This is a genomic window from Pseudomonas sp. NPDC077649, from assembly GCF_044542855.1.
Classification (GTDB): Bacteria; Pseudomonadota; Gammaproteobacteria; order Pseudomonadales; family Pseudomonadaceae; genus Aquipseudomonas.
This window is the reverse complement of the sequence record NZ_JBITVF010000001.1, coordinates 585,923-643,145: the sequence shown is the minus strand read 5'-3', so window position 1 is coordinate 643,145 and position 57,223 is coordinate 585,923. Positions and strand designations below refer to the sequence as shown.

Here is a 57,223-nt window from a genome sequence, read left to right as displayed (position 1 = left end):
CCGGACGGCCAATGGATCAACCAGGGCCGCAGCCAGGTGGCAAACTCGACCCAGTCGCTGCACACCTACAAGTACAGCCTGGCGATCTACGCCGAAGGCGCCCAACTGCCGGCGCTGGATCAGCTGAAGATGGTCATCCTGCCGGAAACCGACCCGCTCAAGGTCGGCCCGGGCAAGTCGCTGCCGGTGCGGGTGCTGGTGGACGGCAAGCCGCTGGCGGGCGTCGAGCTGGTCGGCGACTACCGCGGCGCGCCGCACCAGGTCAGCGCGGTGACCGATGCCGAAGGCCGCGCCCAAGTACCGGTGCGCAACCAGGGGCTGAACATCATCAGCGCCGAGGTCAGCCTGCCGGTGGCGAACGATGCGGATATCGAGACTCGCGGCCTGTTCGCCTCGCTGACCTTCCTCGGCCAGGCGCACCACGAATAACCGCGGTCGGCCTGACCGCGCGCCCAGGGCGGCGCGCGGTCAGGGGACTCAGGAGGCCAGGTAGGACGAGCGGGTCAGGCCCAGACGCAGGGCGTCGAGGAACTGGGTGCGCTCGCGGGCGCTGATCCTGGCGCTGGCCACCTTGTCGCGGTAGTGGGTCATCAGCTCCTCGGGTGACAGGTGCACGTAGCGCAGCATGTCCTCGATGGTATCGTGGGTCTCGATGCCGGCGTGGTACACGCTGCCGTCGGCGTTCTGATAGATGTTCACCGAGTCGGTGTCGCCGAACAGGTTGTGCATATCGCCCAGGATCTCCTGGTAGGCGCCGACCAGGAAGATACCCAGCACATAGTCCTCGCCCTCGCGCACCTCGTGCACCGGCAGGCTGGTCTCAATCGACTGCTCGTCGACGTACTGGCGGATCTTGCCGTCGGAGTCGCAGGTCAGGTCCTGCAGCACGGCGCGGCGCAGCGGCTCCTCGTCCAGCCGCGACAGCGGCAGAATCGGCAGGATCTGGCCGATGGCCCAGGTGTCCGGCAGGCTCTGGAACACCGAGAAGTTGCAGATGTACTTGTCCGCCAGCTTGTCGTTGAGCTCGTCGAGCACCGCGCGGTGCGAACGCTGACGCGCCTTGAGCTGGTTGTACAGGCGCCGGCAGATGGCGAAGTAGCACTGCTCGGCCAGGGCCTTCTGCGGCAGATCGAGCTTGCCCGCCGAGTACTGTGCCGCCACCTCCTCGATGTAGTGGGTGGCGCGCCAGTAGGTCTCGGCGACCATCTCCGGGTCGCTGTCGTCGAGCAGCTCGATCAGCACCTGCAGCACTTCCGGCTGTTCGACGCTGGCATCGATCTCCGGCACCTTGTCGTTGTGCCGCTCGACGTCGGTGACCTGCACCAGCAGCACGGCGTGGTGCGCGGTCATGGCCCGGCCGCTCTCGGAGAAGATGTGCGGATGGGGGATTTCCTGGCGGTCGCAGAACTCCTTGAGCATGTCGACCACGGCATCGGCGTAGTCCTGCATGTCGTAGTTGATCGAGCTGGCGTTGCGCGAGTGGGTGCCGTCGTAGTCCACCCCCAGGCCGCCACCGACGTCGATGTGATCGACCGGCAGGCCCAGCGCGCGCAGCTCGCCGTAGTAACGGATGGCCTCGCGGAAGCCCTTGCGGTAGTCGGCGATGTTGGCGATCTGCGAGCCCATGTGGAAATGCAGCAGGCGAATCCCCTGATCCAGGCCGGCGGCCTTGAAGCGCTCGACCACCTGCAGGATCTGCGCGGCGGACAGGCCGAACTTGGACTTCTCGCCGCCGGTGTCGGCCCACTTGCTTGATGCCAGCGAGGACAGGCGTACGCGCAGGCCGATCTGCGGCGCGACCTTGAGCTCGGCCGCCTCCTCGATCACCAGGCGCACCTCGGATTCCTTCTCGATGACGATAAACACGTTGTGGCCGAGCTTCTGCCCCATCAGCGCCAGACGGATGAACTCGCGGTCCTTGTAGCCGTTGCAGACGATGGTGCCGCCCTTCGGCGCCAGCGCCAGCACCGCCAGCAGCTCGGGCTTGGAGCCGGCTTCCAGGCCGATGGAGACGTTCTGCGTGGCGATGATGTTCTCCACCACCGCCTCCTGCTGGTTGACCTTGATCGGGTACAGCGCGGTGTAGCGGCTCTGGTATTCGAGGCGCTCGATGCTGGCGTCGAAGGCACCGGTCAGACGGCGTACGCGGTCCTGCAGGATGTCCGGGAAGCGCACCAGCAAGGGCAGCGACAGACCGCTCTGACGCAACTCATCGACCTGGTCGTAGAGGTCGATCGGCGCGCTGTCCGGGCCGTTGGGACGCACCTCGATGCGGCCGGCATCATTGATCGAAAAATAGCCGGCGCCCCAATGGCGAATACCGTAGACACTGCGGCTGTCGGCTACCGTCCACTGGCTGCCGTCGTCTTTGCGGGTGCGTCGTGCGGACATCGGGTTCTCCCATGAGAATGAGTCTGGCCCTCTAGGTGGCCAGCCTGGAAATTAAGGATGCAAGATGACGTTTGCTCGGCGGTTGACCGCATGAGCAGCATCGAAGTTTAGGAAATGACGCTTCAGCCGCCGGACTTCTTCGCGGTGAAACCGCGCTTGCTCAGTTCCGCGAGGAGCAACTCGACATGATCGCCCTGGATCTCGATCACCCCGTCCTTCAGCGCGCCGCCGGTGCCGCAGCGCTTCTTCAGCGCGCTGGCCAGCTCCTTGAGCGGCTCCTCGGCCAGCGGCACACCGCTCACCGTGGTCACCGTCTTGCCGCCACGGCCCTTGGTTTCACGGCGTACACGGGCGATGCCGTCACCGGCGGGAAGCTGGCTCTGCTTGCAGCTGCAGGCGTCCACCGGTTGGCCGCAGCCAGGGCAATGCCGACCAGTGTCGGTGGAATAGACGAGACCGCTCAGGGCGGAAAATGACGAAGCTTTCTTGACCACCGGCTTGTCCTCGTAGGGGTCAGGATAGCGACTGGTCGACGGGCGTCGACCGCGAAGCCCCACTCTGGCAGGGGCAGCGCAAGCGGACAGACGTCCGCTGAAAAGGTCGCGCAGTGTAACGGCAAAGGCGGCGCTTGCTAAGTACGGATTTGCGTCATTGTGCGGCACTTTGGCGACGCCGTTCGTCATCGCGCACGGCGTGCTCGGAATGCCTGACACCCCGGATTGCATCCGGGCTACCTGGTTGCCGCCAGGTAACGCTCCAGCGCGGCCAGCGAGTCCGGACAATAGGACAAGCGGCGGGTCTCCTCCAGCGCCTGCTCGACGCTGATGAAGCGCGCCTCCAGCACTTCTTCCGGCTGCAGCACCAGCGGCGCATCCGACACCGCCGAGTAGGCCATGCACCACAGCCGGCTTTCCGGGGCGTCGTAGAGAAAATGCGCATGCTCGACCAGCTCGGCGCCGACTATGCCCAGCTCCTCGGCCAGTTCGCGCTCGGCCGACTCGGCGTACGCCTCGCCTTCCAGCACCATGCCGCCGGCGGCCACGTCCCAGTAGCCGGGATACAGCGCCTTGCTCAGGGTGCGCCGGTGCACGCAGAGCAGGCCGGCCGAGTTGAACAGCAGGATATAGGTGCCGCGGCCGATCAACCGGCGCTCGCGCAGCTCGGCGCGCGACACCCCGCCGAGCGGCCGGTCCTGTTCGTCGACCCAGGCCACCCGCTCGGCGTCGGAGGCGGCGCGATGCGCCGCTTCCGCCTCGGAGATCGCCGCCATCAGCCCTGGCTCAGCAGCTGGCGCAGGTCGATGATCGCCGCGTTGGCCCGTGAGATGTAGTTGGCCATCACCAGCGAGTGGTTGGCCAGCAGGCCGTAGCCGCTGCCGTTGAGGATCATCGGGCTCCACAGGGTTTCCTGCGCCGCCTCCAGCTCGCGGATGATCTGCCGCACGCTGACCGTGGCGTTCTTCTTCGCCAGCACGTCGGCGAAGTCCACCTCGACCGCGCGCAGCAGGTGGGCCAGTGCCCAGGCCTGGCCGCGCGCCTCGTAGAACACGTTGTCGATCTGCAGCCAGGGCGTCTCGTAGATGCCACCCTCGCCCACCGCCGTGGCGTCCGGCTCGCTCGGCAGCACCTCGGTATTCAGGCGCACCTGACCGACGCTGGCGGACAGCCGCTGCGACAGCGAGCCGAGGCGGGTGCCGGCGTCGCCCAGCCAGTTGTTGAGGTTGTCGGCGCGGGTATAGAACTGCGCGTTCTGCTTGCTCGGATCGGCCAGGCGGGCCAGGTAGCGATCCAGCGCCTTGATCCCTTCGCGGTACTCGGACTCCGAGGCCGGCAGCGCCCAGCTCTTGTTGTCGAAGTGGAAGCGCGGCTCGGCCTGAGCCAGGTCCGGGTCCTCGGTGGATTGCGACTGCGAGCGGGCGAAGTCCTTGCGCAGGGCGCGGGAGAAGTCGCGCACCTGCACCAGCACGCCGTACTCCCAGCTCGGCATGTTGTCCAGCCACAGGCCGGGCGGCGCCAGGTCGTTGGACAGGTAGCCGCCGGGCTTGTCCAGCAGGGTGCCGGCCACCTGCTTGAGGGTCTCCACCGTGGTGTAGCCGCCGACCAGCTGGCGCTTGGCCTGCTCCGCCGCGGCCTGGGCCCGCTGCTGCACCGGGAAGGCCGACGGCTCCTGACTCCAGTACCAGCCGACCACCAGGGCCAGCAGCAGGTAGACGCCGAGCAGTCCGCCGATCGCGCGGCCGATCAGGCTGGCGCCGCTGCGCTCGCCTGCGTACGTGGCGGCCTTGGCGGCGGCGTCGGGCGAGCTCGCCGCGCGATTCTTCCAGTCCAGCATGGCAGTGTCCTTCCTTCAGCAAATTCGAATGTTCGACCGCATCCCGGACAACGGGTTGCGTGTCCCGCACTATAAGGCAAGCACGCCGCAAAGCGCAGGGCGCACGGGCAAACTTACCGCCGGTGGCAAGTCAGTGGGGAAAAGCTAGGTTTATGTCGCCTATTCGACAGAAAACACGACGCCAATTGATCGGCGGCACTGTCAGCGCCGCCACCAAGTGATAGCATCGAGCCACCACTGACCCAGTCATTTAAAGAAGTCGGCCCATGACCGAACACCCAGACCCCAGTCGCGATCGCCTCAAGCATCACTTCGCCCAGCGCGTGATCCACCAAGCGCGTCAGGTGCTGGAGGTCTGGCAGCGCCTGCAGCGCAGCGAATGGAACGATGCCGGCATGGCCGAACTGGGCGAGGCCAACCTGCGCCTGCTGCGCTACGCCGAGCGCTTCGAGCAGGCCGAGCACGCCCAACTGGCCGAAGCCATCGCCGCCAGCCTGACGGCGGTGGCGGACAACCGCGGACGCCTTAACAGCAGCCTGATCGGCCAGCTCAACCTGGCCATGCAGCGTCTGTCGCGCACCGGCCTGCGCCACGCCGACGCGTTCGAGCAGACCTTCCTGCCGCCGCTGCGCAAGCCGGTCTACCTGGCCCTGCAGGACACCGCCCGCGCCGAGCGCCTGGCCCAGCAGCTGGAGTTCTTCGGCCTGTCCGCGCAGGCGCTGACAGACGCCGCGGCGTTTCGCGCCGCCGTCGCCGAGCGCCACCCGGCCGCCATCGTCATGGACGTCGACTTCGCCGGTGCCGGCCTGGCGCTGGCCGACTCGCTGCAGCAGGGCCTGGAGCAGAAGATTCCGCTGCTGTTCTTCAGCCACCGCGACACCGACACGCCGACCCGCCTGGCCGCGGTGCGCGCCGGCGGCCAGGAGTTCTTCACCGGCTCGCTGGACGCCTCCAGCCTGCTCGAACGCATCGAGGTGCTGACCCACGTCGCCCAGTACGATCCCTACAAGGTGCTGATCGTCGACGACTCCAAGGCCCAGGCCACCCACACCGAGCGCGTGCTCAACAGCGCCGGCATCCTCACCCACACCCTGACCGAGCCGATCCAGGCGATGGACGCGCTGGCCGAGTTCCAGCCCGACCTGATCATCCTCGACATGTACATGCCCGAGTGCAGCGGCACCGAGCTGGCCAAGGTGATCCGCCACAACGACCGCTACGTCAGCGTGCCGATCATCTACCTGTCGGCCGAGGACGACCTGGACAAGCAGCTCGACGCCATGAGCGAGGGCGGCGACGATTTCCTCACCAAGCCGATCAAGCCGCGCCATCTGATCGCCACCGTGCGCAACCGCGCCGCCCGCGCGCGCAACCTCAAGGCACGCATGGTGCGCGACAGCCTGACCGGCCTGTACAACCACACCCACACCCTGCAGCTGCTCGAAGACGCCTGCTTCCGCGCGCGCCGCGACGAGCAGCCGCTGGCCTTCGCCATGCTCGACATCGACCACTTCAAGAGGGTCAACGACAGCTACGGCCACCCCATGGGCGACCGGGTGATCAAGAGCCTGGCGCTGTTTCTCAAACAGCGCCTGCGCAAGACCGACCATATCGGCCGCTACGGCGGCGAGGAATTCGCAGTGGTGCTGCCCGATACCGACGAGCAATCCGCGCTGCGGGTGCTCGAGGAAATCCGCCAGCGCTTCGCCGAGATCCACTACCCGGCGCAGCCGCAGGACCTCTCCTGCACCTTCAGCTGCGGCATCGCCATGCTGCAGCCGGGCCTCGACGGCAACGCTCTGTCCAAGCAGGCCGACGAGGCGCTGTACCGGGCCAAGCACGGCGGTCGCAACCGGGTGGAGCTGTACCGCGGCGCGTGACGGCTCGCCAGCCGCCGGAACGTGACGCAACGCACAACGTCATCAGCCTGTAACCAAACCGCAATAGGCTCGCGGGCATCGTTCAGCCGTCGATCGAGCCCGCCATGCGTCTCAAGCTGCTCACCAATCTCAACACCCTGCTGCTGGTCACCGTCTGCGTCGCCCTGGCGGCGACCCTGTGGTGGTCGCAACGCGCGCTGCAACAGCCGTTCCAGCTGATGGAGCGCTACCTGGCGCTGTCCCAGCAGTTCCAGCAGGACGTGGCCGGCAATATCCAGGCCTACCTGGCCAGCGGCGATGCCCTGCGCCACAGCGCCGCGGGCCAGGCCATCGACGGCCTGGAGCTGGCGCTCGACGAGCTACCGGCGCCGCTGGCCGAGGAGCTGCGGCCGAGCCTGGAGCAATTGCGCACCTTCAGCGCGGGCGAGCTGCTCGCCGCCGGCAAACTGGCCGGCGACCCGCAGGGCCTGCTGCTGCAGGCCGAACGGGAGATGGGCGGCGCGCTGGAGCAGCTGGCGCAGTACGCCGACTCGGCCACGGGGGCGTCAGCGCAGGATTACCGCCGCCCGCTGTTCGACGCCAGCCAGCACCTGACGCGCCTGGGCCATGCCCGCGGCCGCTTCGTTGCCCAGGGCCGCAACGAGCTGCTGGCCGATATCGAACGCGAACTCAAGGCCCTCGGCGCACAGGCCGGGCGCCTCGACAGCCTGCCGCTGCTCGGTGTGGCGGAGGCTTCGGACTCGGCCAGCGCCGGCTTCGCCGCCCTGCTCGGCCTGGCCGACGACAGCAGCGCCAGCCAGGCGGAAGATCGCGGCGTCGCCCTCAAGCGCGACTTCACCGCCCTGGTACGCCGCTACCCGGCCGAGCTGCAGCGCACCCGCGAGCTGGTCGAGCAGCGTCAGCAACTGGCCGCCGCCACCCGCGCGCGCATCGACCAGCTGCAGCGGGCGCTGGCCGCCCTGGAGCCGCAGGTCAAGGCCGAGTACGCGCGCATCCAGGGCGACGTGCGGCTGATCCAGGGCCTGATGATCGGCCTGATCCTGCTGATCGCGCTGACCATCGACAGCATCCAGCGGCGCCTGACCCGGGTGCTCAGCCAGCTGGTGCCGGCGCTGTCGGCCTGGGCCCGCGGCGACTTCGCCACGCCCATCGCCATCGGCGCGCGCACCCGCGAGCTGCGCGATATCGAGGACTCGCTCAATCACCTGCGCCGCTACCTGGTCGAGCTGGTCGCCAGCATCCGCGGCCACGCCGAGCAGGTCGCCGGCTCCAGTCGCACCCTGGCCGAACTCAGCGGCGGCCTGCATGCCGGCGCCGAGCGCCAGGCTGGCGACACCGCGCTGATCCGCGACGCGCTGAGCGAACTGGAAGCCACCATCGGCCAGGTGGCGCAGGACGCCAGCCAGACCGCCGACGCCAGCCGCGACGCCGACCGCGCCCTGGAGCAGGGCCAGCGGGTCATCGGCCAGAGCCTGGAAGGGCTGCACGCGCTGGTCGGCGAGGTGCAGGACAACGCCCAGGCGATCGAGCGCCTGGCCGAGGAGACCGCCACCATCGGCAGCGTACTGACGGTGATCCGCGGCATCGCCGAGCAGACCAATCTGCTCGCGCTCAACGCCGCCATCGAGGCGGCGCGGGCCGGCGAGGCCGGCCGCGGCTTTGCCGTGGTCGCCGACGAGGTGCGTTCGCTGTCGCAGCGCACCGGTAGCGCCACCGCCGAGATCCAGGAGCTGATCGGCCGCCTGCAGCAGGCCGCGCGCCAGTCGGTGAGCGCCATGCGCGCCCAGGTCGAACATGCCGAGGCCACCGCCGGCAAGGCCGAGGCGGCCGACGGCGCGCTCGACGAAATCGTCGCGGCGATCCGCACCATCGCCAACATGGCCGAACGCATTGCCGACGCCACCGCGCAACAGAGCGAGGCGGTCGGCGAAATCCGCGAGCACGGCGAACGCATCCACCAGCTCGGCGGCGACAACCTGCAGCGCATCGGCCGCAGCCGCGACCAGGGCGAGCAACTGCTGCACCTGGGCGGGCAGCTGCATAGTGCGGTGCAGGTGTTTCGCGTCTAGGCGCGTGCGTCAGCCGGGCACTGCCACTGCGTTCGCCTCAGTGCTGGTGATGCTCATGGGCGGCCTCGGCTACCGGCGCCTCTTGCTGCACCGCCACCTCGACCTCGACCTGGCCGGCCTTCTCGAAGGTCAGGGTTAGCGGGAAGCGTTCGCCGTCCTTGGCCTGCTGCTTCAGCTCGAACAGCATCACGTGGTAGCCCATGGGCGCGAACTGCACCTCGCCGCCGGCGGGGATGGTCACGTCCTGCACCTGCTGCATCCTCATCACCTCGCCTTCGTGCACATGCTCGTGCAGCTCGGCCTTGCCGGCCACCGGGGTGCTGACGGCGAGCAGGCGGTCGGCCTCGCGGCCCCGGTTGTGCACCACGAAGTAGGCGGCGGCGGTCGGCGCCACCGGCGGCATGGTGCGCGACCAGGGGTGGTCGATATGCAGGTCGCCGGCCTGGTAGTCGTGGGCCTGGGCCAGCAGGCTGGCGCCGAGCAGCGCGCCCAGCAGCAGGAATTTGTTCGGCAGCATGGTGTTCCTCCAGTTGCGATAGTCGGCCGTAGCCTGAATGAATCCGGCGACGCCGGCCAGGGCCGGGGCGCCGCGATGAAGGTGGCGCGTCAGTCGCTGGCCAGCCGGCGCCAGGCCGGCAACCGTGCCAGCAGGCGATCCAGCAGCCAGATCAGCAGCAGCGAGGCGCCGACCAGCGGGAAGACCAGGCCGAGCGCCAGCATGATCGCCACCCCGACCTTCCAGCGCGGCAGGTCGTGACGCAGCGGCGGCACGCCAAGGCGACCGGCCGGGCGGCGCTGCCACCAGAGCAGCAGGCCGCTGACCGCGCCGAACAGGATCAACAGGCAGACCAGCGCCATCAGCAGCTGGTTGGCCAGGCCGAACATCTTGCCCTCGTGCAGCTTCACCCCGCTCTCCACCGTTCTGGCGACCAGGCCGTAGTCGCGCCAGCGCACATCGGCGAGCAGCGCGCCGCTGTACTGATCCAGGTGCAGGGTGGCGTCGTGGCGCGGGTCGTCGGCGAACAGGGCGACGGTGTAGACGCCTTCGGCGCCGCGCGGGAAGCTGATGCTGTAACCCGGCTGCACAGCCTGCGCCGCGGCCGTGTCGACCACCTGCTGCAGGCCGATCTGCGGCGCCGCGGCCGCGCCGGCGTGGCGCTGGCCATGGTGCCCGGCATGCGGGTCGGAGGCCGGCAGCGGCGTCACCTCCACCGCCCAGGCCACGGTCTGCTGGCGGCTGTCGTTGAGGCTGCCGGTGAGTTGCCCGGACTTCGGCACCGCGTCCCACATCGCCGCAGGGAAGTGGTTCCAGGTGCCGGCGAACTGCGCGCCCCAGAAGCCGGTCCAGGTCATCCCGGTGAGCAGCATCAACAGCAGCAGCAGGCTGCCCCAGAAGCCGGTGACGCCGTGCAGGTCGCGCCACAGCAGGCGCCCGCGGGCACCCAGGCGCGGCCACAGCACGCCGGCGCCGCTGCTGCCGCGCGGCCACCAGAGGTACAGGCCGGAGACCACCAGCACCACGCCCCAGCCGGCGGCCAGCTCGATCAGGCGGTCGCCGACTGTGCCGAGCAGCAGATCGCCGTGCAGCTTGCGCACCACCGCCTGCAGGTTCCAGGTGGCGTCCTGCACGCCGAGCAGCGTGCCGCGGTAGGGGTCGAGGAACAGATTGAGTTCCTGTCCGTCCTGGCCGATCACGAACTGCGCGCTGCGGTCCTCCGCCACCGGCGGCAGGTACTTGCTCACCGTTGCCTGCGGATAGGCTGCGCGGACGGTGGCCAGCTGGCGGTCGGCATCCAGGGGCCGTTCGCCCGCCGGCACCTGCAGCAGATCGGCGTACAGCCACTGGTCCAGCTGCGGCTTGAACAGGTAGATCATGCCGGTGATCGACAGCATGACCATAAAGGGGATGACGAACAGCCCGGCATAGAAATGCCAGCGCCAGACCAGGTTGTAGAAAGCGGGCTGCGCGCGCACGCGAGCCCCTGCAACGGCATCGGAGGGTGACGACATGGGAGTTCTCCAGCGTCGCGCGCATGCCGCGCGACGCACTATTCGCATGGTGGGGAATGCCCCGCCAGGGGCAGGCTGATCAGGCGAACAACGGAGAAGCGCGGGGGTTGGCCGAGGGCCAGAGGTAGCGGAGCGGGCGGCGGACCGCGACGCTGACGCCGGGCAGCGCGCGACTGACCGGCAGCAGGCCGAGCAGGCCGAAGAAGGCGGCGAGGATGATGGCGCTGAAGCTGCTGCTCAGGGCGCAACCGGAGCCGGTGGCCGGATTGGGCGCGACCACGCCGGAGCCGTCGAGATCGGCGCCGGCGCCGAAGTTGCCCTCGAAGGAGCAGTACTGGCCATCCAGCCCGCTGAGCTGCAGGCCGGCCATCTGGCCGTGGCTGATGGCGCAGACGAACGCGCCGAACAGGATGCTGAAGTACAGCAGCCAGGCGGTCAGCGAGCGGTGTTTGCGGGCCAGTTTCATGGGGCGCGACTCTAAACAGGCGATGGCGGCGCGACACTGCGGTGGATTGCCGCAGCCGAGTGCAAGCCTAGCCGCGCCAGGGGGCATGCGCCAGCAGCTCGGCGCAGCGCGCCTGGACGAACTCGCGCAGCAGGTGCACCGGCCGGCTCAGCTGCGCGCGGTGGGCGCAGACCAGGTTGAGCGGGGTCGGCTCGCCGCGCCACTGCGGCAACAGCAGCTGCAGCCGCCCGGCGCGCACGTCGCCGGCGACATCCAGCCAGGACTTGTACACCAGCCCCTGCCCCGCCACCGCCCAGCGGCGCACCACGTCGGCATCGTCGCTGACCCGGTCGCCGGCGACCGTCAGGGCGATTTCGCGCTTGCCACTGTGAAAGCGCCAGCGCTCGTGTACCCGCCCGCCGAGCATATAGAGCAGGCAGTTGTGCTCGGCCAGCGCCTCCGGCGTCTGCGGCGCGCCATGCCGCGCCAGGTAGGCCGGGGCGGCGCACAGCACGCGGCGGTTGTCCGCCGCCAGCGGCAGCGCCACCAGGCTGGAGTCTTCCGGCGCGCCGTAGCGCAGGGCAATGTCCACCGGCTCGCGGAACAGGTCGGCAACGCGGTCGCCCAGCAGCAGGCGCAGGTGCAGCTGCGGATGCTCGCGCTGGAACGCGTCGAGCCAGGGCAGCAGGGTGTTGCGGCCGAAATCCGAGGGCACCGACAGCTGCAGCACGCCGCCGATCTCGGCCTTGCTGCCGGCCAGCTGCCGGCGACCGTCCTCCAGGCTGTGCAGGGCCAGGCGCGCATGACCGAGAAACAGCTCGCCTTCCGGGGTCAGGCGCAGGCTGCGGGTGGAACGGGCCAGCAGGCGCACCTGCAGTTGCTGCTCCAGGCGCTTGAGCGCGGCGCTGGCCACCGCCGGCGACACCTCCAGCAGGCGCGCGGCGGCGGACAGGCTGCCGGTCTCGGCAGTGCGGACGAAGAGTTGCAGGTCGTCAAAACGCAGCATGATTTTCAAAGAAATAATGAAAGAGACTCTATTCCTACGCGCTTTTTCGCCTTTGTGAAATAGCCGAGCATGGCGACACCCTCTCCCGCGGAGCTCGCCCCGATGAAAGCCGTCGCCTATTACCAGTCCCTGCCCGCCGAGCATCCCGACGCCCTGCAGGATGTCGAACTGCCCGCCCCCACCCCCGGCCCGCGCGACCTGCTGGTGGCGGTGCAGGCCATCTCGGTCAACCCGGTGGATACCAAGATCCGCCGCAACGTCGCCCCGGAACACGGCGCGGCCAAGGTACTGGGCTGGGACGCCGCCGGCGTGGTGCAGGCGGTGGGCAGCGAGGTGAGCCTGTTCCAGCCTGGCGATCGGGTGTTCTACGCCGGCGCCATCGACCGCGCCGGGGCCAACAGCGAGCTGCACCTGGTCGACGAGCGCATCGTCGGCCGCATGCCCGCCAGCCTGTCGTTCGCCGAGGCCGCCGCCCTGCCGCTGACCGCCATCACCGCCTGGGAACTGCTGTTCGAGCGCCTGCAGGTCGGCGAAGGCCAGGCCAGCCAGGGCCAAAGCCTGCTGATCGTCGGCGCCGCCGGCGGGGTCGGCTCGATCCTGGTGCAGCTGGCGCGCCAGCTCACCGAACTGCAGGTGATCGCCACCGCCTCGCGGCCGCAGACCCAGGCCTGGGTGCGCGAACTGGGCGCCCATCAGGTGCTCGACCACAGCCAGCCGCTGGCCGCGGAACTGGCGCGCCTCGGCCTCGGCCAGGTCAGCCACGTCGCCAGCCTGACCCAGACCGACCAACACTTCGCGCAGCTGGTCGAGGCGCTGGCGCCGCAGGGCCGCCTGGCGCTGATCGACGACCCGCTGCAGCCGCTGGACGTGATGCTGCTCAAGCGCAAGAGCCTGTCGCTGCACTGGGAGCTGATGTTCACCCGCTCGCTGTTCCAGACCGAAGACATGATCGAGCAGCACCGTCTGCTGCAGCGGGTCTCCGCGCTGGTCGATGACGGCGTGCTGAAGACCACCCTGGGCGAGCACTTCGGCCGCATCGACGCGGCCAATCTGCGCCGCGCCCACGCCCTGCTGGAAAGCGGCCAGGCGCGGGGCAAGATCGTCCTCGAAGGCTTTTGATAGCCTCTCGCCACCACTTGCAATAGGCCAGCTAGACTTGCTGGGGCGCCCGCTGGCGCCTCAGTGCGAGTCTTGTCATGCGTCGTAAACTGGCCCACCCCCTGTATCTGACCGCCATCTACTGCGCCTTCGGCGTGCTGTGGATCGTCTTCAGCGACGGCGCGCTGCAGGCCCTGGTCGCCGACCCCGGCCTGCAGGCCGTCTGGCAGACCGCCAAGGGCCTGCTGTTCGTGGCGTTCAGCAGCCTGCTGGTGTACGCCCTGACCCGCTACGCCCTGGCCCGGCAATCGCGGCTCTACGACGCCCTGCAGTTGCGCACGCGCATGCTGCAGCAGGCGCAGCGCAACGCCGCCCTCGGCAGCTGGGACTACGACGGCCAGTTCAGCTGGGGCGAGGAGGCCCTGGAGCTGCTCGGCCAGAGCGAGGCCCAGGCGCCGCGCCATCTCGACCAGTTGCTCGCCCTGATCCATCCTGGCGACCGCCCGGCGGCGCGCCGCGCCCTGCTGGCGCTGCTGCAGGAAGGCCAGGCCCTGCACCTCAGCCTGCGCCTGCGCCAGTCGCGCGACAACGGCGAATACTGGCTGCTGCTGCACGGCGAGGCGGATCGCCCCGGCCATGCCCTCGGCACCCTGCAGAACATCAGCGCGCAGAAGCGCGACGAGCAGGCCCTGCGCGAGAGCGAGCAGCGCTTTCGCCAGCTGTTCGAGCAGACCCCGCGCATCGCCGTGCAGGGCTACGACCGCGAGCGCCGGGTGATCTTCTGGAACCCGGCCAGCGAGCAGCTGTACGGCTACCGCCTGCAGGACGCCCTCGGCCGGCGCCTGGAGGAACTGATAGTGCCGGAGGCCGAACGCCGTCAAGTGGTGGCGGCGATCCAGGCCTGGCACCTGGGCGGACCGGTGATTCCCGCCGCCGAGATCCAGCTGCAGCGCCAGGACGGCAGCCTGGTCTGGGTGTTCTCCAGCCACGTGATGCTGCGCAACAGCCGCGGCCAGGCGGAGATGTACTGCATCGACATCGACCTCACCGAGCAGCGCCGCGCCCGCGACGAGCTGCAGGTGTCCGAGCTGCGCTACCGCGAGCTGGTGCAGGAGATCGACGATGCCGTGTGCCTGACCGACAGCCAGGGCCGCCTGACCTTCCTCAACCCGGCCTGGGATCGCTTGAGCGGGCGCCCCGGCCACAGCTGCCTGGGCCTGCCGCTGGGCGACTACCTGCGGGATCCCGCGGGCGAATCGCTGCAGGCGACCATCGCCGCCCTGCTCGCGGGCCACCGCAGCCACTGGCAGGGCCCGGCCCTGCTGCTGCGCGCCGGCGCCGAACCGCTGCCGGTGAGCCTGCGCCTGGCCACCGGCAGCGAACCGCGCCACGGCCTGCACGGCAGCCTGCGCGCCGATGGTCGGCTGCTTGATCCAGGTCAGGAAACTGCCACGCCGGCGGACTAAGATTGCTGCTCCCCCCAAGAGGTGGTGCAGCATGAACATCCTCATTCAGCCGCTGAACAAGACCGGCCAGACCCTCTGGCAGGTACGTCTGGATCAACACAGCGTGAGCTTTCGCAGCGAAGGCGAGGCCCGCCAGTTCGTCGCCACCCTCGAGGCGCGCCTGCGCGCGCCACATGCCCTGCCCTGGCGGCAGCACAGCCAGGCGAGCTGAAGCAGCCTAGCCCGGGCTGCGCAATGCCGGGCTGCTGCGCAGCATGTCCAGCACCGCGTCCACCAGCGCCGGCGCCTGCGCAGCCAGGTCGAAATCGGGCACCAGCAGCCAGTTGGCTTCCACCCCTTCCATGTAGGCGTGCAGGCACACCGCCGCGCGCCGGCAGTCCAGCTGCGCCGGCAGCTGGCCGCGGCTCACCGCGTTGCCCAGGGCCCTGGCGATGCGCTGGTCGCACTCGGCGCTGAGCGCCTGCAGGCGTTCGCGCAGGCCGACCAGCTCGCCGGTGTACTCGCACTTGTAACGCAGGATGTCGTGGATGCGCCGGCTCTGCGCGTCCTGCGCCAGGCGGGTAAGGGCCTTGACCAGCAGTTCGCGCATACAGCCCAGCGGGTCCGGCTCGTCCTCGCTCTCGCTGGCCCGGGCCAGTTCTTCCAGCGGCAGACGCAGGCGTTCGAGCATGGCCTGGAACAGATCCAGCTTGTTGTCGAAATGCCAGTAGATGGCGCCGCGGCTGACCCCGGCGGCCTTGGCCACTTCCGCCAACGAGGCGCGCGAAACGCCCTGGGCGTGGAACACCCGTTCGGCGGCATCGAGTATCTGCACCCGCGTCGCCTCGGCTTCTTCTTTGGTTCGTCTGACCATTTTCCGCGCCTACCTGTATCGCCCAATAGCCTCTCGCTAGAGCGCCGGGCTGGAGTATGAAGGCAGTTTTAGGCATTTACAAACATTCACGTACGTAAGTATATTCGCCGCCATTGGTTCTCAGTTACTGCCCTCCCCGCCCCCCCTTCGGGCACCAGATTCGACAAACGAGGTCACCTCAGATGCACACGAAGCCAGCCTTCGCCGTCATGGTTTCCGCCATTGCTGCGTCCCTGCTCAGCCTCTCCGGCTGCCAGGAAGCCAGCGCCCCGCAGACCCAACAGGCCCCCGAAGTCGGGGTGGTGACGCTGCAAGCGCAACCCTACGCCCTGACCAGCGAACTGCCGGGCCGCACCAGCGCCTACCGCATCGCCGAGGTGCGCCCGCAGGTGGCCGGCATCATCCAGAAGCGCCTGTTCACCGAGGGCAGCGAGGTCAAGGCCGGTCAGCAGCTGTACCAGATCGATGCGGCAACCTATCAGGCCAGCTTCAAGAGTGCCCAGGGCACCCTGCTGTCGGCCAGCGCGCTGGCCGAGCGCTACAAGCTGCTGGTGGCCGACCAGGCCGTCAGCCAGCAGGCCTACGACGAGGCGCGCGCCGCCAGCCTGCAGGCCGAGGCGGCGCTGGAGCAGGCGCGCATCGACCTGCGCTACACCAAGGTGCTGGCGCCGATCGGCGGCCGCATCGGCCGATCCGCGGCCAGCGAAGGCGCCCTGGTGAGCAACGGCCAGAGCGCCGCCCTGGCCACCATCCAGCAGCTCGACCCGATCTACGTCGACGTCACCCAGTCGAGCAAGGAGCTGCTGCGCCTGCGCCGCGACCTGGCCAGCGGCCAGCTGCAGAAGGCCGGCGACGGCGGCGCCAGGGTCGCGCTGAAACTGGAGGACGGCAGCCGCTACGCCCACGAGGGCAGCCTGGAGTTCTCCGAAGTGGCGGTGGACGAGGGCACCGGCTCGGTGACCCTGCGCGCGGTGTTCCCCAACCCCGACCACCTGCTGCTGCCGGGCATGTTCGTGCACGCCGAGCTGCTCTCCGGGGTCAAGCGCGACGCCATCCTCGCCCCGCAGCAGGGCGTGACGCGCAACCTCAAGGGCGAGCCGGTGGCGCTGGTGGTGGACGCCGACGGCAAGGTCGAGCAGCGCCTGCTCAAGGCCGAGCGCACCGCCGGCAACGCCTGGCTGGTCGAGGAAGGCCTGGCCGAGGGCGACCGCCTGATCACCGAGGGCCTGCAGTTCATCCAGCCCGGCACCCAGGTCAAGACCGTGCCGGCGCGCAATATCAAGGCCGACGAGGTGGCGCAGGACGCCGCCCCGGGCAACGGCAAGGGCTAACGGAGCGCCACTGAATGTCCAGATTCTTTATCGACCGGCCGATCTTCGCCTGGGTCATCGCCCTGGTGATCATGCTGGCCGGCGGCCTGTCCATCCTCAAGCTGCCGATCAACCAGTACCCGAGCATCGCCGCGCCCGCGGTGGGCATCAGCGTCAGCTACCCCGGCGCCTCGGCGCAGACGGTGCAGGACACCGTGGTGCAGGTGATCGAGCAGCAGCTCAACGGCATCGACGGGCTGCGCTACATCAGCTCGTCGAGCAACTCCGACGGCAGCATGGAAATCACCGTGACCTTCGAGCAGGGGGTCAACCCGGACATCGCCCAGGTGCAGGTGCAGAACAAGCTGCAGCTGGCCACCCCGCTGCTGCCGCAGGAAGTGCAGCAGCAGGGCATCCGCGTGACCAAGGCGGTGAAGAACTTCCTGCTGGTGATCGGCGTGGTCTCCACCGACGGCAGCATGAGCAAGGACGACCTGGCCAACTACATCGTCTCCAACCTGCAGGACCCGATCTCGCGGACCAAGGGCGTCGGCGACTTCCAGGTGTTCGGCGCACAGTACGCCATGCGCATCTGGCTCGACCCGGCCAAGCTCAATGCCTTCCAGCTGACCCCGGTGGACGTGCGCAACGCGATCCAGGCGCAGAACGTGCAGATTTCCTCCGGCCAGTTCGGCGGCCTGCCCGCCTCGCCGGGCAACCAGCTCAACGCCACCATCATCGGCAAGACCCGCCTGCAGACCCCCGAGGAGTTCCGCAACATCCTGCTCAAGGTCGAGACCGACGGTTCCCAGGTGCGCCTGGGTGACGTCGCCAAGGTCGAGCTGGGCGGCGAGAACTACGCCATCAGCGCGCAGTTCAACGGCATGCCGGCCTCCGGCCTGGCGGTCAAGCTGGCCACCGGCGCCAACGCCCTGGACACCGCCAAGGCGGTGCGCGAGACCATCGCCACGCTGGAACCGTTCTTCCCGGCGGGCATGGAGGTGGTCTTCCCCTACGACACCACGCCGGTGATCTCGGCCTCCATCGAGGGGGTGGTGCACACCCTGTTCGAGGCCATCGTCCTGGTGTTCCTGGTGATGTTCCTGTTCCTGCAGAACCTGCGCGCCACCATCATCCCCACCCTGGCGGTGCCGGTGGTGCTGCTCGGCACCTTCGGCGTGCTGGCGGCGTTCGGCTTCTCCATCAACACCCTGACCATGTTCGCCATGGTCCTGGCCATCGGCCTGCTGGTGGACGACGCCATCGTGGTGGTGGAGAACGTCGAGCGTGTGATGCGCGAGGAAGGCCTGTCGCCGCTGGAGGCCACGCGCAAGTCGATGGGCCAGATCCAGGGCGCGCTGGTGGGCATCGCCCTGGTGCTGTCGGCGGTGTTCCTGCCGATGGCCTTCTTCGGCGGCTCCACCGGGGTGATCTACCGGCAGTTCTCCATCACCATCGTCTCGGCCATGGCCCTGTCGGTGCTGGTGGCGCTGATCTTCACCCCGGCGCTGTGCGCCACCCTGCTCAAGCCCATCGCCAAGGGCGAGCACCACGAGAAGAAGGGGTTCTTCGGCTGGTTCAACCGCAAGTTCGAGCGCAGCTCGGACGCCTACCAGCGCGGCGTGACCGCCATGCTCAAGCGCAAGGCGCCGTACCTCGTGCTGTACCTCGCTATCGTCGCTGTGATGGCCTTTATGTTCACCCGCATCCCCACCGCCTTCCTCCCCGAGGAAGACCAGGGCGTGCTGTTCGCCCAGGTGCAGACCCCGGCCGGCTCCAGCGCCGAGCGCACCCAGGCGGTGGTCGACGAGATGCGCCAGTACCTGCTGGACGAGGAAAGCAGCACGGTGAAATCGGTGTTCACCGTCACCGGCTTCAACTTCGCCGGTCGCGGGCAGAGCTCGGGCATGGCCTTCATCATGCTCAAGCCCTGGGGTGAACGGCCCGGCGCGGAGAACGGCGTGGCCGCCCTGGCCCAGCGCGCGCAGCAGCACTTCTTCAGCTTCCGCGACGCCATGGTGTTCGCCTTCGCCCCGCCGGCGGTGATGGAGCTGGGCAACGCCACCGGCTTCAACCTGTTCCTCCAGGATCAGGCCGGCGTCGGCCACGAGGTGCTCAACCAGGCGCGCGACCAGTTCCTCCAGCTGGCCAACCAGCACCCGACGCTGACCAGCGTGCGCGCCAACGGCCTGCGCGACGAGCCGCAGTACCAGCTGCTGATCGACGACGAGAAGGCCAGCGCCCTCGGCCTGTCGCTGGCGGACATCAACAACACCCTGTCGATCGCCTGGGGCGCCAGCTACGTCAACGACTTCATCGACCGCGGCCGGGTGAAGAAGGTCTACCTGCAGGGCGTGTCCTCGGCGCGCATGAGCCCGGAAGACCTGAACAAGTGGTACGTGCGCAACGCCGCCGGGCAGATGGTGCCGTTCAGCGCCTTCGCCAGCGGCGAGTGGACCTATGGGCCGCCCAAGCTGAGCCGCTACAACGGCGTGTCGGCGGTGGAAATCCTCGGCGCGCCGGCGCCCGGCTTCAGCTCGGGCGACGCCATGGCCGCGGTGGAGGAAATCGCCAAGCAGCTGCCCGAAGGCGTCGGCTACGCCTGGACCGGGCTGTCCTACGAGGAACGCCTGTCCGGCTCGCAGGCCCCGGCGCTGTACGCCCTGTCGCTGCTGGTGGTGTTCCTCTGCCTGGCGGCGCTGTACGAGAGCTGGTCGATCCCGTTCTCGGTGATGCTGGTGGTGCCGCTGGGGATCATCGGCGCGCTGCTGGCCACCTACGGCCGCGGGCTGTCCAACGACGTGTTCTTCCAGGTCGGCCTGCTCACCACCATCGGCCTGTCGGCGCGCAACGCGATCCTTATCGTCGAGTTCGCCAAGGCCCAGTACGAGCAGGGCATGAGCTTCACCGAGGCGGCCATCGAGGCCTGCCGCATGCGTCTGCGCCCGATCATCATGACCTCGCTGGCGTTCATCCTCGGCGTGCTGCCGCTGGCCATCGCCAGCGGCGCCGGCGCCGGCAGCAAGCACGCCATCGGTACCGGGGTGATCGGCGGCATGCTCAGCGCCCTGGTGCTGGCGATCTTCTGGATTCCGCTGTTCTACGTGCTGGTCTGCTCGCTGTTCGAGAAGAAGAAAACCGAGCCAGCCGGCGAAACCGAAAAGGAGGCGCTGCAGTGAGGCAGTCCCTGTTGACCCTGGCCGTGACCGCCGCCCTGCTCGGCGGCTGCAGCCTGATTCCCGATTACCAGCGCCCGGACGCCCCGCTGGCCGCCGACTGGCCGCAGGGCGAGGCCTATGGCAGCGCCGCGGCCGAAGGCGAACGCGCCGCCGCCGACCTGCAGTGGCGCGAGTTTTTCCGCGACCCGGCGCTGCAGCAGCTGGTGCAGCTGGCGCTGGAAAACAACCGCGACCTGCGCGTGGCCGCACTCAACGTCGAGGCCTACCGCGCGCTGTACCGCATCCAGCGCAGCGAGCTGCTGCCTTCTGTCTCTGCCGACGGCAGCGGCACCCGCCAGCGCCTGCCGGCCGACCTCAGCCAGAACGGCGCGGCCAACACCGGCGGCCAGTACAGCGCGACCCTGGGGGTGAATGCCTGGGAGCTGGATTTCTTCGGCCGCATCCGCAGCCTCAACGAGCAGGCGCTGGAACAGTACCTGGCCACCGAACAGGCGGCGCGCAGCACCCAGATCAGCCTGGTGGCCAGCGTCGCCAGCGCCTACCTGCAATGGCAGGCCGATCTGGCCCTGCTGCAGCTGACCCGGGACACGCTGGCGACCTACGAAGACAGCTACCGCCTGACCCAGCGCAGCTTCGACGTCGGCGTCGCCGATGCCCTGGCCCTGAGCCAGGCGCGCAGCGCGGTGGACAGCGCGCGGGTGAGCCTGGCGCAGTACCAGCGCCTGGTGGCGCAAGATCGCAACGCCCTGACCCAACTGCTCGGCACCGGCCTGCCGGACGACCTGCCGCAGGGCCTGGCGCTGGACGCCGAGCTGCTCGAGAGCGTGCCGGCCGGGCTGCCGTCGGATCTGCTGCAACGGCGCCCCGACCTGCTGCAGGCCGAGCACCAGCTCAAGGCGGCCAACGCCAATATCGGCGCGGCGCGCGCGGCCTTCTTCCCCAGCGTCAGCCTCACCGCCAATGCCGGCACCGCCAGCAGCCAGCTGTCCGGGCTGTTCGACGGCGGCTCCGGCACCTGGCTGTTCCAGCCCAGCATCAGCCTGCCGATCTTCAACGCCGGGCGCCTGCGCGCCAACCTCGACTACGCCGAGCTGCAGAACGACATCCAGGTGGCGCAGTACGAGAAGGCCATCCAGGTCGCCTTCCAGGAAGTCGCCGACCGCCTCGCCGCCCGCACCACCTACCGCGAGCAGCTGGCGGCCCAGCGCGCCCTGCTGGACACCACCGAGACCTACTACCAACTGGCCGAACGCCGCTACCGCACCGGGGTCGACAGCTACCTGACCCTGCTCGACGCCCAGCGCCAGCTGTTCAGCGTGCGCCAGCAGCTGATCGGCGACCGCCTGGCCCAGCTCGCCAGCGAAGTGGAACTGTACAAGGCACTTGGCGGCGGCTGGAACGCCGATACGGGCACTGCCCCGCAAGGTTGATCGCGCGTACCCCGCATCACGGACGAGCCTTATCCCACGCGCCGCCCCCGCAGTTATTGCGGGGGCGTTTTTCTATTCAGGCCATACGCGCGGTAGCTGTCGATACGTCGATCTACCCATTCGCCCGTCCGGGGAGAGGGGGTAGCCCGCACCGACGCCCCTCTTATCAACCGGCATAGTGCCGACTCCGCCAGGCGAAGGCGCAGGTCCCGGCGCCGCACAGCGCGATTACCAGGGCCATGGGCGCCGCCGTGCCGTCGTGCAGGGCGCCGACCAGGGCCGAGGCGCTGGCCGCCACGCTGAACTGCAGGCTGCCGAGTAGCGCCGAGGCGCTGCCGGCGTGTTCGCCCTGGCCGGCCATGGCGCAGGCGGTGGCGTTGGGCAGGATGCTGCCCAGGCTGGCGACGCAGACGAACAGCGGCACCAGCAGCGGCCACAGGCTGGCCGGCTGCCAGGCCGCCAGCCCCAGCAGCGCCAGGCCGCTGGCCAGGTACAGCGGCGCCATGCGCCGCAACCAGCGGCCCGGCCCGCCACGGCGCACCAGGCGCGCATTGACCTGTGCCATCAGCACGAAACCGGCGGCGTTGCTGCCGAACAGCCAGCCGTAGTGCTCGGCCGGCACCCCGTACAGCTCGATGAAGACGAAAGGCGAACCGGCGATATAGGCGAACATCCCGGCCATCGCCACGCCGCCGGCCAGCGAATAGGTGATGAAGGCGCCATTGCCCAGCAGCACCCGGTACTGCCCCAGCGCCCCGCGCAGCGGCGCCGGCGCCAGACCTCGCGGCCGCGTTTCCGGCAGCCACAGCAACACCGCCAGCAGGCACAGGCCGGCGAACAGCGCCAGGCTGTGGAAGATCCACGGCCAGCCCAGGGTGCCGAGCAGCAGGCCGCCGCCCAGCGGCGCGAGGATAGGCGCCAGGCCCATCACCAGCATCAGTTGCGAGAACACCTTGGCCGAGGTCAGCGGGTCGCACAGATCACGCACCACCGCGCGGGTCACCACCATGCCGGCACAGCCGCCCAGGGCCTGGACGAAGCGCGCGCCGATCAGCCATTCCAGGCTCGGCGCCAGGGCGCAGGCCAGCGACGCCGCGGTGAACAGCGCCACCCCCAGCAGCAGCGGGCCGCGCCGACCGTAGCGGTCGGCCAGCGGTCCGTAGAACAGCTGACCGAGGGCGATGCCGACGAAGTAGGCGGCCAGCGACAGCTGCACCTGCTCGACATCGGTGGCGAACTGCTGGGCCAGGGTCGGGAAACTCGGCAGGTAGAAATCGATGGCCAGCGGGCCGAAGGCGCACAGCGCGCCGAGAATCAGCAGGAGGCGAAGGTTCATGGACAGTCCGGACATTTATTAGCCGGCTAATCATCTCATCGGGACACCGCCCGAGAAAGGCCCGGGCCGCTGCTCGCGGCCCGGGCAGGGCTCAGCGCTGGTCGGCCTCTTCGCCCTGTTCGACCTTGCCGCGTCGGCTCAGGCGCTGCGCGGCGGACTCCACCAGCAGGTAGAACATGGGGATCAGGAAGGTCGCCAGCAATGTGGCGGCGAGCATGCCGCCGATCACCCCGGTGCCGATCGAGTGGCGGCTGGCCGAACCGGCACCCGAGCTGATCGCCAGCGGCACGCAGCCGAGGATGAAGGCCAGCGAGGTCATCACGATGGGGCGAAACCGCAGCTTGGCCGCCTCCAGCGCCGAGTCGAAGATGCCCTTGCCCTCGGCGCGCAGCAGCACGGCGAACTCGACGATGAGGATGGCGTTCTTCGCCGCCAGGCCGATCAGGGTGACCAGGCCGACCTGGAAGTACACGTCGTTCTGGATGCCGCGCAGCCACACCGCGAGGATCGCGCCGAACACCGCGAAGGGCACCGCGGTGACCACCGCCAGCGGCAGGGTCCAGCGTTCGTACTGGGCGGCGAGGATAAGGAACACCAGGATCAGGCCGAAGACGAAGGCCTGGGTGCCCGACCCCTGAGTGGCCAGCTCCTGGAAGGCCGAGCCGATCCAGCCCAGGCTGTAGTCCTCGCCGAGCACCTGGTCGGCCACCTCCTGCATCGCCGCCAGCGCCTGCCCCGAGCTGTAGCCGGGCGCCGGGCCGCCGAGCACCTTGGCCGAGGGGTAGACGTTGAAGCGGTCGTAGGAGTCCGGACCGAGGATGCGCCGCACCCGCAGCAGGCTGGACAGCGGAATCAGCTCGCCGGCGCTGGAGCGCACGTAGACCTGGCCGAGGTCCTCCGGCTTGCGGCGAAACTCCGCCTCCGACTGCAGGCTGACCTGCCAGGTACGCCCGTAGAGGGTGAAGTCGTTGACGTAGTAGCTGCCGAAGGTGGCCTGCATGGCGGTGAACACGTCGCTGACGCTCACTCCCAGGGCACGGGTCTTGGTGCGGTCGAGGTCGATGTAGTACTGCGGCACATTGGCGCTGAAGGTGCTCTGCACCCCGGCCAGTTCCGGGCGCTGGCTGGCGGCCTGGACGAAGGCCTGGACCTTGGCGCCGAGCGCCTCGACGCTGCCGCCGGAGCGGTCCTGGATATAGGCCTCGAAGCCGCCGGTGGTGCTCATGCCGGTGATCGGCGGCGGGTTGAACGACAGCACCAGGCCGTCCTTCTGCGCCGCGCCCATGCCCATGAATTCGCGGGTCAGGTTGCGCGCATCCAACTCGGGCGTGGTGCGCTCGCTCCAGTCCTTGAGCGGCACGAAGGACACCCCGGCGTTGCTGCGCACGCCGAAGGTGAGCACGTCGAAACCGGCGAAGGTGACCACGTCCTGCACCGCCGGATGCTCCATCAGTTGCTGGGTCACCGCGCCGCTGAGCGCGTCGGTGCGGTTGAGCGAGGCCGCCGGCGGCAGGTAGTAGGCGTTGATCACATAGCCCTGATCCTCGTCCGGCACCAGCGAGCCGGGCACCCGCGCGAACAGCAGCACGATCAGGCCGATCATCCCGCCGAACAGCAGCAGGCCCACGGCCGAGCGCTTGAGGAAGAAACGCACGCCGGCGCCGTAGCCCTCGGTGGCCTTGTCGAAGAAGCGGTTGAAGGCACGAAACGGCGCCGCCGGCTCGTGATGGCCGGGCTTGAGCAGCAACGCGCAGAGCGCCGGACTCAGGGTCAGGGCGACTATGCCGGAGATCACCACCGACACCGCGATGGTGATGGCGAACTGTTTGTACATCTGCCCGGCCAGGCCGCCGAGGAAGCCAACCGGAATGAACACCGCGCAGAGCACCAGGACGATGGCGATGATCGGCCCGGTGACCTCCTCCATCGCCTCGATGGCCGCCTCGCGCGCATTGAGGTGCTTGGTGCGCATCACCCGCTCGACGTTCTCGATCACCACGATGGCGTCGTCCACCACGATGCCGATGGCCAGCACCATGCCGAACAGGGTCAGCAGGTTGATGGAAAAGCCCAACAGGTACATGCCGGCGAAGGTGCCCACCAGCGACACCGGGATGGCCAGCACCGGGATCAGCGTGGCGCGCCAGTTCTGCAGGAACACGAAGACCACCAACACCACCAGCACCAGGGCCTCGAAGAAGGTGTGGATCACCTCCTCGATGGACACCCGGACGAACTTGGTGGTGTCGTAGGGGATCTTGTAGGCGATGCCCTCGGGAAAGCGCTGCGCCAGGCGCTGCATGGTGCGCTCCACCGCCTCGGCGGTGTCCAGGGCGTTGGCGCCGGGCTGCAGGTAGATGCCGAAGGCGGCGTTCTGCTGGCCGTTCAAGGTAGTCACCAGGGAGTAGTCCTGGGCGCCCAGTTCGACCCGCGCCACATCCTTGAGCAGCAGGCTGGCGCCGGTGGCGTCGCTGCGCAGGATCACGCTCTCGAACTCCCTGGGGTCGGTGAAGCGGCCCTGGGTGGTCACCGTGTAGGTGAAGTCCTGCGCCTCCTTGAGCGGCTGCTGGCCGAAGCTACCGGCGGCGAACTGCGAGTTTTGCTCGCGGATGGCATTCACCACGTCGGTGGGAGTCAGGTCGTACTGCGCCAGCTTGTCCGGGCGCAGCCAGATGCGCATGGAGTAGTCCTTGGAACCGAACTGGCTGGCGTCGCCCACCCCGGGCAGGCGCTTGAGCTCGTCGATCACGTTGATCAGCGCGTAGTTGCTGATGAAGATCGGGTCGCGCGAATCGTCCGGCGAATAGAGGGTGATCACCTGGAGGATGTCCGAGGACTTCTTCTCCACGTTGACCCCCTGCCGGCGCACCTCCTCGGGCAGCTTGGCCTGGGCGGCCTGCACCCGGTTGTTGACGTCGATGGTGGCCTGGTCGGGGTCGGTGCCCACCTCGAAGTACACGGTCAGGCTCATGGCGCCGCTGCTGGAGGAGTTGGACAGCTGGTAGATCATGCCCTCGACGCCGTTGATCTCCTGCTCCAGCGGCGCCGCCACGGTCTCGGCGATGACCTGGGCGCTGGCGCCGGGATAGGCAGCCGAAACCGAGACCTGCGGCGGCAGGATCTCCGGGTACTGGGCAATCGGCAGGGCGCGCATGGCGGCCAGGCCGGCGAGCACGATGACGATGGAAATAACGGTGGCGAACACCGGGCGGTCGATGAAGAAGCGCGAGATCATGGCGTCACTCCTGCGCCGTGGCTTGCGCCGGGGCTGCCTTGGCCTCCTCGACCTGTACCGGACTGTCCGGGCGCACCTTGGCCAGGCCGTCGACCACCACCCGGTCGCCCTCGCTGACGCCGGAGGTGATCAGCCAGCGGCCGTCGGCCGTATCGCCGGTGCCGACCTGGCGCATACGCGCGATGCCCTGCTCGTCCACCACGTAGACGAAGGTGCCGCGCGGCCCCTGGGCCACCGCCCGCTCCGGCACGGTGATGGCGTCGGGCCGGGTCAGGCCCTTGACCAGCACCCGCACGAACTGTCCCGGCAGCAGCTTCTGCTCGGGGTTGGGCACCACGCCGCGGGCGCTGACGGTGCCGGTGCCACGGTCGATCAGACTGTCGGTGAAATCCACCTCGCCCTCCACCGGATAGGCCGAACCGTCGCCGAACTGCACCTCAACGTTGAGTTTGCCGCTGGCAGGCGGCACCAGGCTGCCTTCGGACAACTCGCGGCGCAGGCGTTCGGCCTCGGCGTCCGGGTAGGCGAAGTTGACGAAGATCGGGTCGAGCTGGGTGATCTGGGTGAGCAGGCTGGCGCTGGGATCGCCGGCGACGATCAGGCTGCCCTCGGAGACGCTTTCCTTGCTGGTGATGCCGGTGATCGGCGCCTTCACCGTGGTGTAGTCGAGGTCGATCTGGCGCGATTGCACCTCGGCCTGGGCGGCCTCGATATTGGCCTTGCTCTGCTCGAAGTTGGACACCGCATTGTCCAGCTCGCTCTCGCTGGCGAAGCCCTTCTTCTGCAGCTCGCGAATGCGCTTGAGGTCGCGCTCGGTCTGCCGAAAGCGCGCCTGCTCCTGGGCCAGCGCGCCCTTGGCGCGGGCCAGCGCGGCCTGGTAGGGACGCGGGTCGATGCGAAACAGCAGCTGATCCTTCTGCACGCCGCTGCCTTCCTGGTAGGTGCGCTCCTGGAGAATACCGCTGACCTGGGCCCGCACCTGTACCTCGCGATAGCCGGCGGTGCGCGCCGAGTACTCCAGCACCACCGGCAAGGCGCCGGCCTTGACCTGCTCCACGGTCACCGCCGGGGGTGGCGCGTCGGCACCCAGGGTGGCCAGCGGCAGCACGGCTAGACTCAGGGGCAACAGCGAACGGAACAGGCGAACGAACGACATGAGGCACTCCTCTCCTTGGCGACGCGCATGGCGAAGGGCGCACGACGGACTCGCCAGTCGCGCGGCGCCACCTGCTGGCACGGCAAAATCGGTAAACTCGGCTCAACCAGAGCCTAGCCAGAATTGACCGAATCGCCATGCGCCGAACCAAAGAAGACGCGGAGAAAACCCGCTGCGCCATCCTCGCCGCCGCCGAGCTGCTGTTCCTCGAACAGGGCGTGGCCCATACCAGCCTGGAGCAGGTGGCGCGCCGTGCCGGGGTAACGCGCGGGGCGATCTACTGGCACTTTCAGAACAAGGCCCATCTGTTCCACGAAATGCTCAACCAGGTGCGCCTGCCGCTGGAGCCGCTGGCCGAACAATTGGAGGCCGCCGACGGCCTGACCTCGCTGCAGATGCTGCGCGACCTGTGCGTCGAGGCCATGGCCCACCTGGCGCAGGATGCGCAGCGCCGGCGCATCTTCACCATCCTGCTGCGCCGCTGCGAATTCACCGAGGAGCTGCGCGAAGCCGAGGAGCGTCACGAGGCCTTTATCAACCAGTTCATCGCCCTGTGCGAACAGCAGTTCGCCCAGGCGGCGGTGCAGCCGCTGCTGCAGCCGGGCATCAGCCCGCGCCTGGCGGCGCGTACCCTGCACGCGCTGATCGTCGGCCTGTTCAGCGACTGGCTGCGCGACCCCAACCTGTTCGACCCGCAACTCGACACCCCGGCCATGGTCGACAGCTGCTTCCGCGGCCTGCTGCGCAATTGGCAGTAGGCGGCCCCGCGTCACCCTACGCGGGCTGCGCCTGGTAGCCCTCCTGACGAATCGCCGCCAGCAACTGCTCCTGGCTCAGTCGGCTGGCCACCCGCACCTCGCCGCCCGCCAGGTCGACCTGCACCTCGGCCGCAGCGTCCAGCGCCCTGATCGCCTCGCCGATGGCCCGCACGCAATGACCGCAGGACATGCCGCTCACCTTGAAAATCTGCATCTGTCACTCCTCGTTGGTTTGCTTGACGGCGTTCAGTCTCGAGCTTGCCACGGTGGCAAGGTCAAGCCCCCGGGTGCAGGCCGCTTGCCGATCCGGCTCGATGAGCCAAGCTCAATAGGTCTTCGAAAGGATCGCCGCCATGCGCCTCGCCCTGCTCCTGCTCACCGCCCTGCTGAACCAGCCGCTCGCCGCCCAACCCCTGGCGCCGCTGCCCGACACCGCCCAGGGCGAGGGCTATGCGGTGCTGATCGTCTCGCGCGAGCGCCTGGAGGTGGCCAGCCCCTGCGAGGTGGCGCTGTACCTGCAGGACCAGTTGGCGGCGCGTCTGTATCAGGGCCAGTCGGTGGCCTTCAACCTGCCGCCGGGCAGCGTTGCGCTGCGTCTCGGCCTGCAGGGCCCGGGCGCCTGCGGCCTGGGTATCGCCCAGCTCAGCGGCCAGGCGCTGCAACTGCAGGCCGGCGAGGTGCGCCGCTACCGCATCGCCATGGACGCCGCCGGCCTGCGCCTGCATGCCGCACCGCCCGTGCATTGAAGTGCTTGACCTTGCCATGGCGTCAAGGTTGATCCTGTAGCCCTCGCTACAGGGAGACCCAGCATGTCCAACCTCACCACCTACGACCTGCCGATCCAAGGCATGACCTGCGCCAGTTGCGCCGGCCGCGTCGAACGCGCCTTGCGCCAACTGCCCGACGTGACCAGCACCAGCGTCAACCTGGCCAGCGAACAGGCGCGCATCGAGGCGCCGGGCGACAGCCTCGGCGGGCTGATCGCCGCGGTCGAGCGCGCCGGCTACCGGGTGCCGAGCCAGCCGCTGGAACTGGCCATCGACGGCATGACCTGCGCCAGTTGCGTCGGCCGCATCGAACGCGCCCTGCACCAGCTGCCCGGGGTGACCCGCGTCGCGGTCAACCTGGCCGACGAGAAAGCCCATCTGCAGGTGCTCGCCGGCTTCGACGTGCAGCTCGCCCTGCGCGCCGTCGCCGCCGCCGGCTACCATGGCCGCCTGCTCGAGCAAGGCCCGTCCGAGACGCACATGGCGCAAAAGCGCCTGCGCCGCGAACGTCTGGTGCTGCTGGCGGCCATCGCCCTGACCCTGCCGCTGGTGCTGCCGATGCTGGCCGAGCCCTTCGGCCTGCACTGGATGCTGCCGGCCTGGGTGCAATTCCTGCTGGCCACGCCGGTGCAGTTCGTGTTCGGCGCGCGCTTCTACCGCGCCGCCTGGCAAGCGCTCAGGGCCCGCGCCGGCAATATGGATCAGCTGGTGGCCATCGGCACCAGTGCCGGCTACGGCCTGAGCCTGTACCAGTGGGCGGTGACCCCGGCCGGCGGCATGCCGCACCTGTATTTCGAGGCCTCGGCGGTGATCATCAGCCTGATCCTGCTCGGCAAGTACCTGGAAAGCCGCGCCAAGCGCCAGACCGCCGGCGCCATCCGTGCCCTGCAGGCGCTGCGCCCTGATCGCGCCGTGCGCCTGGTCGACGGCCGCGAGCAGAGCGTGGCCATCGATGCCCTGGCACTCGGCGACCGGGTCGTGGTCAAGCCGGGCGAGCGCTTCCCGGTGGACGGCCGGGTCGTCGAAGGCCACAGCCACGCCGACGAGGCGCTGATCAGCGGCGAGAGCCTGCCGGTGGCCAAGCAACCGGGCGACAAGGTCACCGCCGGCGCGATCAACGGCGAAGGCCGCCTGCTGGTGGAAACAACCGCGCTGGGCGCGGAGACCGTGCTGGCACGGATCATCCGCCTGGTGGAGGACGCCCAGGCGGCCAAGGCGCCGATCCAGAAGCTGGTGGATCGGGTCAGCCAGGTGTTCGTGCCGGCCGTGCTGCTGGTCGCCCTGGCCACCCTGCTCGGCTGGCTGGCGTTCGGCGCGCCGCTGGAAAGCGCCCTGCTCAACGCCGTGGCGGTGCTGGTGATCGCCTGCCCCTGCGCCCTCGGCCTGGCCACGCCGACCGCGATCATGGCCGGTACCGGCGTGGCCGCGCGCCACGGCATCCTGATCAAGGACGCCCAGGCGCTGGAAGTGGCGCATGCGGTCGACACCCTCGCCTTCGACAAGACCGGCACCCTCACCGAAGGGCGCCCGCGTATCGTCCACCTCGGCCTCGCCGGGGCCGACGAAACCGAGCTGCTGCGCCTGGCCGGCGCCCTGCAGCAGGGCAGCGAACACCCGCTGGCCAAGGCCGTGCTGCAACGCTGCGCCGAGCTGGAGATTGCCCTGCCCGCGGTGCGCGACAGCCGCGCGCTGGCCGGCCGCGGCATCGCCGGCACGGTCGAGGGCCGTGCGCTGCAACTGGGCAGCAGCCGCCTGCTCGACGAACAGCAACTGCAGATGGACGCGCTGGGCGAATCCGCCCGAGCCTGGGAAGCCGAGGGCCGCACCCTGTCCTGGCTGCTCGAAACCGGCGAATCGCCGCGCCTGCTCGGCCTGCTGGCCTTCGGCGACGCGCTCAAGCCGGGCGCGGCCGAGGCGGTCGAGCAGTTGCGCGCACAGGGCATCGCCAGCCATCTGATCAGCGGCGACAACCGCGGCAGCGTCGCCGCCGTGGCCGGCATATTGGGCATCGACCAAGCCCACGCCGAGGTGCTGCCGGCGGACAAGGCGCGGCTGATCGGCGAGCTGCGCCAGAAGGGCACAGTGGCCATGGTCGGCGACGGCATCAACGACGCCCCGGCGCTGGCCGCCGCCGACGTCGGTATCGCCATGGGCGGCGGCACCGATGCGGCCATGCACGCCGCCGGCATCACCCTGATGCGCGGCGATCCGCGCCTGGTGCCGGCGGCGCTGGAGATCAGCCGACGCACCTACGCGAAGATCCGCCAGAACCTGTTCTGGGCCTTCGTCTACAACCTGATCGGCATTCCCCTGGCCGCCGCCGGCCTGCTCAACCCGATGTTCGCCGGCGCCGCCATGGCCCTGTCCAGCGTCAGCGTGGTCAGCAATGCGCTGCTGCTGACCCGCTGGAAGCCGCAAGACTTGTAGGAGAAGGCTTACCCGCGCGGCGCCAGCCCAGGCGCCGCGGCGGTTTTTTCATGACCCGGCGCATAGTATGGGAATGCCATCATTGAACCGCTGCCCGGCGTCCGGCACCCTTCAGCCCTCGCCCAACTCAAGGATGGAGGCCACGGCATGCTGGATGCCAACCAGGCGCATATCACCCTCACCATTCCCGCCCTCGACAACGACCTGCAGGTGCTGAGCTTCGAAGGCCGCGAGGCGCTCAACAAGCCCTACCGCTTCGACATCGAGCTGGTCAGCCAACGCGCCGACCTCGACCTCGACGCGCTGATCAACCAGACCGCCTACCTGGCCTTCGGCCCCTCCGGCAAGGGCGTGCACGGGGTGATCTACAGCATCGAACAGGGCGACTCGGGCAAGCGCCTGACCCGCTACCGCATCGGCCTGCGCCCGCAACTGGCCTACCTGGCGCACCGCCACAACCAGCGCATCTTCCAGCACCTCACGGTGCCGCAGATCGTCGGCCAGATCCTCGAAGAGCACGGCATCCACAGCGATGCCTACCAGTTCCAGCTCGGCTACCTCTACCCCGAGCGCGACTACTGCGTGCAGTACGACGAATCCGACCTGCACTTCATCCAGCGCCTGTGCGAGGAAGAAGGCATCAGCTTCCACTTCCAGCACGGCGAAACCGGCCACCGCCTGGTCTTCGGCGACGACGCCAGCGTATTCCCCAAGCTCGCGCCGCTGAGTTACCAGCAGGACAGCGGCCTGGCCGCCGACCACGAGGTGGTGCGCGCCTTCGGCGTGCGCCTGGAAACCCGCAGCACCCAGGCCAGCTGGCGCGACTACGACTTCGAGCAGCCCAAGCTGCAGATGGAGGCGGACTACCGCAGCGAATTCGCCCCGGCCCTGGAGGTCTACGACTACCCCGGCCGCTTCACCGACCGCACCCGCGGCAAGCACCTGGCCAAGCGCAGCCTGGAGCGCCTGCGCAGCGACTACGAGCTGGCCGAAGGCGAGAGTGACGCCTACCTGGCCTGCGGCCACTTCCTCGCCCTGGCGGATCATCCACGCGAACCGTGGAACGACCTCTGGCTGCTGGTCGAGGTGATCCACGAGGGCAAGCAACCGCAGGTGCTGGAAGAATCAGTCACCAGCAACACCCAAGCCGGTGATGGCTTCCAGCAGGGCTATCGCAACCGCTTTACCGCCGCGCCCTGGGACATCCCCTACCGCCCCGCGCTCGAACATCGAAAACCCAAGGTACTGGGTAGCCAGACCGCCGTGGTCACCGGCCCGGCTGGCGAGGAAATCCACTGCGACCAGTACGGCCGGGTCAAGGTGCAGTTCCACTGGGACCGCGAAGGCCAGAGTAACGACACCACCAGCTGCTGGCTGCGCGTGGCTTCCAACTGGGCCGGCAAGGCCTACGGCGGCGTCGCTATCCCGCGGGTGGGCATGGAGGTGCTGGTCACCTTCCTCGAAGGCGACCCCGACCAGCCGCTGATCACCGGCTGCCTGTACCACGCCGAGCACCTGGTGCCCTACGACCTGCCGGCGAACAAGACCCGCAGCGTGTTCAAGACCCTGAGCAGCCCGGGCGGTGGCGGCTACAACGAGTTTCGCATCGAAGACCGCAAGGGCGCCGAGCAGATCTACATCCATGCCCAGCGCGACTGGGACGAGAACATCGAGCACGACCAGAAGATCCGCGTCGGCAATGAACGCCACGACACGGTGGAGGCCAACAGCTACAGCGAGATGCGCGCCGAGGAACACCGCACCACCGACCTCGAGCGCAAGGTGGAAGTGCGCGCCAACGACCACCTCACCGTCGCCGTCACCCAGCACAACAAGATCGGCACCGGCCTGTTCATCGAAGCCGGCAACGAGATTCACTACAACGCCGGCAGCAAGGTGGTGATCGACGCCGGCATGGAACTCACCGCCGCCGGCGGCGGCAGCTTCCTCAAACTCGACCCCAGCGGCGTGACCCTGAGTGGGGCGACGATCAAGATGAATTCGGGGGGCGGGCCGGGGAGTGGGTCGGGGTTGAAGATTTTGCTGCCGGTGATTCCTGGCATGGCCGATAGCGACAAAGCCGGAAACCTGCTCGAAACGGCGCTTGGCCAGCCAAAGTTAAGGGCACCGCAAGGCATTTGTCTGGAGTGTTGGAAAAAGGCACTGCGTGAAGGGCAACTGCTGCAAGCAGGTGACCGGGCATGAGTCTCGACTTGATGGAAGCGGCCTGGAACCAGGCCAGGAAAAACCAGCACCGCTGCCTGGCCATCGTCGAAATGGGATTACTGCCCGACACCTCTCGCCTGCACCTCCTGCAAACCAACCACCCCAAGCAGGCGCTGATGCATCAGGCAGAGTTCGCCGAACTCAAGGATCACGGCCCTTGGTTGTTGGATCTAACGGCTCTGCCATTCAGCGACTGCCAGACGCTTCTGACACTCGACGACACCTCTGCCTGGATGGGCTGGCTCAATACCGCCTGCGACCTTGGCAGCATGGCCGGGCACCTGGGCGATGCACTGCTGGCAACCGATGAGCACGACGGCATTTACTTGCTGCGCAGCTATGCCCCTGGGGTGCTGCCACTGCTGCATGCCCGCAGTGAGACAGAATGGCATGACTGGCTGTTCGGCCCGTTGCTCGAGTGGTGGCGGCCAACAACCGATGAAGGCTGGCAAGCCTTGCAAGGTAAAGGGTTGAGCAGCCCGGCAGCCTATCAGCCCATCGTTATGGATCAGGCGCTTTGGCAGCAACTGCAGCTTGACCCCCTGGCCTACAGCCTGACTGCCGAACTGGAGAAAGAGTCAGCCGAGGTGTTCACCAGTAACTGTCATGGCGACCGTCTAGACCAAGTGCAACGAGCGCTCGATGCCGCTCGCGAGCAAGGGCTGGAGCAAGCGGAAGACATCAGCCTGTTTGCCACCCTGCATCTGCTCGACCGCCAGTTCCCAGCGCACTGGCCGAACTGGCCAAGCGCCCTGCAACAGGTTAAGGAACAGCGCATGCCGCTCGCGCAAGCGCTGAGGACTCTGGATACATGAAGCTCATCAGGCCGTCTCTGCTGCAAAGCACATGGCGTCGGCGCGGGCTGATCCTTTCCCTACTGATCGTACTGCTGCCCCTGCTGGGGCTATATCTCTATGGGCAGTTACGCACGCCGGGAGCAATGTTGACCTCGGAAAACTATATGGATAGACCGATAGGAAGTTTCTGGGTCAACGACTTTTGGGGCGGTAACCTGGCCGTAATGGGCGCAGGAGGCATCATGTGCTGTAGGCGCGTGGACGGCCCGACTGCAAAGTTAGTGTGGATTCTTAGCATGTCCAAGACTCAGGAAGATCAGGGAAGGCAAATAGAACGCCACGAGATTGAACTACCCATGCTCCCACGGAGCCGTAACGACCGCTACCTGCATGTACGGTTCGATCCGGGCAACCAGGTTCGCTTGGGCTGGAGCCCGGATCTGTTCAGCCCGTTTTCACCACGCCCTGATCGCTCCCAACCCAACGAACAAGGCAGCCAACCATGAGCCTGGTCTTGAACTCACCCAATAAACGCAAGTGGCGTCGACGCGGGCTGATCCTTTCCCTACTGATCGTACTGCTGCCCCTGCTGGGGCTATATCTCTATGGGCAGTTACGCACGCCGGGGGCAATGCTGACCTCGGAAAACTATACGGATAGGCCAATATTCAGCTATTGGGTTAACGACAACTGGGGAGGTAACGGAGGCGTGACTTGTTGCTGGCGCCTGGACGGCCCGACCGCGAAGGTAGTCTGGATTCTCAGTCGAACGGGTGAACAGGCTCGTCAAGGTGTCAAACAGGAACGCCACGAGATCGAACTCCCTATGCCCCCGCGAGGCCGTGATGACCGTTATCTGCATGTACGGTTCGATCCGGACAACCAGGTTCGCCTGGGCTGGAGCCCGGATCTGTTCAGCCCGTTTTCACCACGCCCTGAAAGGGCGCAGAACAAGGAAGTTGACCATGAGTAATGCCAATCTGGATCGCGCCCAGGCCATCAGTGCACGTGCGAGCCGTGGCGTGGGTAATGGCAAGACAGCGGTACTGCCCTGTGGCGCCACCCTGCATATCGGCTTCTTCTTCGACGGCTTTGGCCGCAATCTGGAGGAGGATCTGCGCAACGATCGCCTAAGCAATGTCGGACGACTGTTCCTCGCACACCCCTACGACCAGAGCTATCCGCCACCCGATCCTTTCAGGCAATTGCAAAAGTTCTATATCTCCGGCCTGGGCGCCACTTTCGATGCCAGCCTGGGCGGCGGGGCTGCGGTGCTCGGTGCGGGGCTCAAGGGCATGGCGAGCAAGGCCGAGGGCAACCTGGCCGAGTTGCCGCAAGGCACGGCAACCGATACGGCGGTAGAAGCCGGCAAGGATATGCTGACGGGCAAGAACTGGTGGGAGCGCCTGCAGCGCAACCTGAGCCACGGCAACCTGGCCAAGGCGGTGGCAGCGGCAGTGGTGACGGCAGGCGCCGAGCTCTCCGAAACGATTCGAGATAATCCGTTGAGCGCCGAGCTGTTCAAGACGGGCGTGGATACGCGGCTGGAATCGGCATTCCAAGCGTTCAATGATGCAATCGGCAAAGCACGGACTGCTGGCGATGTGCAGCTCAAACGACTCGCCATATCGGTCTATGGCTTCGACTTCGGCGCCACCTTGGCGCGCGCCTTCTGCCACAAATTGTTCGAGGCCTGCGAGCCGGGCAGCACCCGCTATCAGGGCTTAGAGCTGGAGGTGGTGTTCGCCGGGCTGTTCGATGCCGTGGATCGCAGCATGCAAAGCTCTATCGTGCTGGAGTACCTGCTGCCGCTGGTCAACCGGGTCGAGGATGGCGAATGCCTGCCAGGGCCAGTTAAGGCCGCCTTGCACCTGGTCGCCGCCCATGAGGTGCGTGGCACCCGGCGTGCTCGGCTGATCGGCACCGGCTCGCTCACGCCGCGCTGGGAGGAACGCCTGGTGCCAGGTGTGAGCGACGATGTGGGAGGCGGGTTGCGCCGGGAAGATGCGCCATACAGCCGTGAGCTGCACCTGGCTTGCCTGCACGAGATGTATCGGGCGGCTTATCGGGCGGGAGTACCCTTTTACTCACTTGAGCAACTGTATGAAGTAGACGCTGATGTGGCAGGCCTTTTTGAGCTCAATGACCATATCAACGGCACCAGCGCCCTCGCAGCCAGCACGCGCTATCGGGCTCGCGCAGGCGCAAGCGCAGCCACTGCGGAAGGTTTTCTGGCCCACCGCCGTCTCTACATTCGTCGCCTGCGTCTGCTCTGGCAGCTTTATCGCGAACAGTCCCAGGCCTTTGCTCAGGAAGAAGCACGCCTGGAGCGTCCCCTGCTGGGCCGTGAGAGCACACTGGGCAGGCTGTTGGGCGAGGGTAGCGAGAGCATGGCTCAGGCAGAACGGCGGGATACCGCACTGCGCCGCGTCCGTGCCAACCAAGCGCAACTGCGCAAGACCCATGGCTGGCTCGAGGATGTTCAGCGCGAGGCCGAACGGCTGAAAGCAGGCTTCAATACCGCCGAGGAACAAGCCTTGCTCGATGAGTGGTTCAGGGCGGATACACCCAGTCTGAGTTTCGATATCGAAGATCTGCTGGAGTACTTCCTAACTGACCGGCAGATGATCAGCCAGTTACAACCTGAAATCACATATCCCAAGTACTTTCTGGTACGCAATTTCGATGTACCCGATCCCACCAAAACCCAAGGTTTGGCTCCCGACCCACTGGGCCAGGTAATGCCTCGCAAGGCTTGCTGACGAAGGAGTGGGAAAGCGGTAGGCCTCTAGCTCGGGTATCTGGGCGTTTGTTCAGTGCAATACGCGCACTATATCGATCCGCGTTCAAGCCAGTGGGTCAACGAACTGCGCCTGCCCGGCCAGCACGAGTACCGCCAGGGCATGGTCAGCTTCGACGGGCACGAGGAATAGAAGCGCTCGACCGGCTTGCTCGGTTCCGCTAAGCGCTGTGTGCCGCTGGTCTGGGGCGAAGACGACCCCATTCCCTTCGACATAGATATCGGCACTCGCGTAGTGCCGGAAGCCGATGGCAGCGTCCGCCTGCGCCGCGCCTATCACGAGGACGTCGAGGATCTAGCGGTCATCCGCGGCAGCCTTACCTACCAACCCATCGAAGGGCTCTACCTGCCGCCCATCGATATCGACCTGAGCTAAACCATGACCGTAGCTACCAACCACCCCTTCGCCCAACGCCTGGCCCGGGTGCCGGACAGCCGCCTGCTCCAGGCCGATCAGCCGACCGGTGCGCCTCTGATATGCATGCCCGAAGTGGAGGAACAGACCGAGCACTACCTGGCCATCGAGCATGGCGATAGTGCGGACAGGGGGATGCTGACAGGTGCTCTTGGTGGGGGGGTGGGTATTGCCTGTTTCATAATGGGCATCCTTGCCTACGCGGATCGAGATACTGAGTGGGTTATTTACAACCTACTTATCAGCTTGGCAGCAATCATCCTTCCATTTATCTGGGAAGTCCTGCGCCCTATGCCCCTTCCCATCCTGCTCAACCGACGCACCCGCGAGCTGTATTTCGAGCAGGACGACGAGCTTTACCACACACCCTGGGATGACGTCGCGGCAGCCGCCTACGCCTACGGCACCGTTGGCCCCTATACCGCCGGCATGCGCCATGCGGCGCTCGAAGTTCTCCTGCATCGCTTCGGCCACCCCGAGGAGCAGGTGCTGATCAACCTCGGCTCCCCCATCGGCAAGAGTCTGGAAATGCAATTGGGCTTCTGGGAATACCTGCGCGCCTATATGGACAACGGCCCCTGGTTCGACGAGCACGGCCAGCACAGCGACTCTCCGCAGTTCAGCCAGAGCTTGCAGGAAGTACGCAATAGCAAGGGCCAATCGGTACGACTGTATTGGAGGTTGATCAAGGACCAATACCGTGCCAACCAGGGCCGAAACTTTCTCAGCTATACCGACTTCATGCTGCTGCTCGGCAGCATGCTGTTGCTGCCCGTTCGTACCCTGCAAAACTTCACCTACGCCATCGCCAAGCGCCGCTCGCGCAGCCAATGGCCGCAGATGATTCGTGAGCGCCTGCGTGCCGACGGCCCGACTAGTCGGCTGGTGGATCTGGAGCGAGAACAGGGCCTGATTTGATCGCCGCCGCGCTATCCTGGCGCAATCTGCTCACGACGAGGCTCCAAGCATGAACATCGGCCAAGCCGCCAAGCACACCGGCCTCAGCGCCAAGATGATCCGCTACTACGAGTCCATCGACCTGCTGCCGCGGGCCGGGCGTACGGAGAGCGGCTATCGGCAGTACAGCGCCAACGACCTGCACAGCCTGGCCTTTATCAAGCGGGCGCGGGATCTGGGGTTTTCCCTGGAGGAAGTGGGCCGGCTACTGGCGCTGTGGCAGGACAAGAGTCGCGCCAGCGCCGATGTGAAGGCGCTGGCCGAGGGACATATCGCCATGCTTTCGCGCAAGATCGCCGAGATGAGCGCGCTGCGCGATACGCTGGTGGAGCTGGCGAACAGCTGCCAGGGCGATAGCCGGCCGGATTGTCCGATTCTGCAGGGGCTGGAAGAGGGCGTGGGTTGCGCCGCGCCGGGATGTTCGTCGCACCCTCAGCGCTAACGACGCGGCGTGGGGTACACAGCGACTAGGGTGTCGCGGGGCCGCCCAGTTCGTGCGCACCAGAGGCTCGCGCGCGGCGAACCCTACGGACGGCATATCCAGGCGTTGGGGGCATAGCCCTGCAATCCGGGAGATGGAGCGTCAACCCCGGATTTCATGCAGTCCCACAAGCGTCGGCGCGCATGGCGCACCGTCCGCCGAGTCAGCGCATCCAGGGTGGCGTCGGTTCGGCGTCCTTGGGCGCGTCTTCGGCATTGAGCAAGGCCTGGCGCCGTGCCTCTTCGGCCAGGGCGGCCTTGATCTCGCGCATCACCGCATCGATATCGGCGGCGTCTTCGGCTTCGGCGAATTCGCCGGTCAGCTGGCTGTGCGGCTGCAGTTTGCCCGCCTCGTAGAGCGCCCACATTTCCTTGGCGTACTTGGTGTATTTCAGCTCGGGGGCGAATTGGCCGAAGTACTCGGCCATGTTGCGCACGTCGCGTTCGAGCATGCTGAAGGCATGGTTGTTGGCGGCGGCGTCCACTGCCTGCGGCAGGTCGATGATCACCGGGCCATCAGGACCGAGCAGCACGTTGAATTCCGACAGGTCGCCATGCACCAGGCCGGCGCAGAGCATCTTGACGATTTCCTGGATCATGAAGGCGTGGAACTCGCGGGCGTCGTCCGGGTGCAGCTCGACGTCGTTGAGTCGCGGCGCCACGTCGCCCTGGCCGTCGCTGACCAGCTCCATCAGCAGCACGCCGTCGAGAAAGTCGTAGGGCTTGGGCACCCGCACGCCGGCGCTGGCCAGGTGGAACAGGGCCGCCACCTCGGCGTTCTGCCAGGCCTGCTCCTGCTCCTTGCGCCCATACTTGCTGCCCTTGGCCATGGCCCGCGCCTGGCGGCTACCGCGCACCTTGCGGCCCTCCTGATACTCGGCGGCCTGGCGAAAACTGCGTTTGTTGGCTTCCTTGTAGACCTTGGCGCAGCGCAGCTCGTCGCCGCAGCGCACCACATAGACCGCTGCTTCCTTACCGCTCATCAGCGGGCGCAGCACTTCGTCCACCAGGCCGTCTTCGACCAGGGGTTCAATACGTTTGGGCGTCTTCATCGGCGTGGATCACGGGTCCTTTTTGGCCTGGGGCGGGGCTTGCAGGAGCCATCCTCTCACAGCGCGAGGCAGATGCCGACTCCCGCCGCGCATGCGCTGACCAGTTGCCCGACCGGGCAGCGCGGCGAATGCCGGGACCGCGCCCTCAGAGGGCGTCCAGCTGCGCCCGCAAACGCCGTAGCACGGCCAGCGACTCGGGATTGTCGCCGTGCACGCAGAGGCTGTCGGCGCGCAGGCGCAGCGGTTTGCCGTCGAGGTCGGGGAAGGCCTGGCCGCGGGCGATGGCCAGGGCCTGGGCGAGGATGCGTTCGGGGTCCTGGTGCACCGCGCCGCTGAGCCGGCGCGGCGCCAGCTGGCCGTCGGCCAGGTAGGCGCGGTCGGCGAAGGCCTCGAACATCAGCGGCACGTCGGCCTCATCGGCCAGACACAGCTCGCGCTGGTTGTCGGCCAGGGCCAGCACCATCAGCGGCAGGCCCTTGCGGTAGCTGGCGCAGGCATCGAGCACCGCGGCGAGCAGGGCATCGTCGCGCACCAGGTCGTTGTACAGCGCACCGTGCGGCTTGACGTAGGCCAGCTGGCCGCCGACGGCGCGGCAGAAGGCGTCCAGCGCGCCGATCTGGTACAGCACCAGGGCGTGGACTTCCTCGGGCGAGCACTGCAGATGGCGGCGGCCGAAGCCCTGCAGGTCGGGGTAGGACGGATGGGCGCCGATGCGCACGCCGTGCTCGACCGCCAGCGCCACGCTGCGCGCCATGATCAGCGGGTCGCCGGCGTGGAAGCCGCAGGCCAGATTGGCCTGGTCGATCAGCGGCATGGCCAGCGCGTCGTCGCCCATGCGCCAGGCGCCGAAGCCCTCGCCCATGTCGCAGTTGAGAAGGATGCGGTTCATGCCGGCAGCTTAAGGCGCGCCGGGCGATTCGCAAAGGCCGGCGGCTAAATCGAGAAACAGTCGCATTTACAAAATTTACACCCCACTCCCAGCCCAGTCGCCACGCGCCCTGCAGAAGTTGCTCTCGCTGTTGAAATTCATTCGCGATTGAACCTTATATGCAAATCACTATCATCGCGGCCATCTCGCTTCCAATCCTTACACCGCCAGGAGTAGATCGATGTCCGCCCTCAGTTCCCGCAGCGCCTTGGCCAGCGCCATTGCCCTCGTCTCCAGCCTCGGCGCCCAGGCCAGCGAGCCGGTCGCCCTCGGCGACGTGGTGGTCACCGCCGCCGGCTTCGAGCAGAAGATCACCGACGCGCCGGCCAGCATCAGCGTGATCGGCCGCGAGGAGCTGCAGCAGAAGCGCTACAGCAACCTGGCCGAGGCCCTGGAGGACGTCGAAGGCGTCGACATCGGCCAGGGCACCGGCAAGACCGGCGGGCTGAACATCAGCATCCGCGGCCTGCCGAGCGACTACAGCCTGATCCTGATCGACGGCCGTCGGCAGAACGCCGCCGGCAACGTCACCCCCAACGGTTTCAACGAGACCGCCACCAGCTTCATGCCGCCGCTGTCGGCCATCGAGCGCATCGAGGTGATCCGCGGGCCGATGTCGACCCTGTACGGTTCCGACGCCATGGGCGGGGTGATCAACATCATCACCCGCAAGGTGGGCAAGGCCTGGGGCGGCAGCCTGACCCTGGATCACACCTTCCAGGAAAACCGCGACTTCGGCGACACCAGCAACACCAGCTTCTATGCCAGCGGCCCGCTGATCGACAACCTGCTCGGCCTGCAGGTACGCGGCAGCCTGTACGACCGCGGCGAGTCCGACCTCGAGTTCGACGACGACAGCACCGTCAGCAAGCGCGGCGCAGCGCCGGTGGAGGGCCGCAACTACAACCTCGGCGGCCGCCTGACCTTTACCCCACAGGACAACCACGATTTCGCCCTGGACTTCGAGCGCGGCCGCCAGGTCTACGACAACGACGACTGCCAGCTCGGCACCCTGGATGGCAAGAGCGGCGGCAACGCCATCGGCGGCTGCAGCGTCGACCAGCCGACCCTCGCCAACGGCTACCGGGACGAGCTGCGTTTCCAGCGCGACCAGTTCGCCCTGTCGCACACCGGCCGTTTCGATATCGGCACCCTCGACAGCAGCCTGACCCACAACACCACCGAGACCCTGGGGCGCACCATTCCCGGCACAGTGGGCGTGCCCTACACGGGCTACCCGGCCATCGTCGGCGGCGACGAGCGCCTGCTGAAGTCCACCGACCTGGTGTTCGACAGCAAGCTGGTGGCGCCAGTGGGCGAGTCGCACATCGTCACCCTCGGCGGCCAGTACTGGGACGCCAAGGTCGAGGACGGCATCGCCGACGAAGACTTCCAGCAGACCTCCTGGGCGCTGTTCGTCGAGGACGAGTGGCGCCTGCGCCACGACCTGGCCCTGACCCTGGGCGGCCGTTACGAGGATCACGAAGCCTTCGGCGGCCACTTCAGCCCGCGCGCCTACCTGGTGTGGAACACCAACGACAACTGGACGCTCAAGGGCGGCGTGAGCAAGGGCTACAAGACGCCGAGCCTCAACCAGCTGCACGACGGCATCAACGGCGTCACCGCCCAGGGCCGCACCATCACCATCGGCAGCCCGGACCTCGACCCGGAAACCACCACCAACACCGAGTTCGGCGCCTACTACGACAACCTCGCCGGCTTCAGCGCCAATGCCACGCTGTTCCACACCAAGTTCAAGGACAAGATCGACGACGGCGCGCCGATCGCCAACTGCAACTTCCCCGGCGCCCCGAACCAGCCGGGCTGCATCAGCCTGGGCAGCAGCTTCCTGCAGGAAAGCTTCGCGCAGAGCGTCAATATCGGCGAAGCCAAGACCCGGGGCGTGGAACTGGCCAGCCGCTGGCAGTTCGCCCCGGGCTGGACCCTGGCCAGCAACTACACCTACACCGACAGCGAGCAGAGCAGCGGCGCCGACAAGGGTGCACCGCTGACCAACACGCCGCAGCACATGCTCAACGCCAGCCTCAACTGGCATGCAACCGAGCGCCTGAGCCTGTGGTTCAAGGGCGAGTACCGCGGCGAGCGGGCGCGCTTCAATCAGCGCTACGCCAACCTGACGGCCGCCAATCAGGCGCTGCAGGATCAGGTCGGCGACCTCAAGGCCTACGAGCTGTTCCACCTCGGCGGCTCGTTCAAGGCGTCGCAAAACCTCACCCTCAACGCCACCCTCTACAACCTGTTCGACAAGGACTTCCTCGACGGCGAGAGCTACACCACCAATACCGGCGCCAGCGGCTGGGCCTCCTACTACACGCAGATCGCCCAATCCACCACCGGCACCCTCGAAGAGGGCCGTCGCCTGTGGCTGTCGGCCGTGCTCGAGTTCTGACCCGGCACCGTCCCAACCCCGGCCGCACGGCCGGGGTTATCGAATCGGCCCCGGCGCCAACGGCACTGGATCGGCTCGGCCGCGAGCAGGTGCAGGCCCTGCGCGGGGCCGGGCGCTATCGGCGGGATCTGTAGCGAGGGCGGCCATGGGGCGCGCTGGGGACAGCGCCGCACAGCCTTGGTGCAAACCCCGGATTCGCGGCATTTCCCGCCACTTTTCCGCGACTTGCGCTTGTCACCCGGGCGACGCTGGGGTATCTGTGCACTCGCTGTGCTCCCAGATCAGTTCGGAATCGCCCATGACCTTCGAAGTCCCCGCCCATAGCGCCAGCGGCAAGCCCGCCGGGCGCATTCGCCAGAAGAACGAAGAAGCCATCATCCAAGCCGCCGAAGAGGAGTTCGCCCGCCACGGCTTCAAGGGCACCAGCATGAACACCATCGCGCAGAACGTCGGCCTGCCCAAGGCCAACCTGCACTACTACTTCAACAACAAGCTGGGCCTGTACCTGGCGGTGCTGAGCAACATCCTCGAACTGTGGGACAGCACCTTCAACACCCTGACCGTCGACGACGACCCGGCCGAGGCGCTGGCGCGCTACATCCGCGCCAAGATGGAATTCTCCCGCCGCCAGCCGAAGGCCTCGCGGATCTTCGCCATGGAAGTGATCAGCGGCGGCGACTGCCTGTCGCAGTACTTCAACCAGAACTACCTGGACTGGTTCCGCGGCCGCGCCGCGGTGTTCGAGGCCTGGATCGCCGCCGGCAAGATGGACCCGGTCGACCCGGTGCACTTGATCTTCCTGCTGTGGAGCAGCACCCAGCACTACGCCGACTTCGCCTCGCAGATCTGCCGCGTCAGCGGCCGCTCGCGCCTGACCAAGCAGGACTTCGAAGCCGCCACAGGCAACCTGATCCAGATCATCCTCAAGGGCTGCGGCCTGACGCCGCCCGCCAAGCCCTGATGGCCTTCACCCTCAGCGCGCCCTGCGAGTACCGCGAGGAGATCCGCAAGAGCCGCTTTCACGCCCTCGCCGCGCCGGTCGCCAGCGCGGCCGAGGCGCAGGCCTTTATCGCTGCCCACAGCGACCCCGGTGCCTCGCACAACTGCTGGGCCTGGAAGGTCGGCGCGCAGTACCGCTTCAGCGACGACGGCGAACCCGGCGGCACCGCCGGCCGGCCGATTCTCGCCGCCATCGAAGGCCAGGCGTGCGACCAGGTGGCGGTGCTGGTGATCCGCTGGTACGGCGGCATCCAGCTCGGCACCGGCGGCCTGGCACGTGCATACGGCGGCAGCGCGGCCAAGTGCCTGCAGGGCGGCGAACGCCGCGAGCTGGTGCCGCGCCAGGCCTGCCACTGCCACCTGCAGTTCGCCGAACTGGCGCCGTTCAAGGCGCGCCTGGGCGAGTTCGACGCCCTGCTGGAAAACGAGGCCTTCGACGCCAGCGGCGCCCGCCTCGAGCTGGCCGTGCCCGCCGCCCAGCTGGACGCGCTGGATCGTCTGCTGGCCGACCTCAGCCGCGGCCGCGAACGGCTGCGCCAGTCATGAAACGCGCCCTGCTGCCGCTGCTGCTGGCCGCGCCGCTGCACGCCGAGGTGCGCGAGCAGCTCGACTACCGCCACTACGACGCCCACCTCGAAGCGCACGCCAGCCTGCGCCAGGCGCTGAACAGCGCCTCGCCGATCCGCCTGGACGGCCAGACCTACCACGGCTTCACCCGCTGGCAGGTGGAATGGCGCTTCTGGTGGCGGGAGGCGCGCGATGGCCGCTGCCGTATCGAACGCAGCAGCACCCAGCTGCAGGCCAGCATCACCCTGCCGCGCCTGCACGGCGGCGACACCCAGCAGCAACAGCGCTTCGCCCGCTACCTGGCGGCGCTCGAGGAACACGAACTGGGCCACTACCGCATCGGCCAGGCGGCGGCGCAGGCCATCGACGCGGCGCTGCTGGCGCTGCCGGAGCAAGCCGACTGCAAGACCCTGGAACAGCAGGCCAATGCCCGCGCCCACGCCACCTTGCAACGCCATATCGAGCGCGAACACCGCTACGACCGCGACACCGGCCACGGTGAAACCCAGGGCGCCTGGCTGGACGATTGAGCCGGCACGACCTGGTGCCGACGCGGTGCCGACGCGGCAAAGAAAAAAGTTGAACCGCCATTAACCCGAACAGTCACTCTGCTTCGTCTACCCTCGCGTAACGGCCCATCGGCCATCGACAAGGAACCGCCCATGCGCACCATGACCCGTATCGCCACCGCCCTCGCCCTGACCGCCGCCAGCCTGGCCAGCACCGCCCTGCTGGCCGAGGAGGCGCGCTACAACCAGATCGCCCTGCGCGCCGAGGTGAATCAGGAGGTCGCCCACGACCTGATGCACGTCACCCTCTATACCGAAGCGCAGCACGCCGACCCGGCCAAGCTGGCCGCCGAGATCACCAACACCCTCAACCAGACGCTGGAGCAAGTGCGCCAGGTGCGCGGCGTCTCGGTCAAGCTCGGCAGCCGTCACAGCTACCCGGTGTATGACGACAAGGGCCAGAAGATCACCGCCTGGCGCGAGCGCGCCGAAGTGCGCCTGGAAAGCGCCGACTTCGCCCGCCTGTCGGCACTGACCGGCGAGTTGCTGCAACAGATGAAGATGGCCGGCATGGACTTCAGCATCGCCACCGACACCCGCAAGACCCGCGAGGACGCCATGCTCAAGGACGCGGTGAATGCCTTCAAGGCCCGCGCCCAGCTGGCCACCGAGGCGCTCGGCGGCAAGGGCTACAAGCTGGTCAGCCTCAACCTCAACACCGGCGGTTTCCAGCCGCCGATGCCGCGCCACTACGCGGCCAAGGGCATGGCGATGATGGAAGCGGCGCCCACCCCGGAAATCGAGGCCGGCACCAGCCAGGTCACGGTCAGCGCCGACGGCGTCATCGAAGTGCAGATGCCCTGAACCACGCCCCGCAACAAGGCCACGCCGTTATCGTCAGATAACGGCGTTTCGCCATCTTTTCCCTGCAAAATTTTCATAAATGCGACAGCAAGTTACAGCTCTGTAGCGCTAACCATTTGCTGTGCGACATCGCGCTTGCCTCGGGCACAAGGGCTGCATAGTTTCGGCGGTGGCCTCCACAAGAGGCTCCTCAAGGATCACAACCACAACAACGATGAGGTCATGATGCGCAAGAACGCCGTTATCCAGGCTTTGCTTACCGCTGGGCTGATCGCCAGCGCCCCCCTCGCCAGCGCCGCCAACCTGGTGTTCTGCTCCGAAGGCAGCCCCGCCGGTTTCGACCCGGGCCTGTACACCACCGGCACCGATTTCGACGCCGCGGCGGAAACCATCTTCAACCGCCTGACCCAGTTCGAGCGCGGCGGCACCCAGGTCGAGCCCGGCCTGGCCGAAAGCTGGGAGGTGTCCGAGGACGGTTTGGTCTACACCTTCAAGCTGCGCCCCGGGGTGAAGTTCCACAGCACCGAGTACTTCAAGCCCAGCCGCGCATTCAACGCCGACGACGTGCTCTTCACCTTCGGCCGCATGCTCGACAAGGATCATCCCTTCCGCAAGGCCTACCCCACCGAGTTCCCCTACTTCACCGACATGGGCATGGACGCCAATATCGCTAAGCTGGAAAAGCTGGACGATCAGACGGTGCGCTTCACCCTCAACGAAGTGGACGCCGCCTTCGTGCAGAACCTGGCGATGAGCTTCGCCTCGATCCAGTCCGCCGAGTACGCCGACCAGTTGCTCAAGGCCGGCAAGGCCGCCGACATCAACCAGAGGCCGATCGGCACCGGCCCCTTCGTGTTCAGCCGCTACCAGAAGGACGCGGTGATCCGCTACAAGGGCAACCAGGACTACTGGAAGCCCGAGGACGTGAAGATCGACAACCTGATCTTCGCCATCAACACCGACGCCTCGGTGCGCATGCAGAAGCTCAAGGCCGGCGAATGCCACGTGACCCTGTTCCCGCGCCCGGCCGACATCGCCTCGCTGCAGCAGGACGCCAAGCTGCAGATGCCCGAACAGGCCGGTTTCAACGTCGGCTATATCGCCTACAACGTCACCCACCCGCCGTTCGACAAGCTCGAGGTGCGCCAGGCCCTGGACATGGCGGTGAACAAGCAGGCGATCCTCGACGCGGTGTACCAGAACGCCGGCCAGCTGGCGGTCAACGGCATGCCGCCGACCCAGTGGTCCTATAACGAGACCATCAAGGACCCGGCCTTCGACCCGGAAAAGGCCAAGGCGCTGCTCAAGGCCGCCGGCGTCGAGGAAGGCACCGAGATCACCCTGTGGGCCATGCCGGTGCAGCGCCCGTACAACCCCAACGCCAAGCAGATCGCCGAGATGCTGCAGGCCGACTGGGCCAAGATCGGCATCCAGGCGCGCATCGTCAGCTACGAGTGGGGCGAGTACCTCAAGCGCGCCAAGGCCGGCGAACACGACGCCATGCTGATCGGCTGGAGCGGCGACAACGGTGACCCGGACAACTGGCTCGGTACCCTCTACGGCTGCGACGCAGTCGACGGCAACAACTTCTCCAAGTGGTGCTTCGAGGACTACGACAAGCTGGTCAAGGCCGCCAAGCGCACCACCGACCAGGCCGAGCGTACCGAGCTGTACCGGCAAGCGCAGGTGATCCTCAAGCGCGAGGTGCCGATCACCCCGCTGGCGCACTCCACCGTGTACCAGCCGATGCGCAAGGAGGTGCAGGACTTCCGCATCAGCCCCTTCGCGCTCAACTCCTTCTATGGTGTAGGTATCGCCCAGTGATGGCAGGCGGCGCGCCTGCGGGTGCGCCGTTTCTACCCGGATCAGGAGTTCACATGTCTTCCATGCCCTTTAAGCGCGGCGGCCTGCTGCTGGCCGCTTTGCTGTGCGCACAGGTCCAGGCGGCGAATAATCTGGTGGTGTGCAGCGAAGCCAGCCCGGAAGGTTTCGATATCGTCCAGTACACCGCCGCGACCACCGCCGATGCCACGGCCGAGACCCTGTTCGAACGCCTGGTGGCCTTCGCCCCCGGCAGCACCGAGCTGGTGCCGGCGCTGGCAGAAAGCTGGGAAATCTCCGCCGACGGCCTGAGCTACAGCTTCACCCTGCGCCAGGGGGTGAAATTTCACGCCAACAACGACTTCACGCCCACGCGCGCGTTCAATGCCGACGACGTGCTGTGGAGCTTCCAGCGCCAGCTCGATCCGACACATCCCTGGCACAAGCTGTCGCTGCGCGGTTTCCCCTATGCCGAGGCCATGGGCCTGGCAAAGCTGATCGAACGTGTGGAGAAACTCGACGAACATCGGGTGCGCTTCGTCCTCAGGCATCCGGAGGCGCCCTTCCTGGCCAACCTGGCCATGGGCTTCGCCTCGATCTATTCGGCCGAATACGCCGAGCATCTGCTCGCAACGAACAAGCCCGAACGGCTCAACAGTCGGCCGATTGGCACCGGCCCCTTCGTCTTCGAGCGCTATGCCAAGGACGCCCAGGTGCGCTTTCGCGGCAACCCGGAGTACTGGGACGGCGCACCAGCGATCGAGCGCCTGGTGCTGGCCATCACCCCCGAACCCAACGTGCGCCAGCAGCGGCTCAAGGCCGGCGACTGCCAGATCGCCCTCTACCCGCGCCCGGTGGACATCCCGGCGCTCAGGGCCGACGCGAAACTGCAGGTGCTGGAGCTGGACTCGCTGCTGACCGCCTATATCGGCATCAATACCCGTCACCCGCCGCTGGATGACGTGCGCGTGCGCCAGGCGCTGAACCTGGCGTTCGACAAGGCCGCCTATATCCGCGCGCAGTACGGCGAGGGCAATGCCACGCCGGCCGTGGCGCCCTACCCGGCGACACTCTGGGGCCATGACCCCGAGCTCGCGGACTGGCCGCATGACGTTGAACGGGCCAAGGCCCTGCTGGCCGAAGCCGGTCATGGCGATGGCTTTTCCCTGTCGATCTGGACCCGTCCCGGTGGCGGGCCGACCAACCCCAACCCCGGCATCGGCGCGCAGATGCTGCAGGCCGATCTCGCCGCCATCGGCATCCGCAGCGACATCCGCGTGTTCGAGTGGGGCGAGCTGATCAAGCGCGCCAAGAACGGCGAGCACGACCTGGTGTTTATGGGCTGGGCCGGCGACAACGGCGACCCGGACAATTTCCTCACCCCCAACCTGTCCTGCGCCGCCGCCGAGAGCGGCGAGAATCAGGCGGGTTGGTGCGACAAGGCCTTCGACGCGCTGATCACCCAGGCGCGCCGCGAGCCCGAGCAGGAAAAACGCGCCGCGCTGTATCGCCAGGCCCTGGCGATCTTCCATAAGCAGGCGCCCTGGATCGCCCTGGCCCACCCCAAGCAGTTCGCCGCGCTGCGCAAGGGTGTCGAGGGCTTCGTGCTGAGCCCGCTGGGGTCGAACAATTTCGCTCGGGTGAAGCTGCCATGAACAACCCTAGCCCGGATGCGATCCGGGACTCCTCTCGCGCCCTATCCCCGGATTGCATCCGGGCTACGACACGACCACAACAACGCCGGACCATGCAGTCCGGCACCCGCATCCCGCCACGGAGTAGAACCGCCTGATGCTGTCCTTTATCGCCAGACGCCTGGGGCTTTTGATCCCCACCTTCTTCGGCGTCACCCTGCTGACCTTCGCCCTGATCCGCCTGATCCCCGGCGACCCGGTGGAAGTGATGATGGGCGAACGCCGCGTCGACCCGGAGATGCACGCCCAGGCCATGGAGCGCCTGGGGCTGAACAAGCCGCTGCATGAGCAGTACTTCGACTACATCGGCCAGCTCGCCAGCGGCAATCTGGGCGAGTCGCTGCGTTCGCGCGAAAGCGTGTGGCGCGAGTTCCTCAGCCTGTTCCCCGCCACCGTCGAACTGGCCCTGGCAGCCTTGCTGTTCGCCGGCACCCTGGGTCTGATCGCCGGGGTGATCGCCGCGCTCAAGCGCGGCTCGCTGTTCGACCACGGGGTGATGGGCATCTCGCTGACCGGCTACTCGATGCCGATCTTCTGGTGGGGCCTGCTGCTGATCATGTTCTTCTCGGTCGGCCTGGGCTGGACGCCGGTGTCCGGGCGTATCGATCTGCTCTACGACATCCCGCCGGTCACCGGTTTCATGCTGATCGACACCCTGCTCAGCGACGAGCAAGGCGCCTTCGTCGACGCCCTGCGCCACCTGATCCTGCCGGCCATCGTGCTCGGCACCATCCCGCTGGCGGTGATCGCACGGATGACCCGCTCGGCCATGCTCGAAGTGCTGCGCGAGGACTACATCCGCACCGCACGGGCCAAGGGCTTGTCGCCGGCGCGGGTGGTGTTCGTGCATGGCCTGCGCAACGCGCTGATCCCGGTGCTGACGGTGTTCGGCCTGCAGGTCGGCAGCCTGCTGGCCGGCGCGGTGCTGACCGAGACCATCTTCTCCTGGCCGGGCATCGGCAAATGGCTGATCGAGGCCATCGGCGCCCGCGACTACCCGGTGGTGCAGAACGGCATCCTGCTGATCGCCTGCCTGGTGATCCTGGTCAACTTCACCGTGGACATCCTCTACGGCCTGGCCAATCCCCGTATTCGCCATCAGAAATAAGGAAGGCGCCATGCATAACCACATCGATCACCTAGGGTGGATGACGCTCTTTTCATCCACCGTGAAAAGGCATCGGTGGACGGGTGAAACGTCGTCCACCCTACGCGAGGTGCGCCCATGACCGCCGCCACCAGCCTCGACCAGAGCCTGCTCTACCCCTCGCCGCTGAAGGAATTCTGGCAGGCCTTCAGCCATAACAAGGGCGCCCTCGCCGGCCTGGCGTTCATGCTGCTGATGCTGTTCTGCGCGCTGTTCGCGCCCTGGATCGCGCCGCATGATCCCAGCGAGCAGTACCGCGACTTCCTGCTCACCCCGCCGGTATGGCTGGACGGTGGCCAGTGGCGTTTCCTGCTCGGCACCGACGAACTGGGCCGCGACCTGCTCTCGCGGCTGATCCATGGCGCGCGCCTGTCGCTGCTGATCGGCCTGGCCTCGGTGCTGCTGTCGCTGATTCCCGGCATCCTGCTGGGCCTGGCCGCCGGCTTTTTCCCGCGCCTGCTCGGCCCCGGCATCATGCGCCTGATGGACGTCATGCTGGCGCTGCCGTCGCTGCTGCTGGCGGTGGCCATCGTCGCCATCCTCGGCCCGGGGCTGATCAACACCATCTTCGCCATCGCCATAGTCTCCTTGCCCAGCTACGTGCGCCTGACCCGCGCGGCGGTGATGGGCGAGCTGGGCCGCGACTACGTCACCGCCGCGCAGTTGTCCGGCGCCGGCCTGCTGCGGCTGATGTTCGTCACCGTACTGCCCAACTGCATGGCGCCCCTGATCGTGCAGGCCACCCTGAGCTTTTCCTCGGCGATTCTCGATGCCGCCGCACTGGGCTTTCTCGGCCTTGGCGTGCAGCCGCCGACGCCCGAGTGGGGCACCATGCTGGCCTCGGCGCGTGACTACATCGAACGCGCCTGGTGGGTGGTGACCCTGCCCGGCCTGGCGATTCTGCTCAGCGTGCTGGCCATCAACCTGATGGGCGACGGCCTGCGCGACGCGCTCGACCCGAAACTGAAGAACGCCATCTGAGGAGGCCCGTATGCACAAGATGATCCCGCTGCGCATGGCGCACCCTACCCCGATCCACACGGGGGCCCGTGCATGAGCCTGCTGGATATCCGCAACCTCTCGGTGCGCTTCGGCGCCGCCGATGCCGTGCCGGTGGTCGACGGCCTCGACCTCTGCGTGGAAAAGGGCGAGGTGCTGGCCATAGTCGGCGAGTCCGGCTCCGGCAAGTCGGTGACCATGATGGCGCTGATGGGCCTGATCGACGCGCCTGGCATCGTCCATGCCGACTGCCTGCAGTTCGACGGCACCGACATGCTGCGCCTGAAGGGCCGCCAGCGCCGGCATATCGTCGGCAAGGACCTGGCGATGGTGTTCCAGGACCCGATGACCGCGCTCAACCCCAGCTACAGCGTGGGCTTTCAGATCGAGGAAGTGCTGCGCCAGCATATGGGCCTGAAAGGCAAGGCGGCGCGCGCCCGTGCCCTCGAGCTGCTGGAACGGGTGGAGATCCCCGCCGCCGCCAGCCGCCTGGATGCCTACCCGCACCAGCTTTCCGGTGGCATGAGCCAACGCGTGGCGATCGCCATGGCGATTGCCGCCGAACCCAAGCTGCTGATCGCCGACGAGCCGACCACGGCGCTGGACGTGACCATCCAGGCGCAGATCATGGAACTGCTGCTGAACCTGCAGCGCGACCAGGGCATGGCCCTGGTGCTGATCACCCACGACCTGGCGGTGGTCGCCGAGACCGCCCAGCGCGTCTGCGTGATGTACGCAGGGCAAGCGGTGGAGCTGGGCCGGGTGCCGACCCTGTTCGACGCGCCCAGCCACCCCTACACCGAGGCGCTGCTCAAGGCCATCCCCGAACACAGCGCCGGCGCCCGCCGCCTGGCGACGCTGCCCGGCATAGTGCCCGGCCGCTACGACCGTCCGCAGGGCTGCCTGCTGTCACCGCGCTGCCCCTACGTGCAGCCGCGTTGCCGCGAGGAGCGCCCAGCGCTGGACGCACACGAGCGTGGCGCCGCGCGCTGCTTCTTTCCCCTGGAGGTGGCCCGATGAACAGCGTTCTCCAAGCCCATGAGCTGACCCGTCACTACAGCGTCTCGCGCGGCCTGTTCAAGCCGGCGGCCTTGGTCCAGGCGCTCAACGGCGTGTCCTTCAGCCTCGAGGCCGGCAAGACCCTGGCGGTGGTCGGCGAGTCCGGCTGCGGCAAGTCCACCCTGGCCCGCGCCCTGACCCTGATCGAAGAACCCAGTGCCGGCAGCCTGCAGATCGCCGGGCGCGAGGTTGCCGGCGCCAGCCGGGCCGAGCGCAAACAGCTGCGCCGCGACGTGCAGATGGTGTTCCAGAACCCCTATGCCTCGCTCAACCCGCGGCAGAAGATCGGCGATCAGCTGGCCGAGCCGCTGCTGATCAACACCGATCTGTCCCGCGCCGAACGCCGCGAGCGGGTGCAGGCGATGATGCAGCAGGTGGGCCTGCGCCCCGAGCATTACCAGCGCTACCCGCACATGTTCTCCGGCGGCCAGCGCCAGCGCATCGCCCTGGCCCGCGCCATGATGCTGCAACCCAAGGTGCTGGTGGCGGACGAGCCGACCTCGGCGCTGGACGTGTCGATCCAGGCCCAGGTGCTCAACCTGTTCATGGACCTGCAGGAGCAGTACCGCACCGGCTACGTCTTCATCTCGCACAACCTGGCCGTGGTGCGCCACGTCGCCGACGAGGTGCTGGTGATGTACCTCGGCCGCCCGGTGGAGATGGGCGCCAGCGCCGCCATCTACCATCGCCCGCTGCACCCCTACACCCAGGCGCTGCTGTCGGCCACCCCGACCCTCCATCCCGATCCGCACAAGCCCAGGATCAAGATAGTCGGCGAGCTGCCCAACCCGCTCGACCCGCCCTCCGGCTGCGCCTTCCACCAGCGCTGCCCGCATGCCGACGCGCGCTGCCGCGGCGAGCGCCCGGAGCTGCGCCTGATCGAAGCGCGCCAGGTGGCCTGCCACCATGTGGAGCGGATCAACGGCTAGCAGGCTCAACCCCAGGCTGGCGCTGAGCGCAGCGAAGCCCAACGAGCAGCCCGCGAGCAGCGCTCATGGGGGGGCGTTGGGCTTCGTCGCCGGCGCCTCAACCCCACCGACGAGCCGAGGGGGAAAACCTCCTCGCCATCTCAAGGCGCCGGCGGCAGGGTCAGCTCGATGCTTTCCGCCAGCGAATCCTCCAGCCGCTGCAGCTCGAGGCCCACGGCAGCGGCGTCGTCGGCCAGGGATTCGGCGATGCGGATGAACTGCGGCGTCGCTTCGACGAAGGCCAGCACCACCATGGGGTCGAAGCGCGTGCCGCTGGCCGCGCCGATCTGCGTCACCGCCTGCGCCGGGCTGATGCGCGGCAGGTAGGGATGCTGGCAGGTCAGCTCCTCGAAATGGCCGATCAGCGCCATCAGCCGCGCCGACAGCGGGATCTGCTCGCCGTGCAGGCCCTGCGGGTAGCCCTTGCCGTCCCAGCGCTCGTGCTGACCGTAAACGATGTCCTTGGCATCGCAGAGAAAACCGGCGCTGCCGCCCAGCTTGCGCTCGGCGCGCTCCAGGGCATCGCGCCCGGCCGTCACGCCCTCCTGCAACAGGCGCAGATCGGCCTCGTTCGGCTCGCCGTGGCTGAGCAGCACGCGATCGGGCAGGGTCAGACGACCCAGTACATGGAGCATGGCCGAACGCCCCAGCTGAGCGATGCGCTCGGCGTCCAGCTCGCCACTCAGCGCCGGCTGCTGACGGGCCAGGGCCTTGGCCAGGCAAGTCATGTAGCGCTCGATACGCTGCAGGTGCCGGCTGCGCGGGTTGTCGCGCATCAGCGCCAGGCTGGCCATGGCCTCGATGGTCACGTCCTGCAGCTTCTGGATATCGCGGGTGCGGCGCTTGACCTCCAGCTCCAGGTACTCGCTCTTGTCGCGCAGGTAGTCGGTGGCGGCCTTGAGCTGCAGCTGCGCCTTGACCCGGGCGAGGACGATGGGCGGGCTGATCGGCTTGGTGATGTAGTCGGCGGCGCCGAGGTCGAAACCCAGCTGTTCGTCGGCCACCTCGCTCTTGGCGGTGAGGAAGATCAGCGGAATGTCGCGGGTCTGCGGGTCGGCCTTGAGCCGCCGACAGACTTCGTAACCGTCCATCTCCGGCATCATGATGTCGAGCAGGATCAGGTCCGGTGCCGGGCTGCCCTGGGCGATGCGCAGGGCCTTGGCGCCGTTGTTGGCGACCTTGACCCGGTAACGGTCGATCAGCAGTTCGCTGATCAGCTGCAGGTTGTCCGGGGTGTCGTCCACCACCAGGATCATCTCCTGCTCGGGCCTGTCGAGCATCTCGACCATCGCATCCCCCCTGTTTCAGCACTCTATGCCCTGCTCGGCCGCCGCCTCGCGCAAGGCCAGCAGCCCCTGTTCGAAATCGTAGCCGTGCACCGCGCGGGCGATGGCGGCATATCCCTCATTAAAGGCGCTCTGCAGCATTTCGCGCTGTTCCTCCAGCAGTTTTCCGCTGCGCGGATCGTCCTCGTCGAGCAGCCGCGCCAGCTGCTGGCAGACCCGCTGCAATTCGCCGGGCTCGACGGCGACCTCGCGCGGCAACGGCGGCGCCGGCAGCTGCGCGGAGATGGCGGCGAGCAGCGCCTGCAGCGGGGGCTCCAGCTCGCCGAGCAGCGCCTCGATCCGCGCCGCGTCGGCGCCCTGCCTGAGGGCCTCCTCCAGCGCCGCGGCCTGCGCCTGCAAGGCGCCGGCGCCGATGCTGCCGGCCAGGCCCTTGAAGGTGTGGGCCAGCCGTTCGGCGCGCGCGCCATCGGCGTCCGCCAGGGCGGCGCGCAGCTGCGCGGGGAACTCGCCCTGACCGGCGGCGAACTTGCCGAGCAGCTCCAGGTACAGCGCGCGCTTGCCCAGCACCCGGCGCAGGCCGCTGGCCACGTCCACGCCCGCCAGCTCGAAATCCAGGACCTGCGCCGCCGGCGCGCCAGCGACCGCCACGCTCCCCGGCAGCCAGCGCTGCAGGGTGGCCCAGAGCGTGGCCGGCTCGATGGGCTTGCTCAGGTGATCGTTCATCCCCGCGTCCAGGCAGGCCTGGCGGTCGGCGTCCAGGGCGTTGGCGGTCATGGCCAGGATCGGCAGCGCGGCGAACCGCGGCTGGGCGCGCAGCACGCGGGTGGCCACCAGGCCGTCGAGCACCGGCATCTGCATGTCCATCAGCACTAGCTGGTAATGATCGTCCGCCGCCGCCTGCAGGCGCTCGATGGCCTGCGCGCCGTCGCCGGCCAGTTCCACCTGCAGCCCGGCCTCCTGCAGCAGGCCGCTGGCCACTTCCTGGTTCAGCTCGTTGTCCTCCACCAGCAGCACGCGACGACCGGTGAAATCCGGTATCGCCTCGCCCGCGCCGCTGCGCGCATAGCTGCTCAGCCCGCCGTTGCCGCCCAGGCAGCGCATCGCCGCATCGAACAGCAGCGAGGGGTTGAGCGGCTTGAGCAGGACGTCCTCGACGCCGACCCGCTGCGCGCCCTGCAGCAGCTCCTCGCGGCCGTGGGCGCTGACCATCAGCAGCTTGGGCGGCGGCGTTAGCGCCAGCGCGCGCACCCGCCGGGCCAGCTCCAGGCCGTCCATGCCGGGCATCTGCCAGTCAATGAAGAGCAGCTCGAAGCCCTCGCCGGCGGCCTGCGCCTGGCGTACCAGGGCCAGCGCCTGCACGCCGTCTGCGGCCTCGGCGACGCGAAAGGTCATGCTGGTCAGCAGCTCGGCGAGCACCTGGCGGGCATTGTCGTTGTCGTCCACCACCAGCACCCGCCGCCCGCGCAGATCGGCCTGCGGCTGCAGCGCCGGACGCTGGCGACTGGCCAGGGCGAACGGCAGGCGGCACCAGAAACGGCTGCCGACGCCGACCTGGCTGTCGACCCCGACCTCGCCGCCCATGGCCTCGGCCAGGCGCTTGCAGATGGCCAGGCCGAGGCCGGTGCCGCCGTACTTGCGGGTGGTGGAGCTGTCCGCCTGCTGGAAGGATTCGAACAGCCGCGCCTGCTGCTCGGCGTCCAGACCGATGCCGGTGTCGCGCACCGCGAACAGCAGCCAGACCTGCTTGCCGTCGCGCCGCTCCAGCTCGATGCGCACCTCCACCTCGCCCTCGGCGGTGAACTTCACCGCGTTGTTGGCGTAGTTGATCAGGATCTGCCCCAGCCGCAGCGGATCGCCGAGCAGGCTGCAGGGCACCTGCGGATCGAGGCGAAACAGCAGCTCCAGGCCCTTGGCCGCGGCCTTGTCGCCGATCAGGTTGGCCAGGTTGTCGAGCACCTGCTCGAGGTCGAACTCGATGCACTCGACGCTGACCTTGCCGGCCTCGATCTTGGAGAAGTCGAGGATGTCGTTGATCACCCCGAGCAGGTGCTGGCCGGCCTGCTGGATCTTGTTCAGGTAGTCGCGCTGGCGCGGGTCG

General features: G+C 67.8%; 48 protein-coding genes (2 of these 48 cut by a window edge). 31 read left to right on the top strand and 17 right to left on the bottom strand.

Features of this window, described 5'->3' with window-relative positions; all coding sequences use genetic code 11:
* Positions 1–429, top strand: partial view of a DUF4198 domain-containing protein gene (locus ACIGFL_RS02790; protein WP_397496077.1) — the 3' portion only. Its footprint begins 291 nt before the window's first position; only the last 429 of its 720 coding nucleotides appear in the window; its start codon lies off the left edge, out of view; its stop codon occupies positions 427–429.
* A gap of 48 nt (positions 430–477) precedes the next feature.
* Here the strand turns inward: ACIGFL_RS02790 and speA are convergent, their stop codons facing one another.
* The 4 genes from speA to ACIGFL_RS02770 form a co-directional block, all read right to left on the bottom strand.
* Positions 478–2,391 carry an arginine decarboxylase gene (speA, locus tag ACIGFL_RS02785; RefSeq protein WP_021442309.1) on the bottom strand — a complete coding sequence of 638 codons (1,914 nt, stop codon included), beginning with the start codon at positions 2,389–2,391 and terminating at the stop codon, positions 478–480.
* A gap of 122 nt (positions 2,392–2,513) precedes the next feature.
* Positions 2,514–2,885, bottom strand: coding sequence for a translation initiation factor Sui1 (locus tag ACIGFL_RS02780; RefSeq protein WP_397496076.1), 372 nt, complete (start codon positions 2,883–2,885; stop codon positions 2,514–2,516).
* A gap of 236 nt (positions 2,886–3,121) precedes the next feature.
* The gene (locus tag ACIGFL_RS02775) at positions 3,122–3,661 is read right to left on the bottom strand and encodes an NUDIX hydrolase (RefSeq protein WP_397496075.1); all 540 of its coding nucleotides are present in this window, start codon (positions 3,659–3,661) and stop codon (positions 3,122–3,124) included.
* The gene (locus tag ACIGFL_RS02770) at positions 3,661–4,722 is read right to left on the bottom strand and encodes a DUF2333 family protein (protein WP_397496074.1); all 1,062 of its coding nucleotides are present in this window, start codon (positions 4,720–4,722) and stop codon (positions 3,661–3,663) included. The genes ACIGFL_RS02775 and ACIGFL_RS02770 overlap by 1 nt, the downstream gene beginning before the upstream one ends.
* 266 nt (positions 4,723–4,988) lie before the next feature.
* Between ACIGFL_RS02770 and ACIGFL_RS02765 the strand changes: the two genes are divergently transcribed.
* Together ACIGFL_RS02765 and ACIGFL_RS02760 are read left to right on the top strand one after the other, a co-directional pair.
* Entirely contained in the window at positions 4,989–6,602 is a 1,614-nt protein-coding gene (locus ACIGFL_RS02765) for a diguanylate cyclase (protein WP_397496073.1), read from the top strand.
* A 104-nt stretch (positions 6,603–6,706) separates the two neighbouring features.
* Positions 6,707–8,671, top strand: a complete 1,965-nt coding sequence (locus tag ACIGFL_RS02760; RefSeq protein ID WP_397496072.1) for a methyl-accepting chemotaxis protein — start codon at positions 6,707–6,709, stop codon at positions 8,669–8,671.
* Between the two features lie 37 nt (positions 8,672–8,708).
* Here the strand turns inward: ACIGFL_RS02760 and ACIGFL_RS02755 are convergent, their stop codons facing one another.
* The 4 genes from ACIGFL_RS02755 to ACIGFL_RS02740 all read right to left on the bottom strand — a co-directional run bounded on the left by ACIGFL_RS02755 (position 8,709) and on the right by ACIGFL_RS02740 (position 12,132).
* On the bottom strand, positions 8,709–9,188 hold the full coding sequence (locus ACIGFL_RS02755) for a copper chaperone PCu(A)C (RefSeq protein ID WP_397496071.1): 480 nt from the start codon (positions 9,186–9,188) through the stop codon (positions 8,709–8,711).
* Positions 9,189–9,277: 89 nt separating this feature from the next.
* Positions 9,278–10,681: a PepSY-associated TM helix domain-containing protein gene (locus ACIGFL_RS02750; RefSeq protein WP_397496070.1), complete on the bottom strand. Its 1,404-nt coding sequence runs from the start codon at positions 10,679–10,681 to the stop codon at positions 9,278–9,280.
* Positions 10,682–10,760: 79 nt separating this feature from the next.
* Positions 10,761–11,147 carry a DUF2946 domain-containing protein gene (locus ACIGFL_RS02745; RefSeq protein ID WP_397496069.1) on the bottom strand — a complete coding sequence of 129 codons (387 nt, stop codon included), beginning with the start codon at positions 11,145–11,147 and terminating at the stop codon, positions 10,761–10,763.
* Between the two features lie 67 nt (positions 11,148–11,214).
* Positions 11,215–12,132 (bottom strand): LysR family transcriptional regulator, encoded by a 918-nt coding sequence (locus tag ACIGFL_RS02740; protein ID WP_397496068.1) that lies wholly within the window; start codon positions 12,130–12,132, stop codon positions 11,215–11,217.
* 102 nt (positions 12,133–12,234) lie between these two features.
* Here ACIGFL_RS02740 and ACIGFL_RS02735 point away from each other — a divergent pair, with 102 nt between their 5' ends.
* From ACIGFL_RS02735 to ACIGFL_RS02725, 3 genes are all read left to right on the top strand, one after another.
* Positions 12,235–13,251 (top strand): zinc-binding alcohol dehydrogenase family protein, encoded by a 1,017-nt coding sequence (locus ACIGFL_RS02735; RefSeq protein ID WP_397496067.1) that lies wholly within the window; start codon positions 12,235–12,237, stop codon positions 13,249–13,251.
* A 77-nt stretch (positions 13,252–13,328) separates the two neighbouring features.
* Positions 13,329–14,696, top strand: coding sequence for a PAS domain S-box protein (locus ACIGFL_RS02730; protein WP_397496066.1), 1,368 nt, complete (start codon positions 13,329–13,331; stop codon positions 14,694–14,696).
* 31 nt (positions 14,697–14,727) lie between these two features.
* The gene (locus ACIGFL_RS02725; RefSeq protein ID WP_021443408.1) at positions 14,728–14,907 is read left to right on the top strand and encodes a hypothetical protein; all 180 of its coding nucleotides are present in this window, start codon (positions 14,728–14,730) and stop codon (positions 14,905–14,907) included.
* A 6-nt stretch (positions 14,908–14,913) separates the two neighbouring features.
* Here the strand turns inward: ACIGFL_RS02725 and ACIGFL_RS02720 are convergent, their stop codons facing one another.
* Positions 14,914–15,549: a TetR family transcriptional regulator gene (locus ACIGFL_RS02720; protein WP_397496065.1), complete on the bottom strand. Its 636-nt coding sequence runs from the start codon at positions 15,547–15,549 to the stop codon at positions 14,914–14,916.
* 182 nt (positions 15,550–15,731) lie between these two features.
* On the opposite strand from ACIGFL_RS02720, the gene ACIGFL_RS02715 reads away from it, so the two are divergent.
* The 3 genes from ACIGFL_RS02715 to adeC are packed head-to-tail and all read left to right on the top strand — an operon-like array spanning position 15,732 to position 21,468.
* Positions 15,732–16,880 (top strand): efflux RND transporter periplasmic adaptor subunit, encoded by a 1,149-nt coding sequence (locus tag ACIGFL_RS02715; protein ID WP_397496064.1) that lies wholly within the window; start codon positions 15,732–15,734, stop codon positions 16,878–16,880.
* A gap of 14 nt (positions 16,881–16,894) precedes the next feature.
* Positions 16,895–20,038 (top strand): efflux RND transporter permease subunit, encoded by a 3,144-nt coding sequence (locus tag ACIGFL_RS02710; RefSeq protein WP_397496063.1) that lies wholly within the window; start codon positions 16,895–16,897, stop codon positions 20,036–20,038.
* Positions 20,035–21,468 (top strand): AdeC/AdeK/OprM family multidrug efflux complex outer membrane factor, encoded by a 1,434-nt coding sequence (gene adeC / locus ACIGFL_RS02705; protein ID WP_397496062.1) that lies wholly within the window; start codon positions 20,035–20,037, stop codon positions 21,466–21,468. The genes ACIGFL_RS02710 and adeC overlap by 4 nt, the downstream gene beginning before the upstream one ends.
* 166 nt (positions 21,469–21,634) lie before the next feature.
* Here the strand turns inward: adeC and ACIGFL_RS02700 are convergent, their stop codons facing one another.
* From ACIGFL_RS02700 to ACIGFL_RS02690, 3 genes are all read right to left on the bottom strand, one after another.
* Positions 21,635–22,804 carry a multidrug effflux MFS transporter gene (locus ACIGFL_RS02700; RefSeq protein WP_397496061.1) on the bottom strand — a complete coding sequence of 390 codons (1,170 nt, stop codon included), beginning with the start codon at positions 22,802–22,804 and terminating at the stop codon, positions 21,635–21,637.
* 91 nt (positions 22,805–22,895) lie between these two features.
* On the bottom strand, positions 22,896–26,039 hold the full coding sequence (locus ACIGFL_RS02695) for an efflux RND transporter permease subunit (RefSeq protein ID WP_397496060.1): 3,144 nt from the start codon (positions 26,037–26,039) through the stop codon (positions 22,896–22,898).
* A gap of 4 nt (positions 26,040–26,043) precedes the next feature.
* Positions 26,044–27,195 carry an efflux RND transporter periplasmic adaptor subunit gene (locus tag ACIGFL_RS02690; protein WP_397496059.1) on the bottom strand — a complete coding sequence of 384 codons (1,152 nt, stop codon included), beginning with the start codon at positions 27,193–27,195 and terminating at the stop codon, positions 26,044–26,046.
* Positions 27,196–27,332: 137 nt separating this feature from the next.
* Here ACIGFL_RS02690 and ACIGFL_RS02685 point away from each other — a divergent pair, with 137 nt between their 5' ends.
* On the top strand, positions 27,333–27,953 hold the full coding sequence (locus tag ACIGFL_RS02685; protein WP_397496058.1) for a TetR family transcriptional regulator: 621 nt from the start codon (positions 27,333–27,335) through the stop codon (positions 27,951–27,953).
* 16 nt (positions 27,954–27,969) lie between these two features.
* On the opposite strand, the gene ACIGFL_RS02680 is transcribed toward ACIGFL_RS02685, so the two are convergent.
* On the bottom strand, positions 27,970–28,167 hold the full coding sequence (locus ACIGFL_RS02680; RefSeq protein ID WP_397496057.1) for a heavy-metal-associated domain-containing protein: 198 nt from the start codon (positions 28,165–28,167) through the stop codon (positions 27,970–27,972).
* Positions 28,168–28,306: 139 nt separating this feature from the next.
* Between ACIGFL_RS02680 and ACIGFL_RS02675 the strand changes: the two genes are divergently transcribed.
* The 10 genes from ACIGFL_RS02675 (at position 28,307) to cueR (ending at position 38,784) form a co-directional block, all read left to right on the top strand.
* Complete coding sequence (locus tag ACIGFL_RS02675; protein ID WP_397496056.1) at positions 28,307–28,699, top strand: hypothetical protein; 393 nt, start codon at positions 28,307–28,309, stop codon at positions 28,697–28,699.
* 63 nt (positions 28,700–28,762) lie between these two features.
* Positions 28,763–31,147 (top strand): heavy metal translocating P-type ATPase, encoded by a 2,385-nt coding sequence (locus ACIGFL_RS02670; RefSeq protein WP_397496055.1) that lies wholly within the window; start codon positions 28,763–28,765, stop codon positions 31,145–31,147.
* A gap of 147 nt (positions 31,148–31,294) precedes the next feature.
* Positions 31,295–33,352, top strand: a complete 2,058-nt coding sequence (locus tag ACIGFL_RS02665) for a type VI secretion system tip protein VgrG (protein ID WP_397496054.1) — start codon at positions 31,295–31,297, stop codon at positions 33,350–33,352.
* Entirely contained in the window at positions 33,349–34,188 is an 840-nt protein-coding gene (locus ACIGFL_RS02660) for a DUF4123 domain-containing protein (RefSeq protein ID WP_397496053.1), read from the top strand. The genes ACIGFL_RS02665 and ACIGFL_RS02660 overlap by 4 nt, the downstream gene beginning before the upstream one ends.
* The gene (locus tag ACIGFL_RS02655; RefSeq protein WP_397496052.1) at positions 34,185–34,676 is read left to right on the top strand and encodes a hypothetical protein; all 492 of its coding nucleotides are present in this window, start codon (positions 34,185–34,187) and stop codon (positions 34,674–34,676) included. The genes ACIGFL_RS02660 and ACIGFL_RS02655 overlap by 4 nt, the downstream gene beginning before the upstream one ends.
* 2 nt (positions 34,677–34,678) lie before the next feature.
* A complete protein-coding gene (locus ACIGFL_RS02650) occupies positions 34,679–35,143 on the top strand; it encodes a hypothetical protein (RefSeq protein WP_397496618.1) in 465 nt (154 codons plus the stop codon).
* Entirely contained in the window at positions 35,136–36,932 is a 1,797-nt protein-coding gene (locus ACIGFL_RS02645) for a hypothetical protein (protein WP_397496051.1), read from the top strand. Before ACIGFL_RS02650 ends, ACIGFL_RS02645 begins: the two co-directional genes overlap by 8 nt.
* Positions 36,933–37,118: 186 nt before the next feature.
* Positions 37,119–37,346, top strand: coding sequence for a hypothetical protein (locus ACIGFL_RS02640; RefSeq protein WP_397496050.1), 228 nt, complete (start codon positions 37,119–37,121; stop codon positions 37,344–37,346).
* A gap of 3 nt (positions 37,347–37,349) precedes the next feature.
* Positions 37,350–38,303, top strand: a complete 954-nt coding sequence (locus ACIGFL_RS02635; protein WP_397496049.1) for a hypothetical protein — start codon at positions 37,350–37,352, stop codon at positions 38,301–38,303.
* Between the two features lie 49 nt (positions 38,304–38,352).
* Entirely contained in the window at positions 38,353–38,784 is a 432-nt protein-coding gene (gene cueR / locus ACIGFL_RS02630) for a Cu(I)-responsive transcriptional regulator (protein WP_397496048.1), read from the top strand.
* Positions 38,785–38,986: 202 nt separating this feature from the next.
* Here the strand turns inward: cueR and ACIGFL_RS02625 are convergent, their stop codons facing one another.
* Positions 38,987–39,874 (bottom strand): PA4780 family RIO1-like protein kinase, encoded by an 888-nt coding sequence (locus ACIGFL_RS02625; RefSeq protein ID WP_122108194.1) that lies wholly within the window; start codon positions 39,872–39,874, stop codon positions 38,987–38,989.
* 145 nt (positions 39,875–40,019) lie between these two features.
* Positions 40,020–40,763, bottom strand: a complete 744-nt coding sequence (locus ACIGFL_RS02620) for a 5-oxoprolinase subunit PxpA (protein ID WP_397496047.1) — start codon at positions 40,761–40,763, stop codon at positions 40,020–40,022.
* Between the two features lie 220 nt (positions 40,764–40,983).
* Between ACIGFL_RS02620 and ACIGFL_RS02615 the strand changes: the two genes are divergently transcribed.
* The 11 genes from ACIGFL_RS02615 (at position 40,984) to ACIGFL_RS02565 (ending at position 53,800) form a co-directional block, all read left to right on the top strand.
* Positions 40,984–43,212 carry a TonB-dependent receptor domain-containing protein gene (locus ACIGFL_RS02615; protein WP_397496046.1) on the top strand — a complete coding sequence of 743 codons (2,229 nt, stop codon included), beginning with the start codon at positions 40,984–40,986 and terminating at the stop codon, positions 43,210–43,212.
* A gap of 298 nt (positions 43,213–43,510) precedes the next feature.
* A complete protein-coding gene (locus ACIGFL_RS02610) occupies positions 43,511–44,173 on the top strand; it encodes a TetR/AcrR family transcriptional regulator (protein WP_021446338.1) in 663 nt (220 codons plus the stop codon).
* Positions 44,173–44,757 (top strand): IMPACT family protein, encoded by a 585-nt coding sequence (locus ACIGFL_RS02605; RefSeq protein ID WP_397496045.1) that lies wholly within the window; start codon positions 44,173–44,175, stop codon positions 44,755–44,757. Before ACIGFL_RS02610 ends, ACIGFL_RS02605 begins: the two co-directional genes overlap by 1 nt.
* Positions 44,754–45,308 carry a DUF922 domain-containing protein gene (locus ACIGFL_RS02600; protein ID WP_397496044.1) on the top strand — a complete coding sequence of 185 codons (555 nt, stop codon included), beginning with the start codon at positions 44,754–44,756 and terminating at the stop codon, positions 45,306–45,308. Before ACIGFL_RS02605 ends, ACIGFL_RS02600 begins: the two co-directional genes overlap by 4 nt.
* A 132-nt stretch (positions 45,309–45,440) precedes the next feature.
* Positions 45,441–46,151: an SIMPL domain-containing protein gene (locus tag ACIGFL_RS02595; protein WP_122108190.1), complete on the top strand. Its 711-nt coding sequence runs from the start codon at positions 45,441–45,443 to the stop codon at positions 46,149–46,151.
* Positions 46,152–46,376: 225 nt separating this feature from the next.
* Positions 46,377–47,975 carry an ABC transporter substrate-binding protein gene (locus ACIGFL_RS02590; RefSeq protein ID WP_397496617.1) on the top strand — a complete coding sequence of 533 codons (1,599 nt, stop codon included), beginning with the start codon at positions 46,377–46,379 and terminating at the stop codon, positions 47,973–47,975.
* Between the two features lie 53 nt (positions 47,976–48,028).
* Positions 48,029–49,627 (top strand): ABC transporter substrate-binding protein, encoded by a 1,599-nt coding sequence (locus ACIGFL_RS02585; protein WP_397496043.1) that lies wholly within the window; start codon positions 48,029–48,031, stop codon positions 49,625–49,627.
* 136 nt (positions 49,628–49,763) lie between these two features.
* Positions 49,764–50,774: an ABC transporter permease subunit gene (locus ACIGFL_RS02580; RefSeq protein WP_021442279.1), complete on the top strand. Its 1,011-nt coding sequence runs from the start codon at positions 49,764–49,766 to the stop codon at positions 50,772–50,774.
* 117 nt (positions 50,775–50,891) lie between these two features.
* Positions 50,892–51,794 (top strand): ABC transporter permease subunit, encoded by a 903-nt coding sequence (locus ACIGFL_RS02575; protein ID WP_021442280.1) that lies wholly within the window; start codon positions 50,892–50,894, stop codon positions 51,792–51,794.
* Between the two features lie 72 nt (positions 51,795–51,866).
* Positions 51,867–52,832 (top strand): ABC transporter ATP-binding protein, encoded by a 966-nt coding sequence (locus ACIGFL_RS02570; protein ID WP_021442281.1) that lies wholly within the window; start codon positions 51,867–51,869, stop codon positions 52,830–52,832.
* Positions 52,829–53,800, top strand: coding sequence for a peptide ABC transporter ATP-binding protein (locus tag ACIGFL_RS02565; protein ID WP_021442282.1), 972 nt, complete (start codon positions 52,829–52,831; stop codon positions 53,798–53,800). Before ACIGFL_RS02570 ends, ACIGFL_RS02565 begins: the two co-directional genes overlap by 4 nt.
* Before the next feature lie 140 nt (positions 53,801–53,940).
* Here the strand turns inward: ACIGFL_RS02565 and ACIGFL_RS02560 are convergent, their stop codons facing one another.
* The gene (locus ACIGFL_RS02560) at positions 53,941–55,128 is read right to left on the bottom strand and encodes an HD domain-containing phosphohydrolase (RefSeq protein WP_021442283.1); all 1,188 of its coding nucleotides are present in this window, start codon (positions 55,126–55,128) and stop codon (positions 53,941–53,943) included.
* A gap of 15 nt (positions 55,129–55,143) precedes the next feature.
* On the bottom strand, positions 55,144–57,223 hold the 3' portion of the coding sequence (locus ACIGFL_RS02555) for a response regulator (protein ID WP_397496042.1). Its footprint extends 1,427 nt past the window's final position; 2,080 of the gene's 3,507 nt are visible here — the last part of the coding sequence; its start codon lies off the right edge, out of view; the stop codon is at positions 55,144–55,146.

Coding starts and splice junctions, on each gene's coding strand:
- speA (WP_021442309.1), bottom strand. CDS start 2,391: ATGTCCGCACGACGCACCCGCAAAGACGACGGCAGCCAGTGGACGGTA.
- ACIGFL_RS02775 (WP_397496075.1), bottom strand. CDS start 3,661: ATGGCGGCGATCTCCGAGGCGGAAGCGGCGCATCGCGCCGCCTCCGAC.
- ACIGFL_RS02770 (WP_397496074.1), bottom strand. CDS start 4,722: ATGCTGGACTGGAAGAATCGCGCGGCGAGCTCGCCCGACGCCGCCGCC.
- ACIGFL_RS02765 (WP_397496073.1), top strand. CDS start 4,989: ATGACCGAACACCCAGACCCCAGTCGCGATCGCCTCAAGCATCACTTC.
- ACIGFL_RS02760 (WP_397496072.1), top strand. CDS start 6,707: ATGCGTCTCAAGCTGCTCACCAATCTCAACACCCTGCTGCTGGTCACC.
- ACIGFL_RS02755 (WP_397496071.1), bottom strand. CDS start 9,188: ATGCTGCCGAACAAATTCCTGCTGCTGGGCGCGCTGCTCGGCGCCAGC.
- ACIGFL_RS02750 (WP_397496070.1), bottom strand. CDS start 10,681: ATGTCGTCACCCTCCGATGCCGTTGCAGGGGCTCGCGTGCGCGCGCAG.
- ACIGFL_RS02745 (WP_397496069.1), bottom strand. CDS start 11,147: ATGAAACTGGCCCGCAAACACCGCTCGCTGACCGCCTGGCTGCTGTAC.
- ACIGFL_RS02740 (WP_397496068.1), bottom strand. CDS start 12,132: ATGCTGCGTTTTGACGACCTGCAACTCTTCGTCCGCACTGCCGAGACC.
- ACIGFL_RS02735 (WP_397496067.1), top strand. CDS start 12,235: ATGAAAGCCGTCGCCTATTACCAGTCCCTGCCCGCCGAGCATCCCGAC.
- ACIGFL_RS02730 (WP_397496066.1), top strand. CDS start 13,329: ATGCGTCGTAAACTGGCCCACCCCCTGTATCTGACCGCCATCTACTGC.
- ACIGFL_RS02725 (WP_021443408.1), top strand. CDS start 14,728: ATGAACATCCTCATTCAGCCGCTGAACAAGACCGGCCAGACCCTCTGG.
- ACIGFL_RS02720 (WP_397496065.1), bottom strand. CDS start 15,549: ATGGTCAGACGAACCAAAGAAGAAGCCGAGGCGACGCGGGTGCAGATA.
- ACIGFL_RS02715 (WP_397496064.1), top strand. CDS start 15,732: ATGCACACGAAGCCAGCCTTCGCCGTCATGGTTTCCGCCATTGCTGCG.
- ACIGFL_RS02710 (WP_397496063.1), top strand. CDS start 16,895: ATGTCCAGATTCTTTATCGACCGGCCGATCTTCGCCTGGGTCATCGCC.
- ACIGFL_RS02700 (WP_397496061.1), bottom strand. CDS start 22,804: ATGAACCTTCGCCTCCTGCTGATTCTCGGCGCGCTGTGCGCCTTCGGC.
- ACIGFL_RS02695 (WP_397496060.1), bottom strand. CDS start 26,039: ATGATCTCGCGCTTCTTCATCGACCGCCCGGTGTTCGCCACCGTTATT.
- ACIGFL_RS02690 (WP_397496059.1), bottom strand. CDS start 27,195: ATGTCGTTCGTTCGCCTGTTCCGTTCGCTGTTGCCCCTGAGTCTAGCC.
- ACIGFL_RS02685 (WP_397496058.1), top strand. CDS start 27,333: ATGCGCCGAACCAAAGAAGACGCGGAGAAAACCCGCTGCGCCATCCTC.
- ACIGFL_RS02680 (WP_397496057.1), bottom strand. CDS start 28,167: ATGCAGATTTTCAAGGTGAGCGGCATGTCCTGCGGTCATTGCGTGCGG.
- ACIGFL_RS02675 (WP_397496056.1), top strand. CDS start 28,307: ATGCGCCTCGCCCTGCTCCTGCTCACCGCCCTGCTGAACCAGCCGCTC.
- ACIGFL_RS02670 (WP_397496055.1), top strand. CDS start 28,763: ATGTCCAACCTCACCACCTACGACCTGCCGATCCAAGGCATGACCTGC.
- ACIGFL_RS02665 (WP_397496054.1), top strand. CDS start 31,295: ATGCTGGATGCCAACCAGGCGCATATCACCCTCACCATTCCCGCCCTC.
- ACIGFL_RS02660 (WP_397496053.1), top strand. CDS start 33,349: ATGAGTCTCGACTTGATGGAAGCGGCCTGGAACCAGGCCAGGAAAAAC.
- ACIGFL_RS02655 (WP_397496052.1), top strand. CDS start 34,185: ATGAAGCTCATCAGGCCGTCTCTGCTGCAAAGCACATGGCGTCGGCGC.
- ACIGFL_RS02645 (WP_397496051.1), top strand. CDS start 35,136: ATGAGTAATGCCAATCTGGATCGCGCCCAGGCCATCAGTGCACGTGCG.
- ACIGFL_RS02635 (WP_397496049.1), top strand. CDS start 37,350: ATGACCGTAGCTACCAACCACCCCTTCGCCCAACGCCTGGCCCGGGTG.
- cueR (WP_397496048.1), top strand. CDS start 38,353: ATGAACATCGGCCAAGCCGCCAAGCACACCGGCCTCAGCGCCAAGATG.
- ACIGFL_RS02625 (WP_122108194.1), bottom strand. CDS start 39,874: ATGAAGACGCCCAAACGTATTGAACCCCTGGTCGAAGACGGCCTGGTG.
- ACIGFL_RS02620 (WP_397496047.1), bottom strand. CDS start 40,763: ATGAACCGCATCCTTCTCAACTGCGACATGGGCGAGGGCTTCGGCGCC.
- ACIGFL_RS02615 (WP_397496046.1), top strand. CDS start 40,984: ATGTCCGCCCTCAGTTCCCGCAGCGCCTTGGCCAGCGCCATTGCCCTC.
- ACIGFL_RS02610 (WP_021446338.1), top strand. CDS start 43,511: ATGACCTTCGAAGTCCCCGCCCATAGCGCCAGCGGCAAGCCCGCCGGG.
- ACIGFL_RS02605 (WP_397496045.1), top strand. CDS start 44,173: ATGGCCTTCACCCTCAGCGCGCCCTGCGAGTACCGCGAGGAGATCCGC.
- ACIGFL_RS02600 (WP_397496044.1), top strand. CDS start 44,754: ATGAAACGCGCCCTGCTGCCGCTGCTGCTGGCCGCGCCGCTGCACGCC.
- ACIGFL_RS02595 (WP_122108190.1), top strand. CDS start 45,441: ATGCGCACCATGACCCGTATCGCCACCGCCCTCGCCCTGACCGCCGCC.
- ACIGFL_RS02590 (WP_397496617.1), top strand. CDS start 46,377: ATGCGCAAGAACGCCGTTATCCAGGCTTTGCTTACCGCTGGGCTGATC.
- ACIGFL_RS02585 (WP_397496043.1), top strand. CDS start 48,029: ATGTCTTCCATGCCCTTTAAGCGCGGCGGCCTGCTGCTGGCCGCTTTG.
- ACIGFL_RS02580 (WP_021442279.1), top strand. CDS start 49,764: ATGCTGTCCTTTATCGCCAGACGCCTGGGGCTTTTGATCCCCACCTTC.
- ACIGFL_RS02575 (WP_021442280.1), top strand. CDS start 50,892: ATGACCGCCGCCACCAGCCTCGACCAGAGCCTGCTCTACCCCTCGCCG.
- ACIGFL_RS02570 (WP_021442281.1), top strand. CDS start 51,867: ATGAGCCTGCTGGATATCCGCAACCTCTCGGTGCGCTTCGGCGCCGCC.
- ACIGFL_RS02565 (WP_021442282.1), top strand. CDS start 52,829: ATGAACAGCGTTCTCCAAGCCCATGAGCTGACCCGTCACTACAGCGTC.
- ACIGFL_RS02560 (WP_021442283.1), bottom strand. CDS start 55,128: ATGGTCGAGATGCTCGACAGGCCCGAGCAGGAGATGATCCTGGTGGTG.